We start from the raw sequence: 57,671 nt of genomic DNA on the forward strand, positions 1-57,671 counted from the left end.
CTTCCATATCCAGCACCAGGAACCAAAATATCATGTACATTATTTTTTTTGAACAAATCTATAGCTTGGGTTACAGTTTGACTTGGTTCACAACCCCAAATCATCCCTTCTTCAGAAAATCTTTTGTTCCAATAATCCCCCATATGATTCACCCGCCTATATACTCACATTGCTCTTCTTTTAAGCTCATCAATCTGTCTGATATGATGTTGCTCATGCCAGATAAAATCTCTTAAATATGATATTACAGTAAACTTCCCGTCAGCATATTCTTTAGTAAACTTGTCGTCTTCAAAACTCTCTATACTCTCCAATATCATGTTACGGTACTGAATAGTCATTTTAATTAATTCTTCTTTCGTTTTTGTTTTTCCATATTCAACAGCATCCTGATTAAATTGTTCAAAATCCATATGTGTTAATGTCAAAGGCGCATCGTTTAATATCGGATTTATGGCTACTTCATAAAAGTATTTATCCCACAGTAATATATGACTTACGATATCGTGAACTGACCATTTATCTTCAGCAATCTTTATTTTCCAATCCATTTCACGAATCTCAGAAACAAAACATATCCATTCCTTGAACTCCTCTAGTAACCGCGACTTTTCATTCATAGTTTCAGACTCCTCTTTTCAAATTTGAGCTAGTTAAAATAACATATTTGTATGCATGAACCCCAAAGGGGTTGCCTTCTGAAAATCTTTTTTATGAATTCTATAATAATTATATCTTTCAGCATCTATTTCTATCTCTCCTACAAACTTAAAATTACTTTTTTGAATAACTTATTTGATGCTGCATTCTCAAGTAATGCAATTGCGTTTAATTCTTTAATCCCGTATTTTCAAATAAATACTGTATTACTCCCTGAACCGCTTGAGTCGTATATCCTCTACTTCTATAATCTTTTGAGATACCATACATGATTTCTCTATTGGTTGCTGGAAGCTCGTCTTTTATTCCTGAACAACAACCATCCGATGGATTCTCCCGTTTCTTTAAGTTACTCAATTCAACTTCCCTTCAGGGCTCTACTTGAACTAATAATTCTTCCATAGTCATTTCTGGAGTTATAATTATCGTTTTGTTTAGTTTTCGACTTAGGTCTTTTAGGAAGTTCATGAGTACATCTTTTTTTTTCTCTGAATTTATCTGTATTGGTGAAACATCAAATTCAATAACGCTTCCTTCATAAAAATATCCACAAATATCAATTTCACTATATTCAATAGTTATTCCAATACTTGCTTCTTTTTTAATTCTTAACAACTCAGCAATATCCCTAATTTTAGTTATTAGCCCATCTATAGTCACTCGATAATTAATTCTATCACTTTCCAAATAATCAAAAATTAAAGCCCATACTTGGATGTCTGTATCCAATACATAAATATCCCTTAGACTTCCATCTTTAAAGAATACTTCATTCATTACTTCATCGTAATTCATGCAAACCTCCTAACACTCCGCATTTCATCTAACGTTCTTGTATCTCCGAGCTCTCACCATCTATTAGCTTCTATTCTTCATTCATTCTATCTGCTCGTATCCTATCCAGCTCATTTCCTCAATGTTTAATAATTCTTTAAACTCTTCTACTAACTGATGCTCAGATTCTAGTTGTGTATAGTAATTATTATTCAAAATATCGTCTAATTGTTTTATTCGCTCATTATCTAGTTCAAAAAATCTAAATGTTTTTAGATTGCAATTTGTAAACTGTTTTGCTATTTTCTCATTGTATTCATTAGATCTCAGGACTTCTTCAATTAATTCAGTTCTGATTTTGTCCCCTCTAGGGTCGACATATAAAAATTCAATGTGATCTTCCTCTGGATATCTTTCTTCTGCAAGCTTAATAATTGAAGTATCTAATAACACATATGATATATGAAGACTTGCTACCTCTTGTGAATTGTAAACTACCCGGTATCCCCAACAGTGATCTTCAAAATTATAAAAATATAACACTGGGATTTTTTCTGAAATTTGAAATAAACTTTCTGGAATTTCTTCACTTTCTTCTATATCTTTGGTTACGAAAACAAACCATTTGTCATTTAAATCCTCCGCGTATATAGGATCATGCTTAAGAATTGCTTCTTTATATTTCAATAGTGATAAGCTTCCTAAAGTCAATTCACTCATTGTTTTGGCCTCTTTTTGTTTTTTTAGTCATTTTTCAGCTAACGTTCTTGTATTCATGAACCCCTAAGGGATTGTCTGCTGAAATTCCTCTCTGAAATCCACCTCGCATACCCATACTCCGTAAGAAGCCGCTGCTTGAATATGATGTTAGACGATACCCTTGATCTCTTTTGAGTTCCTTAAAATAATCCCTATTACTACTGTATTTTAACTTCTCAAATCGACAACCATCGTGATTGATGAATCAACTTTCCCAACTTCTTTAAATCCGAATCTCTCGTAGAGTTTCATTGCCGCTGCATTGCTCGGATCAACACTGAGGGATAATTTTTTTATATTCCTCTTCCTAGCTTCTTTAAATAATTCATCCATTAAGGCCATTCCGATTTTTCTTCCCCTGTATTCTTTTAACAAAGCCATTCCTAGTTCGGGTACATCATTATCAATAAACCCAAATCCCTTATTATCCTCGTTAAAATATCGAACTGTTATTGATCCGACGGGTTCACCCTCATGGTTCATTGCTATAAATCCAAAATCCCCATCTCTTCCCCAACCTTCAATATACTTTGATATATAAGGGTCTTTTATTATCGCTTTATCGAATGGCTCTTGACCTTCTGGGACAAATAATGATTCATATAACATCTCCCATAAAAAAAACACATCATCTTCTATTATTGGTCGGATTCTGTATTGCATCATTGAAGTTACCTCATTTCTAGATTTTCAAAGGTTTCACCTAACGTTTCTATATTTCCATAAGAGCCGCAGCTTGAATATGATGTTATGCGATTCCTCTATCCTCTCCGAATCAACGTTCCAAAGATAGGCTTGCTTCTGTTAATTCATCATTTACCTCTAAATATTTCAATGTTTTTTCAATAACGTCGTGGTCCATTGTTTTCGTTATAATTAGATGTTTAATATTAAATCCTGGTATTTCCATTTCTCTTTCAAAGTGATTTACTAATTTTTGAGGGGTTGTCACCAAACTCCACCGCTCACTTCCATCCGAAAAAGTAAGGGTCACCTCCACCAAATCAAACTCCTTTGGATCATCATCAAACTTCCATCTTTCTAAATAAGGCACTTCTATATTTCCTTCAATAAAATGAGCTTTTGATATCCAAACTGCTTTTCCATGGTTTCCAATAATTCTATACTTGTCCCTATCTTCTTTTTTTACGATGTATTTATTGCCTCGTGTAAGTGCATGAGCATAAACGCCTATACTCATACAAGTTATGATTGGTCCCTCCATCAATTCACTTCCATACCGTATTTAACTTACTGAGGTTTCGCATAACGTTCCTGTATTCATGAACTCCAAAAGGGGGTGTCTGCTGAAATTCCTCTTCGAAATCCAACTCGCAGACCTAGGCTCCATTTGAGCAGCAGCTTGAATAATATTCTAAATGTCACTTCCTTCATTGATTTCCTCAACGTCAATTTTTGTTTAAAACCTTTGTCAGTATTATTTCCAGAGGTTCATTCTCAAGCATTAAACATCCAGCATCTCTATAGCCAAGCTTTCTATAAAAATGTTGAGCTTCTTCATTTGAAAGTGTTGAGGTCATAACCATTTCAAATCCTTTTTGTTTCATTAACTCCTCCCAATAGTGGACAACTTTTTTACCAATACCTGTTCCTCTATACTCCTCATCTATCCATATCATATTCATAAATGGTGTGTTGTCCCAAAAAAATCCGTATCTCATCCAACCTATTTCTTGATTGGATTCTCTGATTATTAAAATTTCATTTTCTTTTATTTTTGCTCTTATCAGTGTCTTATGTATGTGCTTGTCTCTTAACAAGATGTACTCATAATCTGATTCAATCGCAAAATCAATCTTCATTGTAAATCCTCCCTTTCACTCTTTTCATTGAATATCTTCTTTGTAACACTCAGCACTGATGTCTCATAACGTTTGTACATTACATAAGTTTATAAAGTCTTTTTAAAAATGTATAAGTCACCTTCTTCTCTAACTTTAGTAAACCCACACTTTGAATAGAAGTGATGATTCTTCACACTCCAGCTAGGAGTATCCAGCCACCATTCAGTGCTGTCTGGAAATTCACTTTCAAATTTCTCCATCACCTTCGTTCCGATTCCTTGATTTTTAAAATTCGGATCAATAAAGATCCTTCCTAGATTATGCACTTGATTACATTCTACAAATATCATAGCTCCCCCGATTATTTCTCCATTAAAGAGTACCTTGAAATATTCGCAATTTTGCATCATCTCTTCTTGCCAACTTATGGAGTCATATCCTATGGGCCCAACGGTTTCGTTATTATTAAAATGCTTTGATTCATCCTCAAAACTGGCCTTTTGTATTTCAGCAAGTCTTTGCGCATCTTTTTTTCCAGCTTTTTCCAATGTCAGCACCAAGCATACCTCCATTGTCTTTTTATTTTTTCCAGGGTTGTCTGCTGAAATGCCTCCTCGAACTCCATCCCAGCAGGTCAAGGTTCCGTAAGGATTCGATGCTTGAATATTATGTTATCAGAAGTTACCGAACTTCTTCATTATGCATTCAAAATCAATCTGCAATTTTTTTTATCAGCGAATTTTCTAATATGGTCTTTTTCATTTTGTAATTTGATTATTAGTTCATCTGCATCTCTTTCACTTTTTTGAGCTTTTAGTGACTCTTCTTCTGTTATTTCTATTTCTATCATTTGAACCACTATTCCACCAGCAACAAAAATAATAAATATTCCCTCATCTCTTCGTAATTATATTAATCCCATAATTGGCAAAGAGTATATCCATATTATGGGTGCCAGCCTCAAAAAAGCCTCAAATTTAGAGACTCAAATGGACGATGTTGGTTCGTTTCCCTCGACACCACAATTCAGCAATTTCCAAAATTGTTCAACCATGACCGATGCCGGATACGGCATCGAACGGGTAATCCACCATTCCAATACCCCCACTGCCGCTGAAATTAAAAATTGCACCGTAATGTCCCTGTTCATATCCTGATCGAGGTTGATCGAATCCAGATGCTCGCACAGACTTTGCCGGAACATTGTCTCTATTTGGTTTCGAAAAACCGTACTTCCCTTGTTCGTCAGCATTATTGAGTAGAATGAAGCATGCTGCTCCAAATATTCAAACGTACGCAGTAGTGCGGTTTTGGAAGGGAGATGAAAGAAGTTATCTTCAGACATACAATTGCGTAGTAACTCTTTAATTTGAGCTTCCATGCATTGATCGCGCAGATCGTACTTATCAGCAAAATGCAAATAAACCGTTCCGCGATTGACATTCGCTTCCTCAGCAATTTGATTGATCGTAATTCTCTCGAATTCCTTTTCTGACATCAGCCTCATAAAAGCATCAATAATGGCTTGCCTCGATTTTTGAATACGCCTGTCCATATCCTTCTCCCCTCTGTACTATCCGAAAAAATGAACACTTCGAAGTCCTCTGTTGAAAAATCAACAACCACGCTTGTTTTAACCATTGAATCCCATATACCGCTCTGATACATTCACTTTATAAAATTTATGTTGATGATTCAACATATGTTCAATTTTAGAGGAGCTGTAATCATGAAATCTATCGTTTTACAATCTTTGGAATGATTTAAATCACATTGAATTAGGAGGGTTTAAAAATTGAAACTTACAGGAAACACGATTTTTATTACAGGCGGCGGTTCGGGAATTGGACGTGCGTTAGCAGAAGCTCTCCACAATCTTGGAAACAAAGTTATTATCGCCGGTCGACGTAAAGAGCGTCTGGAGGAGACGATCAAAGCGAATCCCGGCATGTCCGCAGTGGAATTGAATGTACAAGACCCTGCCAGCATAAAGGCGGCCGCCAAGCAGTTAATCAAAGAATACCCGGATGTTAATGTCTTGATTAACAACGCCGGCATCATACAGTCCGATGACGCGGCGGGCGTGATCGATGAGGATGTTTTGATTTCGACTGTCACTACAAACTTGCTTGGCCCCATTCGGTTGACTTCTGCATTCATCGAGCATTTGAAGGCCAAAGAAGAAGCTGTTGTCATCAACACGACTTCAATACTTGGATTTGTACCGTTAGCGACAACTGCTATATACTCAGCGACGAAGGCAGCACTTCACACCTATACGCTGTCCCAAAGGTACATGCTTAAAGACACATCGGTAAAAGTAATAGAAATTGTGCCCCCATGGGTTCAAAGCAACAACGATGAACCGCGTGCGATACCACTTGATTCATTCATTGATGCAACAATTAAGATACTTGGCACGGATACAGACGAAGTTCTGGTGGAAGAAGCGAAAATGTTTCGAAATAACCCTGGCCCGAACGAAGGTGTTTTTGTGACCCAGCTTAACGATTTGATGAATTCTGAACCTCCAAAGATCCATTGATCCATCTGTAATTCAGTTTTTAAAAATTTAAGCGAGCATGAAGTAAACACTCATCTCCGTCTACTTCATGTTCATTTTACTGCAACTTGCACGTGGAATAAGAAAAAGCGCAACCGGCCACACCCATGTTTACCTCTTAAATAATTTCGTTGATTTCACATAATGTAGGGAATTCCCGAAGTTCAAACAGCCCTTTGTTAGGTGATGTCGGGGACATCCTCGATTTACTAAAAAAATGTTTTCATGATCTTACCTCATTTAAAAATCTTGTTATTATCGGTAGGTCGGGAGGACTTATTTGATTAGGTATCTTGTTTAAATCAAAAAATCGTATATCTTGTACTTCAGCTTTATCACCTTTAATTATTCCACTGTATTCTTTACATATATAAGCTGCAACTACGTTATATACTTCATCTCCATGCGGATATCGATAGTAGAGTTCCGGGCCTGAAAATATATCAAGTAATTCTAACTCTTCGGCTTCTAAGCCTACCTCTTCAAAAAGTTCCCGGCTTGCAACCTCCTTCATATTCTCACCAGGCTCCATTGAACCTCCTGGTAATCCCCATAGACCATTGTCAGTTCTTTGCTGCAATAGTAATCGTCCCTCATCATCTATGAGAATCACACATGCTCCTGCCATAATTATAGGTCGGGTACCTACTAACTCTCTTAATTCTCTTATGTAATTCAATTTCTTCACGCCCCTTTGAGATCCTTCAACAGACCAAGGCTCCGTTAGGAGCCACTGCTTGAATTTAACGTTATATGACGGATTCACTTCTAAAATCTACTTTCGTCAATGGATAAGGCACGTAGTCCGGGTGGCTCTGCTACTTAGCCGGTTGAATGTTTCCGTTGAATCCGCCCTTCCGAAATGCATCTTCCGGGCTAAGGGTCGGGCTTGTCCCGGCCAGATGAGTTGAATGCTATGTTAAATAACGTTGACTTTTTTCGAGTTAAGTAATTATTATTCTCGTTTCCATTTATGTGTTTCGAGTAGTTTTCCAGTTTCATAAAAATACTTTATTACTTCAAGCATAGGAATTAATTCTATACAAATGTTATCGCAATAATTGCCTAACTGGCCACCAGCAACCAGATGAATTTCACCGTTTCCCTGTTTATTGTTCATAAGAGTATATATATTACCATCAATTGTAATAGACACTATAAAATATTCCGGTCCGCCTCCAACCAATGCTGAATCTGTATCTGATACCTCAAAAAAAACTAATGTAAATTTATCTCCATCGAGTTTTTTAAAAAAACTTAAAGTGTCTGCCCACGTAGGATTCATAACTATTTCTTCATTGAATGTGGTCCCAATCCATTCATCAATACTAATAGATTTTATCACTTTTTCTTTTCATCCTTTTTAGATGGTTTTATTTATTCGGGGGCTTTCATCTAACGATTCTACATTCACGATCCCAGCGAGTGCTCAGGTGTCCTACAGTGATCTCCTTTTCCGAAATCCTTCTGCCGGGCCGAGGGCGTATGCCGATGTGTGATACTATGTTATCAGATGAACTATGACAATTTTGAGGGTATCTACAAAATTTCTTCTCCCTTTAATATTTCATTTGAGAACTGGTCCACAGCCAACCACGTCGAAACATCCTCTTTGATATTCTTATTCCAAGCAACTAAAAAATGTACTTGGCATATCTCATTAGAATCAATTAGTGTCATAGGAATTTTAATGCCTTTATCAGAACTTAGGATAAAACCGTGCTTTTCAAAGTCAGAGTTTAAACATAGCGATTTAGGAATCATATCTCCTTGATTTCTTCTTGCCATTAACATATCCCCGTCTTGTGTCCCCAAGTGTAAACGGTATATCTGATTCTCGTATTCGACAGCTTCAAGATCTTCCCCAGTATTAGATCCATAATCTGTCCAACTGTAACCCTCCTTCCAAGAAGCAGAAAAGCTGCACGTACTTATTTGAGTGTTCGCATGAGGCTTTATTCTAAAAACTGCTCCCCAACATTCTTCTACTGTCAGATGTAAAGCGAGATTGAGCTTGGGTCTACAGACAACTAGCTCACAATCAAATGAATCATAATAATATTTATATAATGATCCACCATTTTTGAGTTTATAACTTTTTTCTGGATAATAGAAGTTATCAGAGACTGTGATTGAAAATTCAATTATTCCAAGAGGAGTATGTATTTGTGGCTGTAAGAGATTGTTTTCTTTAATTAAGACTTGTTCTCCATGAAATAGCTTCATTATTTTCCTCCTCATAGTCTTTCTAATAACGTTCCTGTATGCATGAACCCCAACTCGCTGGCCTAGGCTCCGATAGTATGTTATGCGAAGCTTCTTCGAAAACTTTTGAACCGATGTTGCTCTTCTTAAAAACAATATTGAACTTGTATAATTATCACTTAGACATAAAGAAATTGAATTGTTAATATAGCAGACCAAGCCATAGAATACAGAATTTCTTCTTAAGCCTGTCCATTGCTTATGATTCTCTTCTGTATTTAATTTTTTGGCTAACTCAAAGACATGAGAATTCAAAAACATCTGGTATTCCTCCATCTCTAAGCAGTTTCGCATAACGTTCTTGTATCTACGAATCCGAGAGGCTTAAGGCGCAAAGCGCCGGGTCCATCGGACTTAGCCTCGCAGGGTTGTGAGCTGATCCCGCTTCTCTCTCTGCTTTCCACTTCTAGCGAACCAAGGGCAACGCCCGCAGCGTAGATGCGATGTTATATGAGGTCAGCTTTTCTTCGAGTCAACTAATAATTATGCTTCCTTGCTAGTTTCCACTTCATAAATAAATTTATATCACTTATAGCATCTAATATTATTCCTTTATGTTCTATATTATTTTTTAATTCTTTCAAAATGATTGGTTTTACTAGTCTTTTATCTAACTGTTTTTTAGTTCTTGCTATATGTGCTAATCCCAATACAGAATTCGCTCTTACATTTGGATTATCATGTTGCGCTGATTTAAGACATATATCTTGAGCAAACTTCCAATTGTGATGATACATTCCAACTGAAAGTGGTAAATATATAAGTTCTTCTACTTCTTGACGAGTTAAAATATCTTTTATTTCCTGATCTGTGTATTCTTCGATATGCTTGTAAATTCGCTTCATAGTACTTGCTCCTAAATATAGCCTTTTTATTCCTAGCTGATCTCACATAACGTTTCTGTATTCAAGACGTCCGGCGTATGCCGAATATGTTCGGCTGATTCTACTTCATGGCTTCTCAACTTCTGCCGAACCGAGGAGCGAATGCGACGATGCTTGGATGTGATGTTATACAGAGGTACCATGAATTCATTGAATCTACTTAGAAATCCTGTTTAATTCACCATCACCATTCTCTCCATTCTTCTGTAATATCTTGATCCTCCTCAATTTCTAATCCAGCTAGTCTTGCTGCCTTATCTATAAATTCAGCCAGTTCTTCACGTTCCATCGTTTCAATAAAATAGTGTTCTTTTCATTCAATTCATTAAACGTAATTACAATTTCTTCTACAGCCTTCATAATACTTTCAGGATGTTTAGTTTCTTGTAATAATATTAATTGGTTTAGATAGTTATCAAGGACTTTATCACACATTAATAATCTCTCTTCTGTAAAAAGGTCATCTCCGTATTCAACCATTCTTTTGTTTTTACAATTGAGTTGGTTTTTCATTAAATAGGTCCTGTAATGTCATTGGGCACATCCCTCATTTTCTTGTTTTTGTTTTAATAGATTTTTAAAATTGTTGCATAGTATTTCGCATATGAGTTTGCTTACTAACTTGCTTTTCACTTCACTTATCTTATTTTTTCTTTAATTCATCTTTTTTCATCTGTTAGCACACTTAAAGAAAGACCAATTACGGTCAACATCTGGTCATTACAATTGGCTTGGAGGGTTTATTCCCTTCTAAGTCTCAGATAATAAAAACCCACCTTCGGCTCTTAACCTTTAGGTGATTTTTTACCTTCTCTTGTTGTTATTGATGCATGTTAAAAGTGCAAGAATAGATGTCCAAAATATTAACATTAGAGTCATCGCATCTTTTACTTCCATGGTCTCACTTTCGAAGGAAAACCATACCCACCCAAGAGTCAATTGTATCTATATTTTACCTGTGTTCACTCCTGCAAACAAGTGTTCTCATCTATTTTCTTGCATTTTTCTTTTATTCTATCTGTTGTCCATCATTTCTAGCATATAACGCTTATGTGTTCACGATGTCCCTCTGACTTATGCGAACGAAATGAGCGGCCGCCGTGCGTTTGTGTCCGCCTGCCCCCACTTCCTGGCAATCCTCTTTGCCGGACCGAGGAACCGCCAGGCTCCGATGCGTGGATATGATGTTATCTGATGGATTGGCCATAAAAAAACAGTTCAACTTTCCCTCTATGACATAAGGCAAAGATGAACTGTCTTTAGTTCCTGTTAAAATCTCTATGCGCACAAGTAGCAACTTCTTCTCCCATCAAGCCAACAAAGCCTGAGCGATCTGATCCACAATGCCATTGATGCCTGTGGGTCCATAACAGCCAATCCATGTCGCGGCATCGACCGAGTGTATGTGCTGGCGCTCAACGGTATCAAGCATTCCCCAGACACGTTGCTCTGTTGCGGATATTCCCTCCTGCATGAGTTCATGGCTAAGCAAGAAGTAATGGCTGGCGTGTACAGCCGGTAGTCTGTCAACTGAGATGTGATAGGCCGTGTCGGAGGTATCTGCCACAAATAACGGAACAGGCAGACCTAGATCATGGTACAGCACAGCCCCTGTACGATGAGAGGCAGAATGCACGCGAACCAGAGAATCCAGCGGACGGATCAGTGCCACGCTCTTGCCTGCCAGAACGGGAGCAAGTTCTTCGGACAGCAATGTGGTTCGTCGGTGATAATCCGTTATAATACGCTTTGCCTCTTCTCGTTTGCCTGTCAGTTCACCGAAAAGAGTCAAAATAGTCTGCCAGTTTTCATTGCGCTTAAACATGAGAACTGGAGCGATCCGGCTTAACTGTTCATAGTGCGGCTCATGTACCTCGGTGCAAATAATTAGATCCGGAGACAGTCGCTCCACTGCAAGCAGGTCGGGGTACTCATATGTTCCGAGTAATTCAGTATTCTGAAGTCCTGCCCTGATCGTTTGAGGGAAATGTAACACTGCATTGCCTAGTCCTACACTACCTGCTGGAGAGAGCCCCAGCGCAAGCAAATGATCGGCATATTGCACATCGAGTACAGCGATACGCTTCGGAGATCCGATAACATAGTATTCCCCTCGCATATGGCATATCACCGAGCCTTGGGCCGATTCATATGAAGAAGCTGTGCGGTTCCGCTGCAAGGAATGAGCATAGTCTATATCTGTTTTCAAAGCGGCATCAAGCCTATAACGCAGCGGAGGGATGCCATAATATTTCTTAAACGCCCTACTGAAATAATACATGTCGCGATAGCCCATTCTGTCAGCAATTTCACCGATGGGAGCATCCGTGTGACGCAGCATCCGCGATGCACTCTCCATGCGCAACTGAATGACATACTCAGTCAGTCCGAGCTGTTTCTCTTGTTTAAATCGTCGCTGCAGCTGTCTTAAGCTGCATCCAGCAAGGGCTGCCAGCTCTTTAAGCTCCAGATTCTGGCGATAATGCGACGCTATATATGAAGCGACAACATCCACCATGCCAGACGCTTCTCCTCCCTGACCACGTTCGTAATCCATGATCAGTTCGTAGATCATACCCTGAAGCAACGCATTGGCATGAAAACGTTCCATCCCTTCACCACGACGCCATTTGGCAACGATTTTTTCTGCATTCTCGATCCATTCTGCTTGGGTTACCGAATTTTGCACAAATGAAGTACGCAACGGGTGTTTGCGATATGAAGGCAAAACAAGAGAGGCTCCCTCCATGGAAGAAGCCTTGTACATGATCATGATATAATAAATGTCGTCTGATCTGGCCGTCAGCGTTAAGGATGTCCCCTTAACAACATGACCAGCAAAAGAAGCTCCAATGTGGCAAACCTCACCATTCATTGCAAGCTCCCCTTCCCCTCCGTATGCCAGCAACAACACATTCGAAGTTAATTCCGTTTCGCGAAGAACACTGCCTGTCTGCAAAGTACCGCTATACCCGTCAAGCATCTTGATCGTTGTATCACTCCATAGATTTGTCTGTTCTTGTAGCGGCATTTCTCTCATCTCCTGACAATAGCATCCTTTGCTAGAGTGACTCTCATGACTGGGCTTAACCAATTAACTACAATCAGGCCTGTTAGCAAAAGTAAAATTGTTGCTGTTGTCATTTTAATTGAGATTTATTCTCATTGTCAATTTTCGGACATTTTCTGCAATATTCCCCTGACATCTCGTAATAAAAACAACAGGTGGTACGCTTGCTTTTCACGGCTGGAATGCTGTCCTTATTTTTTGTGAACCGGGTGAACGGATTTCTTTTTACACCGAACAAATGCCCAGGCGCTCCTTGCGTCAGATATGAAAAATCTGCCTGGATGTGCTGACTTTCTTGGTCAGCATTGTCTACTTCAGGAGTATATAATGGGACAATACGTATCATGATATTCTCCCAAAGGATACTCATCGAAAGAGGAGCAATCGCAGCAAGCGTCTTTAACAGCGGTGCAAGGTGTAACGCAAACATCTCCTTTACCACCTTTTCCCGCCACACTTCCCTGTCTCCAGTTAGTGCTTCTGCCCGAAGCCCGTTCATAGCTAGAAAAGGAAAATGCGTCCCCCCCTCGTTAGCTGTGAGCGTCGGATGATAGAGAAAGCTGTTGTCTAGCCGAAAAGAAACATGCTGATGATGAACGGTCATCGCGGTCAGCAACGGAGCAATCCACAGGTAGCCGATTCGCTTAGCTAACATTGAAGCAGCTACCCTCATGTCAGGCGCACCAATATACTCTTGAAGCCAGCTTAAATACTCTCGGCATGCAGCTTCTTCATGTAGTTGGCTCAAAGCAATAATACGGACATTATCTTCAGACGGCTCACCAAGCCGAATCGAGTGTTCATCCACCGTTTGCTGCCATAAGTCAGTCGATAGATAATGGTCCATTTTAATTCGATCCCAACAGTGCTTCCGATGCCTGATCTACAATAATATTAATTGCAAGTGGGCCATAATAAGCGATCCAAAGTGTAGAATTAACATCATATGCACGGTTATTTTTGACTGCATCAAGGGATTTCCATACTGAACTGCTATCCAAAGCCTCTGCCTCTGCCGCAAACAACTCATCAGACAGAACAAAATAATGATCTGCACCAATCTCAGGAACTTTCTCCATCGAGATTTCAACGGAGGTATCATCTTTGATCTTCTGGACTAATGCAGGCATTTTTAAGCCCAAATCCTCATACAGAATGCCGCCTGTTCGATGCTCAAGACCATGAACACGAATGCCTTCTTTTCTCGGACGAATAAGTGCTACCGTTTCCTCTCCTAACTTCTCCGACAGCTTCTCCTTCAGTCCTGCAATTTTGTCCTCATAAGCCTTACGCACAGTTTCTGCCTCTGCCTGCTTACCTGTGATCGCAGCCACCGTAGCTAACGTATCTCGCCAATCCTCGTAGAAGTCAAGTACGATTGTGGGTGCTATTTTGCTTACACTCTCATACTCTTTCTCTTGAAAATCAGTCATTAAAATAAGATCCGGGTCCAATGCTACAATCGCTTCCAGATTGGGCTTGTCCCGTGTGCCTAAAACCTGTACGTCACCCGGCTTATCGCCTAAATATTCTGGAAATGTGGTATTGCCTTCAGCGATAACACTGCCTGCCGGCTGCTCGCCAACGGCTAGCAATTGATCCAGAAATTTGACATCAAGCACAGCAATTTTCTTTGGTTTCTCGTTAAGCGTATACTGACCCTTCATATGCGAGATCGTAACCGGGAAGGCTCCGGCAGTCTGAGACGCTCCATTCGAAGGCGTGTCCGTTGGAGTTGTAGCAGACGACTCATTGCCGCCATTTGTACCTGCTCCGGCACCGCAAGCCGTCAGTACAAGAACAAGGGCCAGCATCCAGCCCATTAAAAATCGTGATTTATGGTTAGCATGTGCCATGCTTCCGGCAGCTTGCCTCTTTGTTCCTTTATTCATGCTGAATCCTCCTTATGTATGATAATGATTTTCATTATCGAAATATAAGGCGAGTATAATATATCTCCACATCGCGTTACCATGTACTTTTGCGACATTTCAGCCGGACTAATGCGACATGTAAACCGCTATATCTTCATTTACAATTCTATCAGCTCTTTTACTAATTACTGCATAATCATCGTCTAATGTATCAAGCCAATAAAACCAAGAATCTCCCATTTTTTCTTTCCATTCATTTGGGAGTTCCGTTATTTCTAATCTAGCAACAACTATTTGATCTTCATTTTCTTCAAAAGAATATTTTTCTTTTCATTGATTTCTACCTCTTGCGTCAATGTACATTCCATATCCATTTGTTCCATTGAAACTACAACAGAGGTTTGTATGATAAATTTGTGGATGCTCTTCATTAAATTCTGAATGTGGAAACTCATAAAATGTTCCTTTGGATTCATAAACCATATTCGGTGAAACATCTATCTTTAATACCCTTTCGTCCGCAGATATTTCTAAAACATTTTGCTTTCTCCTTTTATCAAGTATCTCCTATAACGTTCTTGTATTTATGAACCCGTTAGGGGGTGTCTGCTGAAATTCCTCTCCGAAACTCATCCCGCAGACCAAGGTTCCATCGAAAACATAGTGTAAATATTGTGTTAAGTGAAGTTCAACTTTTTTTTGAATAACCTTTTTAAATTTAATGGCTTTATGAACGAGAGAGTTTAAAGTTCTCTAGATCTACATTGAATTTGCCTTTTACCAATATGTCTAATCCCAATAATCCGTTGATATTGTGATATTTAAATGAAGTAAAATCTATGAGTACATCTCTTAAAATAAAATCTCCTACCTGTATTCCCTTGATCCGTTTGGAAAATGCGTGTTCTTTCCCTCCAATTCCGTAACTTGTTATGATTTCGTCATCCATCCCGACCTGAATCCCAATATCATCTACTTCATCCTGTGAAATCAATGTATGGCTTGCTCCTGTGTCAATAACTATGTTATTTATGACTTTCTTTTCTCCATTAAAATGGACTGTTATTTCGGTGAACAACAGCCCATCCCTATATTCAATTTTCATTTATAGATTTCTCCTTAAACCAACATTCTTCCGAACCTTCACAATGACCTGGTCCTTAGAAGTATGATAAACCAAGGTTTTGTCTCGGCTATTCAACAACTCTCTTGTTGCTTCTTCGTCACTTACAGGACCAATCACAGCGACGTCATCTATGATTTCTTTATTTTCTGTCTCTTCGAAATGAAGAATTTCAAACTTTACAAATTGATTCGGGAAGATTTGTTGTACTTCTTGCCACTTCACATTAATCCCTCCTGTCCTTTTATGGTTACATTATATCATTTAATTAGAATTTCACTTAACGTTCCTGTATTCACAACCCTAGCGAATGCTGGGATGTCTGGCCTCTGCCGGACCGAGGGTACATGCCCGGTGCGTGAGTATATTGTTTAAGTAAAGTCACTTATCTTCGAGTTATATTCGTCACGATTTAGAAAAATTCTCAATATAATGTTTCATAAAAATTATATAATTATCATGACTTGAATCAATATTAAATATCTGTCTATCTGTTACACCTTTCTCTCTTACTTCTATTTTTATGTTTCTTTGGTTACGTTTAAACTTGATATCTAGAAAAACTTCTTTTATTAAATCGTGTTCTATTTGACTATCTCCCGGGAAATTAAAAATATGTTTTTCTGTACTTGCATTGAATAGTGCAACAATATCTATAAAGTCTGACACTTGTTCTTTATTTGGAACAACAAATTCATGTTCAACTAAATTCCTTACAGAATTTATTTTATTTAATATTCTAGGAGCAATAATTCCTAAGTTTTTTAAAGTCTCTATCTTCTTAGGTACATTCCATTTTTTTGAATTTCCAAAAAAACCAAATGCAATCATCAAACAATCAATTTGGCAGTCAAGAGATCTCTTTGCATTTGAGAGAGCATTTATTAAACTGTGTTTTTCAGTTCCCGATTCTAAATCAAATTCAGCAAAGGACAAGTATTCTGAAGGCGTAACATCAAATGGTATATCTATTTCTTCATGTCCACGAGAACTCCAATAACTATTATCATTACTTAGAAAATCAATCACCTCAGAAAATTCCATAAGATCAACTCCAATTTAGTATTTAGGTGATTTCACATAACGTTCTTGTATTCACGAACCCTCACTGGCTTAAGGAGCGAACGCGCCGGGTCCGACGGACTTAGCCAGTGCAGGGTTGTCCGGCTGCTTCCACTCCCCCAAAATGTCTCTGCCGGACCGAGGGCCGAATGGCCCGATGCGTGAATATTTTGTTATCTGATGCCAATGCCTTCTTGATTAACTTTCAAATGTTGCTTTGACTCGTTTTGAGTTTTTAAAATACAAAATCCATATTGATCCAAAAATAATTGTAGAGATTAAACTTGGGAGTTCATCTATTTTGTTAATTGTGAGAATGAAGTTTAAAAATCCAAATATTATAGTGATTATTTCAATTTGAATTATTATATTTGGTCCTTTCCTTTTCTTCTTCAATATAAGCACTAGAGAAACAATAATTAAGACTTCAGAAAATAAATATATTCCGACAGAAATAGTTCTAGTAAGATTCCAACCAATTGTTCCAACTAACATATAAATATAAAATTCGAAATAAAGACCTATTAAATTACTTATAAGTAGATAAAAAGAATAGATCACAAAGAGAAGCAGCCAGCCTTTAATTCCACTCATACTATTCTGAGATAATTGCATTATTGGCTCCTTAATTTTTGTCTTTTATTTGCATTGAGCATTGGTTTCAGATAACGTTGTTGTATTCACGACGCCCCACCACCTTGAAGGAACGAAGTGACTGGCCGCAGCGCGGTTGGGTGGTGGGGGTGTGTTCGCCTGAATCCACTTTCAGCTTTGCCTCATCGGGCGAACCGAGGGCCGAAGGGCCCGAAGCGTGAATATTTTGTTATCTGAAGGATCGGTCTGCTTGAACTACTATCAATAACTATTCAACCTTTACTTCAGCAATAAAGAAATTCTCTCCAGGTATTGAATCTCCAGCCATTCTTCTTATCATTGACAATTGACCAACATGTGTCATTGCATCTGATAATGGTCCTTGAATCAGTTTTTCGATAATTCTATCTTTGTTTGGTATTCCATTTGATTTCATTAAATTGTCTAAGTTATGCAGCTCATTAAAAAATGTCTGTACTTCGTCATTCCAGTTTCCTGATTCTTTCTTAAGTTGTACTTGGTTATCAAAAACGGATTGGGCATATCTTATGACATCAGACATGTGTGCCAAAATTTCAATTGGAGTTCTTACACCGTTACCGAGCTCATAATTCGGGTAATTACTTGGAGCATTTAGAATTGCTTTTGAACATCGATACCTGAGAGACGAGAGGTAATGTCTTAAAAAGTAAATTTCATCCATTTTTATTATCCCCTTTTCTAATTCTTCTCTTTTTAAAGGTCTACCGATCTTTCATATAACGTTCTTGTATTCATGACCCAGCGCATGCTGGGTGTCCGGCGACTGCCGGACCGAGGACGAATGTCCGATGCATGAATATTATGTTATCTGCTGTTTCTCACTTCTTTGACTAAACAGTAAGCAAGTCTTTTAACGACCATTCATTATCATTTCCGTCTTTTGAAACAAACCAAATATGAGTGTATTTTTCTGGCTTGTATATCTCATTTTTATTTCTAAGAAAATCACTCATTCCGAATATAGGAGAAGCGTTCCTAATTAAAAGCGCTATTGGATATGCAGCATCATACTTCTCTATCTTTTTTTCCTTCTGTTTCAGTAGTTCATTAAGAACCTGCATATAGCTGGCTGAATTTTCTAATCCATGCATTTCCTCAGCCGATCTTCCAAATAACATTTTAGCTTCGTCGGCATCGTAGAATAGGTGAGTTACTTCTAGACCTACTAATCCATCTTTTATGCTCTTTAAGATATAATCTGGACGCTCACGTCTCTCTATTACTTCTAAGTGATCTTCGCGATTTAAATTATATAAATCTACAAAGATGCTAACGGCAGCTTCTTCTAAGGCAGATTTTTCATCATCATGATTTTTCATTACTTCTCCCTCCCTAAATATATTTGAGAAATTGCAGATAACGTTTCTGTATTCACGACCACAGCGTATGCTGAGGTGTCCGGCTCCTGCCGTACCAAGGACGAATGTCCGCAACGTGAATATTATGTTAAGTGATGTTCCTCTGAATTACCTATCAAATACGTCTTGAAAATATTTATCCATTAATCCTTTATTCTTAAATCTGTCTTTAATATGTTCTTTTGCTCTTAAACAAGCATTTTTATAACCTTCACTTCTCATACTGTCCGCAAGAAAAACCATTTCAATTATTGGATCACTTGGTTCCAACTCGTATGCTTTGGACAGCATGTTTTTCCCTATGCTTTCCCAATGCTCATAGTCTCCAAAATGATGAGGAAACAAAGTGATCATATAACCGAAAATCAATAAAAACTGCGTCTCTTTCGAGAAATTATGTATCCCTTCTTCTGTAATTTCGTTTAATGTCAATTCAATCATTTCATAATCGTTATCATCAAGCCCCTGAGTAACAAACGTATTTCCAGATTCGACACTCAAATACCAGGATATAAAACCTAAATTCAAGCATATACTCAAGTCACGCTTCCCTTTGTCCCACTCTCTTTTCGTTGACAGAAAGGCTTCTTGATAATTTTTTGCAGTCTCAAATTGATTTAATTGATCTCCATTAATCATCCTCTAGCTTCCTTTCAATTTTGCCTCGGAATTTCACTTAACGTTCCTGTATTCACGAACCCTCACTGCCTTAAGTGACCAACGGGAGCGGCCGCGATGCGGTTAGGCAGTGCAGGGTTGTCCGCCTGTTAATCTTCCCTGAAAATCCTCGGGCGGACCAAGAGGCGCGACAGCGACCCGCAGCGTGAATGTTTTGTTATCGGATGTCAATACCTTCCTCGAACCTCTAAAAATCTTGGAGTCAGTTTCGCTTTTGTTTTTATATCTTATAGTTTTCTTGCCTTTATCACAAAAGTTACTGGAAGCATTTTTGCTCTCTTTGCCATATCGCTGTTATCATCCCGCAATTGCATAAACTCATAATCACATTCCTCAATCATTAGCTCAATTACAAACCCAGCTTTTGCAAGCGCGTTTACATAAGTTGACAGCATACGGTCCGCTAACAATAGCTCACCTTCATCAACTGCCACCGGATACCAACCTTCATTAAAGTAACTCTTATTAATTACAAACCTATCATTTTCTGTAGTGACCCATCTGTGTATAGGGTGAGACCAACTGAAAATAAATAGCCCGTCTTTTTTAAGGTAAGAAGATATTCGTCGAAAGGTACCCTCAAGATCGGTGGTCCAACCTATGGCATAAATTGAATAAACATAGTCAAAATAATCCGTCGGGATGCCGCATTCTTCTTCCATGGGAGAACATATCAATTTTGCTGCTATTCCACATGACTTCAAATGTTGCGCTGCCTTTTCAATTTGTCTTTCTGAAATATCCACAGCCCATAGTTCAGATGCGTTTCGTTCCCCTTGATATTGCAAGGATTGACCATTTCCGCAGCCGATCTCCAGCAGTTTTTTTCCTGAGATATCACCAAAGAGCTGGCAATTTTCTTCTGAGATAAATGCTCCATAATAAGGGAGCACGATTGCTTTTAAGAAGTCATTGCCTTTGGTATCCCAATATAGGCTGTTTGTTTTATGAACAACATTCTTTTTTAAGTCTTCCGAGCTGCCGACACCATTTTCCCCGTCAACAATAATGCTTCTTCTATTTAATGAATTCTTGTCCATGAAGGCACCTTCTCTTAGTAGATATTTATATTTGAACATTTCAGATTTGCATTAATTTCTGATAACGTTTGTGTATCTACGAACCCTCACCACCTTAAGGACCGTAGGTCCGGCCGCGATGCGGTTAGGTGGTGCAGGGTTGTCTGGTGAATAGGCTTCCTCAAAATCCCTCTTGCAGACCAAGGCCGTCAGGACGCAGCGTATATACGATGTTAACTAATGTTCCGGCCTCCTTCGAAATAATCAATACTCTGGTCTTTAAATAGTTCTTTCAATTCCCTTGATGTTTCACTAACAAAGATCTTAATAATTTCTGCTTTAAAATAGATAGGTGCTATATGAGGTTCATTCTTTAGATCTTGCAGCCATCTCACCTTATTATCCCTATACTGATTGACTTCAAGCTGCGTAATGTAAGGATTTATTGTATATCCCTTAGCTTTTAAGAGTTTTGTAAACAGTTTTTCAGTACTTCCCATTGATCTTAAGAGATCAAATTCTACTTGGCTAACTTCAAGGTTATATGTCTTTCTAATATCATTCTTTTCGCCTCTGTAGTTTTTCTCAAAATCGAAATAGACGGTATCTGTCCACCTTAAATCTGTATAAATATGTGAAAAGTAACCTATAACAAAGTCCTTCCATTCTGGTCCCGCTTGCTTCAGTAAATATTCCTTGCACTTCTCCATGATCAATTCCTTGGCTGGTAATTTATCGTTATGTACGAGATGAGTCACACCTTTTTCTTCCCTGGATACCTTCCCTCTCATATGAATCGCATCCGGAGCAATACTGCCTAATAAAAAATTGGGTGAGGGGTCATTAATAGAAAGGTTTTCTGAAATTGCAAAGTGTACCATAGGCCAAGGCAAATTAATTCCTCCTTTGATATTTCCTTCAATCATGAACTTGTCGGAATTTCAGTTAACGTTCCTGTATTCACGACTCGACGTATGTCGAGTGTCCGGCGAATGCCGGACCAAGGACGAATGTCCGCAGCGTGAATATATTGTTATGTGATGCTCCAGACCTCTTCGAATTATCCTACTCTATTAATCTCTCCAACTTACACTGGAATGATCTTCAATCTCTTGTAACAAGAATTCCTCGAATGTATCAAATAACTTAATAGCTGATGCCGGGTTTTCCATTCCTTCGTACCAAAGAAATACAGGTGGATTCTCGCCCATATTGACATCAAAAAATCTAATTTCATACCCTTGGTGCATTGAAAAGACAAATGAAGTATTTGGTAAAGTAATAGGGTTATTATTCTCTTCTAATAATTCTTTTGCCCATCCTTGAATTTCAATAAGATTAATATAATTAACAACTGTTCCTTGAAATAATCTGCCTGATTCGTGTCCAACCGCAAACAAAAATTCTTTATACATTCCCGGTAGCTTAAAACCAACCTTATCCTCTAATTTAATTATCTCTTCTTCAGTACAACCAACGAGAGGTGTGTTAATTAGTTTCTTCTTCATTAAAAGTATTTTTATATCCTCTTGTTTCATGCTTACACCTCTAAATATTCATTTTGGAGTTTCACATAACGTTCCTGTATTCACGACGTCCGACGAATGTCGGATGTGTCTGCTGAACCCGCTTCCATGAAATTCATCTAGCAGACCAAGGCTCCGTTTGGAGCCACAGCTTGAATATTATGTTATGTGAAGTCGCTATTTATAAATCTTGATCTTCTCTGTAACGTAATAATGTATCTTCAAGTTTTTCTAACAACATTTTCTTATATATATTGTCATCGATAAAAATTAATTCTTTTAGTTCATTGGAAAATCTCTTAATAACATTCACTAAAACAATTATCATTAAAATAGAAAAGGTACTAACGACTAACATTGAAATAGCTTGTTCTTCAGTTGTAATCATCTTGTACTTAAAGGTGAGATACTGTATCCAAATTGGAACAAAGAGTGAAATAAATATTCCTGGATTAATAAGAGAAGGGAATTTACTTTTCTCAATATCTTTCTCAAGTCCTTCTATCAGTAATTTAATTTTATTTTCTGTGTATAAATGATTTCTATTTAAGTGTTCTTTTAGAATATCTATCTGCATTGTTTCAAATTCCGGTGTTCGCCAAGGCCAACCACTCGGATTGATGTCATATTTCTGTTTCACAATTATCTTAGCTTTCTTGTTCACTAGTGAAAACATGAATATCAATATCAATAATGTAAAAATAAAAAGGATTAAAAACCATATGCCTACTGTGCGAAACTCTGTCCATACCAAGCCTATCAACAAACCATAAATCATTGGTAAAACCGATACCATAAAAAGAAAAAACGAAATTCTCAATAATGTGTATTTCATTCTCATAAACCGAAATACCAATCGATAAGATGTGACTTTCTTTTTATAAAACTTCACAAGTAATTCAATCATTTTTGTCCTCTAATTTTCGTTTTATCGATTTCACATAACGTTCCTGTATTCACGACCCAACGAATGTTGAGTGTCCGGCGCATGCCGGACCCAGGGCGTATGCCCGCAGCGTGAATATTATGTTATAAGTTGTTGGCGTCTTCTTCGAGTTACTGAATTAAGATTTTTAATTTATCAAGGAAATTTTCACTGAACAATCCTGTTAGTGATCCTATAATAAAACCACCTAAAAAATCCTCAACGGTAATTGCTTTGGTAGTATTAGATTTCCTAGCTGTTACTAATGCAACTAACAGACCTAATAGTATACTTCCTGACATTGAACTCCAATTGATTTGAGTAAAACTATTGGATGATATTAAACTAAGTTTAATAAGATACCCACAAATTGATCCAAGCATACTTCCTGTAGGTACAGCAAATGCAGACGGATATATTTTTATTTTTTGAGTTATAGAACTATTAATAGCAGTACCATTTTCAGACTCTTTGTAACTTGTTTTAAATTGCGTTTCGCCAACTTTAGATTTTAATAAGTGGGGCGCCTTGAAACTAAAAGGGAATGTCAACGTTTCTCCAGCAGCTAAAGTAAATCCTTTGTTTAATTCGTTTGAACTTCCTAACTCACTTTGCAAATTTATTTTATCTATAATCCTTTTTAGCTTATCTTTATTTATTAAAAATGCTCTTTTAAGAAATCTATCCTCTTCTATTTTTCCCATCACATCATGTTCAATTCGTTCAACATCTTCCCAATCATCTATTTTCAAGGCTTCGATGGCCCACGTTGGTGTACTTTTAACAGTTTTCTTACCTGTGAGATATCCAAACATCCCGGCATATATATCTATTACTTGTACGAATAATAAAACAAATTTTTGAAATGTATTCAAAGAGTTTAGTTGATTTCTTTCATATGCACTATCAATCTGTTTTTGCATTTCATTAATTATTTTATTTTTCTTTTCCTCTAGCTCAGACAATTCCACATTTTCAATTTCATTTAATGAAGTTAATTGTTGACCAATCGTATGTGTAGGAAAAACATCTAATTGATGAATGTCCTTACCTGATATGTTTGTTACATTTACGGAAATAGTGTATTGTGTACTGCCTACAATCTGTTCATCTGCTACAATATCTATTTTGAGTTTTTTGTTTTTCATGTAAAGCCCCCATAAACTCTTTAAATTTCTGTCTGCGTCAATTTCTTATAACGTTCCTGTATTCACGACCCGACGTATGTCGGGTGTCCGGCGAATGCCGTACCCAGGGCGTATGCCCGCAGCGTGAATATTATGTTATGTGGTGTACCGGGCTTCTTGAATCTACTTACAAATGATCGCTTCTGTATTTACTTATGTGCTCTTCTAATGTCTTTCTCGCTTCTTCATAGGTTCTAATCACTTCATCCAATTCATTCTTCAACTCTTTATGTTCTTTCCAATATTCTTTCTCCACTTTGAGTATCGAACAAAATAAATCTCCGATATATAAATCTCCTGATCCGAATGGGTTCTGTATTAATTGCTCTAAGGCTAGAGGTAAAAGAAAATCTAGATTCATTTGTTGCCCAATCAAAAGTTAAATCTTCATTATTCAATTCACAAAGAGGTCTCTTCCTTAATCGATGTACTTGGATCACTAATGAAGAAGCAAAATTCGGTTCACCCCAATATTTTCCTTCAAGTTCTTTAAGGGTTTTGGTTAGATCTACTTGTTGCATGGCTTCACCCTCTTAAATAAATGGTTTCCGGTATGTCACATAACGTATTATTTACGAACTTCCGAAAGAATGCTCTCTTCGTCATATTCACGAACTTCGTGAATCCTGCACTTTTCTCCTTATTCCCGCACTTTCTGCGTTTCAATCCTCCAGCCCGCTCATCCGATCCAACGGACTTTGAATCCGCCCAATGTCCCGTCTGCTCACATGTGTATACCGCTCCGTCGTTCGCACACTCTGATGCCCCAGCAGTTCCTGAATATAGCGAATATCGATCCCATTCTCCAACAAGTGTGTCGCAAAGGAATGCCTTAGCGAATGGATGCTCACCTGTTTGCGAATGCCCGCTTCAGCCAGCGCTTTTTCAAACACTTTCTGCGCTGAACGTTCCGTCAGGTGGCGGCCTTCCCTCTGCCCTGGAAACAGCCAGTCTTCCGTCTGCTCTGCCCCTATGTACTGCTCGACCACCGCAAAAGCCGCTTCGGAGAGCAGCGTTTGCCGATCCTTCCTGCCCTTTCCCTGACGGACTTTCAGCACTTTCCGTTCCCGGTCGCAGTCTTCGGGACGCAACCTCACCACTTCGCTTACCCGCAGCCCGGATGTATACGTCAGGTACAGAATAGCCCGATGCTTTGGATTTTTCACTGCTTTCAACAGACGCATAACCTCATTCAGGGACAGCACATCTGGCAGTTTACTCTCCTTTTTCGGACGAACATAGGCGGCGGATTTGGGCTGCTTTAGCACATGGCGAAAATAAAATTTCAGCGCGCTGATCGCTTGGTTAACATAAGCGTGCGAAAGGCCTTTTTCGAGCAGCGCCAACGCATATTTTTGCACCGTCGCATCATTTATGCTTGCTTCGGTCCCTTGCAATCTTGCAAAAAAGCGTTCCGTTTGCAATATGTATGCTTTAATCGTCTTGCTGCTGTAGCCTCTTGCCACCAATGCATCGCGCATTTCTTGCCGCTGATCCGGGTTCCATTCACCTCGTTCCGAAGAAGATGGAACCGCATTAGCCTGCGTGTCCCGCCGATCCAGCCATTCCCGGATGAACGGCAGCTCTTTATTCAAGCGCTCGTCGCACTCGAACTTGCAGCTCCGATACGCTTCCAACATGCTTTCTACAGCCGAGATACTGTAAGGAATGGTCCATATTTTTTCGTCTGGAACCCATTTCCTGCTCGGTATGGATCGAATCCCTTCTCGCTCCTTGACTCCGTATCGCTCCAACCGTACGCCGATCGTTTTTTCATCCCGATAAAGTAGGTTTATCTTCATCTCACTTGCCTCCTTAGTATATCAGCCGTTCAAAAAATTGGAAATCTAATTTCGCACAAAAAAAGGGACTTAAGATGGATATTCATCTTAAGTCCCTGATTCTTTCAGAGTAAATTATTGAATCGTTAAGTCCAATTTACATTATCATAAAATGTCTTACCTTTACTTGTCCAGTTCCTCCATTACATCATCCCATAGCAACGCCGTCACCTTCTCCAACAAATCCCCCGGCATAAGGTTCAGTAGGTATCCTCTTGGAACTCCCCCACCTCACCGCAGAAACAAAAGAAGAGCCTGATTATTTGTTTCTCATTTATTAAGAAAATAAGGATAAGCCGCTAAAAAGCGTAGTTTCCCACCGTTTCTTTCAGGCAAACCGCTTACATTACAATCATATATAAAGAACAACGAATTATATATACCATCTATTTTACTCAAGTCATTTAATAGTGGAGATAAAAAAGAATCAACATAGGAAACATCTCTTATGCCCTCATCTACTCCATCGATCAGAAAGACTCCTTCAGCAAAATCTTCGTCAAAATCAACTATTTTATGGTCATTTAAAAAACCGCTAAAAACATCCTCATTCTCATCTTCCGGGTAATTTATCTCAACATATTCAAATAACTCATCATCAGAGGCAAAGTGACCGTACCAGACGGACACCATATTTTTTTCAAAGCAATTCATATCTTCACCCCGCTAAAATTTCAGTTAACACGTATGGTCTATCTGTATCCCCGCAACAGCTACTATGAACCCTACCTCCACAACGGCTGTTGAATGAAGGAATCCGTTCACCTTTGCTTCGCAGTAACTATATCAGATACACGCCTACCTTTGTACCAAAAGAAGCAGAAAACATCCTATTAAAAATTCTGCTATAATATTTTCCAGTGTCATTCCCCCTTATCAAATAAAAAGGTGAACAATCATGCTATCATTTTCCAGATTAATTAAATGCAAACCCCCGATCCCGTAATTCCTTTGCCAGCTTATTGAGATTTTTGAATGATAAGGGGGATATTGGCTGTGCAAAGAAAAATCTCAAATCCATCGTTGTTGTTATTCATTATCCTTGTCGGTTTCCCACAGATTAGTGAAACGATATATACACCTTCCTTGCCGGATATTGCTCGTCATTTAGGAGCAAGCAATGGCATGATCCAGCTAACGCTCAGTGTGTACTTTCTGGGCTTTGCCTTCGGTGTTTTTTGCTGGGGAAGGCTGTCCGATTCTATCGGACGCCGTCCGGCCATGCTATGGGGTATTCTTGTGTATGCAATAGGCTGTCTTGGTTGTTACTTGTCTGGCTCTGTCCAATGGTTATTGGTCTGTCGATTTATCCAGGCTTTCGGGGCCAGCGTCGGCTCTGTCGTCACTCAGACCATTTTGCGTGAGCACTTTGATGGGCCCCGTCGTCATGAGATGTTTGCCCAGATTTCCGCAGCGCTTGCATTTACACCCGCCATAGGACCACTCATTGGCGGATGGGTCGATCAATCGCTGGGCTTTCGGGCGGTATTTTTCACGCTCGTTGCTATAAGTGTAGCGATATGGTCATATACTTGGACTTCCCTACCGGAGTCCCGAGTGGAATCTACAGTGAAAATCAGTATTCTTGCTGTGACAAGACGCCTCCTCACTGATCGCAGAGTGTGGGGATTCGGGTTTCTCATCGGGGCAACCAACGGCATATTGTTCAGCTATTATGCGGAAGCACCATTTATCTTTATTAAATTTTTTCATATGAGTCCTGGTGTATTTGGTTTCTTCGGTATCCTAGTGGCGCTATCCTCCATATGGGGAGCGATGCTATCCAGAAGAATGCTGATCCGATTCCAGGCAGAGCAAATTATTATGCGCGGCTCGATCATTTCAATGGTGGGCGCTATTAGTTTGACAGTGCTTGCTGTTATCGGAATAAAAGCTACCCTATCTGATCTGGTGCTCATCCTCATAAGCATTTTCATTCTACTGCTAGGCATAGGCATGACGATTCCGAACTGTCTCAGTCTGGCGCTGATCCAATATGGAGATGTTCTCGGTACAGCAGGAGCGATCTTCGGATTGGGTTACTATGTGATCGTTAGCTTGATTACCAGTGGCATGAGCCTTCTGCATAATGGATCATTGGTAACAATGCCATTGTATTTTTTCAGTCTGACCATTGCTATGGTTCTGGTAAGCCGGCTGCTTGCTCAATCTAAAGTGAGATAGTCTGGTATTTCAAACAATTTATCATCGTTAGCGCTGACTTTAGCTATAGCGAGCGACCATAGATGAACGAAGAGAAAGAGCCTGTATATTCGCAGGCTCTTTCTTCTCAACATTATAGCCGCCGAGCAAACACATCCTTGGTAAAAATATGCTTATCGTATGTCAATGAAAAAAGGATTCGACTCCCATTAACCGCCTTAAATCTGCTGTTGAAATAAATAGCATCCTCTAGTTCCATATTCCCTACAGTTAATTACGAAGAAAACCAATGGCAACTAGGAAAATGTGAAATTGAAAAAGCCCGCACTGATCGCGGGCTTTGCTGTATATTTAGTCAAATTCATGCCAGACTTGTTACTCAACCTTGAACTGTTTTAATTCGTCTTGCAGCTTAGTGGACAATTGGTTTAATTGTTTGGAGAGTTCAGCAACCTGTTCGAAGCTCTCCAATTGTTCCTGCGTGCTAGCGCTGACCTCTTCGGTTGAAGCGGAATTCTCTTCGGTGGTGGAAGAGATGATCTCCAGCGCCTGCAAAATCTCATCTTTGTGCTTGTGGACTTTGGAGGTGTTGGTGCTGATCTGGATCATTCGTAATTTCAAATCTTCCAAATCCTTGTTAATGCTAAAGAACACCTGCTTCGTGTCCTCTACCGATCTGGCATTTTCTTCTGCAATTTTCAGACCATGAACGGTATGCTCAACCGATACACTGGTTTTTTCTTCAATCACACGGACCTTCTTGTAGATTTCCTGTGTTGCTAGCGCCGTCTGCTCAGCCAGCTTGCGAACCTCCCCGGCAACGACAGCAAACCCTTTGCCCTGTTCTCCTGCACGCGCAGCTTCAATAGAAGCATTGAGCGCCAGTAGGTTGGTCTGTGTTGCAATTTGGTTGACCGTATCCACAATGCCTGAAATCTCATGACGGCTCAGATCGATATCCTGAATGATGGCCGACATCGCTTGTGTGGAATTGTGATTTTCTTCCGCCCATCTGGATAACTGATCTACTACCGCAAGCCCCTGTCCGCTTTGCTCAGCAGAGATTTGCACCATCGATTCGATGGCTTTGGCATCATTGGCAATTTCGTCAATTTGGCCGGATAAGGCTCCGGTTTTTTGTAAAATGTTATCCGTCTCGATGGACTGGTAGTTCGTCGCATTGGCAATTTCATTAATTGCTGTCGCCGTATCGTTCATCGTGATCGCGGTTCTGGAAGAAATGGATTGCAAATCATTTGAAGACTGATTCAAGACTTGAGCTGAGCCGCCCACCATTTGGAGCATGCCTTGAATTTTTTGAACCATATTGTAAATTCCTTGAGAAATTTGCCCGATTTCGTTGTTGGAATGCGTATCAAACGGAACGGTCAAATCCCCATTTTCAATCAGCTTGATTTTGGCAAGCAATTTCGGGATTGATCTCAACAGATAGCGGAGCGTTATATAACAAATTATAACCAGCAGGATGGTAGCTGCAGCAAAACCGCCAATCGTAATCCAGGTAAAGGTTCTTAGTTCTGAGAGTGCCTCTTGTTCAGAGATGGTTAAGCCTACGGACCACCCCGTATCTTTACTGGTTGCATACCCAATGTAACGACGCTCGCCATTATCATTAATCAACTGTACTCCAGACTCACCAGCAATCATTTTCTTACCGATCTCGCCAAGATCACCTGTACTTTCGTTAATCTTTTCTTTCAGCACTTTATTTTGATCAGGGTGATACAAAATATCACCTGTTTTGGACGCAAGAATTGAATAGCCTGTGCTTCCAAGCGAATAGCTTTGCATAACAGCAGGGATGTCTTTGAAAGCAATATCGACAGCAGCAAATCCGATTAATTGGTTACCGCTATCCTTGATCGGATAGAAAATGCCCATGACCACATTCCCCGTATTGACGTCCTTATAGGGTTCTGAGTAGTATAAACCGTCTGCTTCAACAGCTGGCTTGAAGTATGGGCGTGTATTGATATCGAAATCCGGCTTGGAAACAGCACCATCATTTTGTAGAAAGAAGCCTTTACCAGCTATTCCCGCAATCCAAGCATCAGCAAATGATGGCTCTGCCTTGACAATCGCTGCCAGAGTCGCTTGAGTTGCCGCAGCATGTGGAGAAGTTTTCGCCATCTCTGCTGATTCGGTGGTTTCTATATATTGTCTAAACAAAGTGTTGGTTGACATTTGCTTGACTAGCGAACCCTTTTCCTTAAACAACGCATCGAATTGACTAACGGTGGCCTGCGTCTTGGTCTGGAGCATGGCCTCTTGCTGCTTGACAAGTATGCTTCGCGTGCTTGCAAACATGAACGTCCCCAAGATTGCAAAGACGACAACGATAATAACTAACAAGACCATGGCCAATGTGTTCGCGATGCTGGATGATCTGGATACGCGCTTCTTCATATTTTGTGACATGCTGCCATCTCCCCGAGGAATATTGAGCGAAAAGCTCTTAGATAATATGTCGGAAGTTTGCAGCTATTTCAATAGGTTTTTAGTATATACAATTTAAAGTTTCGCTATCTGATTCCTCATAGATTCCCACCTAACCTGTTCCGCAACTCCAGCAAAAGATTAGGGCAGCACAAAGAGCCTCCGTCAGACGTAGGCTCTTTACTAAAAGCTATGTATGAACGCAGGGTTATGTGGACTTAAAGTGTACGAGCGATCAGTAAGCTCAACCCCATTATTCTCTATCATTAGCCTAGCTGCATCGTTGTGATACACGTATCGTTTTTCTCATATGTAGAGAATTCAGTTTCAGCCGTTTTACCTTCATGATTGACGCTAATGCGGTAGGTTTTATCCCTCGGCAGCCATAGATCAATAAAACCATTGGGTTGTGATTTCATGGCAGCATTCTCCATGATGACATTCCCTTCGGAGTCGTGAACGGTCACATTGAATTCTCCGTTTTTTATTTCGCCTTGGCAGCCGGTTAGACTATGAGTTGCACAAGGGTGGGTCTCTTCTACATATGGCGCAATCGAAACAAAAAACTCGTTGTCAGGCAAATTATAAGTTATGGGTTGGGCATTGTCTCCATTAACAATTAACTGACTGGAATTAATGGAAGCGGATTGACCTGTTCCCTTGCCTGCGCTGAAATCATGCACCAATTGCTTGATATCTGTTGTCCCGAGCTTGTCCGCTCCTTCTTTCTGCATATTTCCTGCAATCAGGTACGTGCCCAATGCCGCAACAACCAACCCTGAAGCGACCAAGATTCCTTTTTTCATCTGGAGTTCATCTCCTTGTCCGTTTTTAAACATTATAATGTAGAACGCGCCGTAACGGACAAAATACGGTACTGAAGTCACCAGATATTCACATCTTTGCTTGTTTATCCAGACGTATCTGCGTTACATTAGATGATCACCAAAGAGGGGCAAGGAAGTATGAGCAACTCTACTGTCTCAACGTACAAACACCCCACCACTCCTATGGAGCTATGGGGCACAATTCTTTTTAACGATCCCGGTTCACAATATAATTCATTAAGTGCTTCAGAAAAGCGATATTGCGGGGTACCTCTTTTAATGCTTCCATGGCAAGGCAGTAGTGCTCCCACATTTCTTTACTGGCACCTTCGTAACCAAGGATGGACACGAAATTCGAGTTATTGTTATCTGAATCCTGACCCACAGGTTTTCCAAGTAACAGCGTATCTCCTTCCACATCAAGCAAATCATCTTTAATCTGAAAAGCAATTCCCATATGATAGGCAAATTTCTGCAAAGCAGCAATCTCCAGCTCCTCGGCCTGTGCGAGCATGGCTGGCATAACGAGACAAGCCTCGAACGCCACTCCTGTTTTGTAAAAGCACATCATATTCAGCTGTTCCAATGTCAAAGCCTTTCCTTTGGAATCCAGATCCATCGCCTGCCCCATACACATATCCTCTGCCTTACGAGCCGAATATTGTATCAAGGCAAGTACAGTCTCAGCATTGAATTGGTTCAGTGACGATTGTTCCCCGATAGCCTTCTGGATCAGATATAGTCCGGTTAATTCCGCAGTAGCGCTATTGTGCACCTGATGTAATGTCTGACGCCCTCTACGGGTAGACGCGTTATCCTGGGAAGGCAAATCATCAAAAATCAGGGAGGCTGTATGCATATATTCCAATGATCTTAGAAGAGGCACGATTGCCGAAGCGTCTAAGCCATATTCATTCACACCCATGACCCAGGTCAATATAGGACGTATCCTTTTCCCATCCCCCTCAAGACTATAATTGGCAGCATCAATAAGATGTTCTTTCATGGCCTCGATCCCAGAAGGCTTGGTAATTTTCAATTGGTTGTTAATCTGGTCACGGACGGTTTTGACCATATTCATAAAGTCTTCTTTTTCCCTTGAATCGTTTTTCAGATGGGTAATCATCTGGTCCCGAAGCAGCTTATCGAAGAAATCTACATCCTCTGCTTTGCCTACCATCTTCTGAATGAGACGATTAAATTCAGGATTTCCAGATGCAAAAATCTCCATTATTTCATTGTACTTTTCTGCACCTACCCGTTCTTTATAACGTTTGAGTCCATTTATTGCACGGTCCAGTATCACCTCGCGAGCCATAGCATCCGAGTCATATACGTTATGGATCAAATTCGAAATGACCGCCCAGTATAGTTCGAAGGGATTGATCAAATCCGATCTTTGATGATGATATTTTAAATAATAGGTATAGGGTGTTACCGCACCGTCCCTCATATCGTCGGCCATATCTGCAAAATCATCAGCAAGCTGGTTATAGATACCATAATAGAATGTTCGTTGCTCAAACCCTCCATCCTCAGGAGCACTAATCACGGAACGGACAATCAAACGGGAAGAAGCAGATTTTAAAATAACGGGTATATAAAGCTCTTCATTGGTGTAATTAGCTCGTGTTAGATCCTTATCCCGGTCGATATCTTGAGAATGAAAGAAAACATAGGACTGCTCGAAAAAGGTTTGCTGTGTGTCTGGCCGCTGATGTGCCTTAATATACTCAAAAGCATCCGAGAGCTCCGAATGGATATAGCGAATGAACTTCATATGATCGCCGGACCAGTCGCCCAGTTCTGGCACAGATCCGGTAAGAAGCGCGGTACGTATCATATGGGAATATTGTTCTTTCTCTTGAACGGTCAACAGCTGAGAATCGAGCAGATCATCAATAAAAGGATAAGTCAACCCATAGGAATACCCAAGCCTGATGGCTTTATCCAGTCTGCGCGAACGTTCAACAGGTGACACGGCTTCGTCCATTTCTTCCATCACATGCAGAATAACCCCAATGATGATTTTAATCAGTTTGCGCTGGGCATGCTCTGCATCCATTTCCTCAGGAATATGAGAAGCTACAGAGTTAAGCTTGTTGATTAGCCAGATTACAGTGGTTTCGATCCCTTCCTTTTGAGACCACCGATACACCCCGGCTAAATTCATAAACTCCGCTTGATCTCTCCTGTTAGCATGGGTGGGTTGAAGCAAATATCTTTTTACGTCAGCAATGACGCGCTGAATCCGGGTCTGTGTGTCGACAGAATCTAGAGCCTTGCCTAGATCCCTCATGTAAATATAAGAGACACTCCGCTTCAGATAATCATCCAGTTTCCCTGTGTAACTCAGCCATTGAATATATCTGTAGTAATCCCGGGTATCCGGCTTTCTCTTATTCCGCGAAAAGAAGGATAACCATGAAGAAGAATGGATATGATTCCTTTTCCATATATGGATATCTTCTGTAAGAGAGGTCACATAAGTTTTATTCTTGACCTGATTATAGAGTGATGCAAAATACTGAAGCGCCTTCTGTTCAGCCAGCTGATATCCTGTATCGGCTTGAAATTTTTCATTCATATGATGCATTACCTCAACTTCTCATTTTGTTAAACATGGTTGCATTTCTCCCTGAGGGAACGAATTTGGATCATGTTTTTATCTTTATACGGAATAAAGTCTGTGAAGTTACGAATAGATTATATCCTTCTATATATATGCTACAATTTCAGAGTAGAACGAAAATAATGATAGGGAGGCATAACGTTGAGTATTAGTCTAGTTAAAGGACAGAAGGTAGACCTAACCAAAAATAATCCATACTTATCCGTGCTAAAAGTAGGCCTTGGATGGGACCCTATGAAGGGTAGAAGCATGGATATTGATGCGTCAGCGCTGCTTCTTAATGAGAACGGCAAGCTGACCCAGACGAAAAATCTAGTATATTTCGGAAACAAAAATAGCCCTTGTGGGGCCGTCGTACATAGTGGTGACAACTTGACAGGACATGGCGACGGTGATGATGAAGTCATTACCGTCTCCCTCCAGCAACTACCACCGGAAGTGCATAGAGTCGTATTTATTGTGAATATATTCCGTTTTTTCAGCTTTGGTAGACGTAAAGATTTCAGTATGGTGAACAATGCTTATATTCGAGTATTGGATGCGTCCCAAGATGAAGAGATTCTCCGATACAACTTGACAGAGGACTATAAAGGGATGTGTAGTATCCGTGTAGGTGAAGTATACCGCTATGGAGGGGAGTGGAAATTCGGTGCTATTGGAGAAGGAAGCACCATTACCTCCCTGAATGAGCTTGTCAAAACGTATGAATAAGCATTTTTGGTGTTAAGGAAAAACCCACGTCTGACGTGGGTTTTTACGCTAACTCTCCTATAGTCACCTGATACAGCAGAGAACCTTCACGGAGCAGCAGGCGGTCTTTTCTGAAATCCTGTTCGTGCGGCTGAAGGAACTCTTGATCGTCATTTAAAAATCGAATGTGTTGTCCTTTGCTTAAGTTGCCTGGCTTCACATTCTTTTTCAAGACATATTGTCCGTTCTTTCCATACCCGCCATCGAACAAAAAGTGATACCCATCTGTAGCCACCCCGGAGCAGCCGGAAATCCTCGGATTCATAAACGTAATATTCGTACGGTCGCTACCGGAAATACGCCCTAACGAAAAGTCTGAATAGTAATAAAACCAGATTTCCTGTTCGCTGACCACGTTCAAAGCATAGCAATCATGAATGTCTGCCGCTTGGTTTTCATATATTTTGTGTCCTTCTTTATTCCAGGCGACAAGGCCGGAGGATCCCACAGGCTCATTCCAACCATAATTCCCAAATATACCTTCATCAAAATAACTGGTCCAGATCGTACCTTCCCCTGTAACCTGAACACTCTGGATACCGTCTCCAAGCAGCAGTTCATTCACAGTACGACCTTCATAATCAATAATTTTACCATTTAAATCATATTGGCCCGATTCATAATAATGACATCGCGCTCCGACGAGCAGTAGATGATGATGTAGAGGCTGTACATAATGATAGTTAAACTGCTGTCCCTCCACATACACTTCTTCAATATGATCGTCTAGAATGAGTATCTTGTAAGTACGTCTCTCTTTAAGAGAGGCAGGCGGGAACATCCCCCGCACTCGTTCTGGGACTTTATCAATTAGCAAAATATACACGCGCCCATCAGGGCCAAATTGGGTCGAAACGATCTCAAACCCTTTAGTATAGTTGGAAATATCGACAAATGAATGAAGCTGTTTATTTAGATGCGACAATGTAGTTCCTCCTCTGAAAGATCAGTAAAGTGAAGTATGATTTGTACTGGACTTCATTTTGTCATAACAACATGCTACTGAGGAGGGCGGAAGTATGGCGATATGGATAGTGATCCCAAGAGATGAGGCATCGGCAAAAATATTGGGAACAAAAAAAGCCGGGTTCTGCTCATAATAAAAGCAACCCAGCTTGATCTTTATAGATGTCCCTCTTAAAGTGTCTGGCCCTTGTCGGCCTTCTGCCATAAAGCCTCAGTCAGCTCATCGATCATCTCCTTCATCGCCAGCTTCTCACGCCAGTGATTCGGGATACCGCTTAGCCCGTAATAAGCTCCTGCAATTTGCCCATACACCGCCCCGGTCGTATCGGCGTCATCCCCCAGATTTACGGCCAGCAGTGCCCCCTCTTCAAACGAAGTCGAATGGTGAAATGCCCACAGCGCAGCCTCAAGGGAACGAATGACATAGCCGGTTCCCTGTATTTCGGGCGGCTCCTTATCCTTGTAAGAACCCTGAATGATTTCTTCAATGGCTGCCGAATAAGCTGGCTGTTCCTGCCGCCGCCACTTATAGCAGATGTCGGCTGATAACATGGATTCTTTGTCCGCTCCCCGCAGACCTGCCACAAGGATTGAAGCAAGCACAGCACAGGCCTCCACACTTTCGACTGCTCCATGGGTGGTTCGCGAGCTCAGTTCGGCGTACATCACGGCCTCTTCCGGACGGTTCGCATAGGCCATGGCAACAGGTGCAAGCCTCATGATCGAGCCATTACCAGCAGTCATGGGGTCAACGGACCCACTGTACGGCTCTCCAGTGGCCTCGAAGCGATGCAATGCTGCTCTCGTCGCACCGCCGATATCAAAGCACGTTCCCGTGCTGCTCATATATCCCAGGTGATACCAATTGGTGTAGCGACGCATTTGGTCCGCTGGATCAAAGCTATCTTTTTGCACCATACTCTCGGCTAAACAAAGTGCCATAGACGTATCGTCGGTCCACTGCCCCGGCTTTAACCCAAAGACACCGCCGCCCACGATATCCGTTACAGGTTCAAATGTACCTGGACTGCTGAATTCCACAGTGGTTCCCAAAGCATCACCCACGGCCAGTCCAGCGAGACTTCCATAAAAACGATCCTTGATCAGTGCCATTTTGATGTACACTCCTTTAATAATTGTTATAGCTAATGCATATATTTCCATATCACTGGAAGGAAGAAAATCCGGTAACGCCATTTATTCGTAGCTTAAGGCTGTACAACCGCTATCCGGTTTTAATTCAATGAAAATTCCTGCCTCTTGATGGTAAATGAGTGGAAATCGCTCCGTATCTACATCTTCACGCACACCTCTTGAAAGCCGCCATACCTGAAGCGGGACTCCTTTCCCCCATAAGAATAATCGGTCGCCAGAAACGACCATATCCGCTTGGGGATATGGATAAATCCCGTCTTCTTCAGGCTTACAATTTAGTGGAGGGATCGCAGGAAGCACTCGTCGATACCCTGGCTGAGTCATATCGAATAGGACAACCGCCGGTTCCACTCCTTCCTCTCCCCAATCTTCCTCCTCCAGTAAATCGGCATCCATCTGTCCCCAAACCGCCAATGTATCAGGTCCTGTCCAGCACACTGGCCCATCCCAATCTATGGTTTGCCAAAGATGGCGAACTGACGGACCATTCTCCGATTCCCATGAGTTCAGCAGCCAATTAGATAAGGACCAAGTTCGGACTACTCCTAATGGAGCCCATACCCATCCCGTATCCGCAATCCACTTTCCCTCTGGAGAAGTCAGGAGCCTCCCATGAAAATAATCTAGATAATGCTCATCTTTGTTTTCGCTGTTATAAACTGGGGTAGGTCTTGCTGTCAAAAGCCTCCCTGTTTCTACATCCGTCAGATCCAGCCGATTCCATTCCGTACCATGAACAAGGATACATGCACCGTCTTGATGTACAAAGGCCAGGGGGAACATACTTTTATCGTAGTGGTATTCGTCCCGTGATAATTGCATTTTTTCTTGAGCATGGACTAAATCATACACTGCCGCATGTCGGCCAAATCGATTGGAGATCGCCACGTACTTGCCGTCAGGACTGGTCACCATTTGGACAGGTTGCAGGGGATTAAAATCAGGAATACAAATATGTGTGCATAATTCTGCGCTGCCAGAGCGAAGTTCTAGTCTCCACAGTTCTGCCTGTGTGTTTAGTGCTAGCAGGGTTATGCTTCCCTGAGAGCCACCCTTTAGTGGATGAATGGCCGTAAGACGTCCGATAGTCTGTGGTAAATCGGGTAAAGAAACGTGATGAAATGGCATCATTTAACCCCTTTTAATCTGGATAAATAATAATTTATACCCGTATTTGTGAAGCTGGATTTATCGACAAAAAATCTGAGTTCAAGCAATGCAGTCAATACTTTCATAAAAACTCCCGGTTTTTTCTTACATAATAGTTTAAGATATGTAATTTCGCTAGGATTAATTTTGAGAACAAAATAGGAGTAATTCATCAAGATCATAGTGGAGATGAACTGCTCTGTTGGAGATTGATGCTCATTGATACAGTCGATCAGCACCTCTAATACCCTATTTTTATTAGAGTTATAGGCTTGTATAAACATCGTTGCTTCTGCAAACGGCTTGTTGAAATCGTCATACGGAAAATCATATACATCATGACTGCCTAGGATGAAGCTGACCAACTGACCTTGCAAAATTTTTATTTTTCCTAGCGCTGCCCGGGTATCCATATCCATCTCATTTTTGTTAATATGCTCATGCAACATGTCAATTAGAATGTGCATATCATACTGTTGTGCGTCTTCCATCCTGTACATCATCTTATTATTTTCAATCGTTAGACGATCATAAATGTCATCCCCTAAACCCAATTCAAATAAGAGATGATGAAGGAAAAATAGTCTGTCCTGAGTAAGCGAGAATTCATCGCCTCTCTCTGCTAGATGTGAAACTTGATATTGATAATAAAAACAACATAAGTTTTTTCGGCTATAAACAGCATCTTTATGTATATCAAAAACGTTAAAAATGAGTGCAAGCAATCGAATCAGACGTTCAGCATCCGCTAAGCTTAGAATGGGATGATTCATTTTTGTAAATAGCGACCTATCAAACAGATCATGCCATCGCACTAAAGAAATATGACTCTGCTCATTTATATTCAGAGTTAGTATTCTTAAATTTTGCTCTTGATCAGGATAGGAATAAAATAGATCTTCATGATTCAAATCAGAAATGCGCTCATTAAAGTAGGCTCTTAATTTGTAATCGTATATTTTAGAAAATGACATTTCTCTCCTCCTTACATAGCAAGCCAAACTTCATGTTGAACCTGGCATCACACATTAATCCGAACTCCTATATTGTAAAATTAATCTGGATCGACTGGCAAGGCGGTATAAATACAGAAACATATGTTCTTCATTTCTATATTATGATATCTTTATGCTAGGAATGAAACGTTATGACGAAGGTCATAGCCTACGATTAGAAAGGAATGAACACCTATGAAACAGCTAAGCGAAGCTCTAACCCGGTTTGTACACCAGCAAAACTTATATAATGCAGCCTACGGGCTGTTCCAAGACCACTATATCCAGCCCCGTTCAGAGAGTATAACAGATTGCTGGGACAAGCGGATTCCTCTATCCCCTGAGCTGGAGTACCTATATAGCCATTATGAAATGATCGATGCTAAGGCAGCGGGAACACACAAATTAAAAAATGCAGCCGTTGAAATCGGGGATGCTGCTGTTCTCTTTTTTGTCGCACCAGAACATTTATATCGCCAACAGCTGGGCTATCGCTTCATTACATCTGGAGAGCTTGTTCATGAGTCATCTTCGTGGCCCTCCCACCATGTTGTAATTGCCACGTTTAATGATGATCCAGTCATTGTCGATACTAGCGCACCTGCTTCCCCTGTATATGCTGCAATTGAAGGTGGCGCAGCGCAGCAAGTTGCTGACTCTTTAGCTAACTTCTTTACGGCTTTTTCCATCCTGATTGAAGGTGCCTGTACCTTTAAGGGAGAATTGATAGATGAAGATACATACGAAACCAAAGTAGCATATATCGAGCACGTAAAACCATTGCTACATCATTTGTTGGGCGAAAACCAAACCACGTATTTGCTGAATTACCTATCCCTTTGTTAGAATTCCTTTTTGTTTAAAGAGAGGTGGAGCTTTTTATGATCTATATCGCATTACTGCGGGGCATCAATGTGGGCGGCAATAACAAAATCGAGATGAAGAAGCTCAAGCAAACGTTTGAACATGCAGGTATGGGGCATGTGACGACTTACATTAATTCTGGAAACATTATTTTTTCCAGTCAGGAGCGGCCCAACCAGGAGCTATCGCTCATACTGGAACAGGCGATTCTGGAGGATTTTAGCTTACCCATCCGCGTCATCGTCCGTAATATGAAGGAGATTCAGAGCATTATGGAGGCACTGCCGAATGAATGGGCTAATGATACACAGATGAAAAGTGATGTAATGTTTCTGTGGGATGAAATTAACGATATTTCCGTTCTGGACAACCTTCCTTTAAAACCGGGAATTGGACATGTCATCTATACGACCGGAGCCATTCTGTTTTCTGTCAGCAAAGAACAAGTCACAAAAAGCGGTTTAACAAAATTAGTAGGCACTAAGCTGTATCAGCAAATGACGGTACGGAATGTGAACACAACCCGTCAGATTTATAAGCTGATGCATGAACTAAACACTGAATAATGGGAGAAAAAGCACTGTGACAAACCTACAAAATCAAAAACAAGTATATATAATCCACGGATACACAGCTTCGCCAACAGATCATTGGTTTCCTTGGTTACAAGATAAATTACAGGAAGACGGGGTTTCGGTAAATATACTAGATATGCCCAACTCGCAAGCCCCCAAACTTAATGAGTGGATTGAGCATCTATTGCAAAATATTAAAGCTTTACATAAAGACACCTATTTTATTGGTCATAGCTTGGGTTGTGTATCCATATTAAGGTACCTGCAGCAAGTCAATATCCCGGAACCACTAGGTGGTGCCGTTTTCGTTTCCGGTTTTACTGATCCATTGCCAAGCCTGCCGTCATTAGATGAATTTACAAATGACCATTTGGATCATCAGCAGATCATGGATTCGCTAAAAGCGCGTGTAGTTATAGCTTCAAAGGACGACGCGATTGTCCCCTTTGCACTTAGTAAGAAACTAGCGGAAGATATCCAGGCTGATTTTCACGAATTAGATCATGGAGGACACTTTTTACAAAGTGACGGCTTTACCACCTTACCGATCGTCTCTCAAGTTTTAATGGAAATGATAAATGAAAATAAGTAGCGTTAAAAACCCGCAAAATAGACCTGGCAAAAAGGGTCCAGCTTGCGGGTTTTACATTTTCTACTGGATGAATTAGGGGGAATAAAGCGTATGTTTAGTCAAGATATCAATACAATGCCCATTTTTCCGTACACAGCTCTATAAATGAATGGGCAACCTGTTCACATTCGTCATATCCCAAACCACCAGAATGAGCAAAAAGAATGGGATATTCATTGTTTCTTTTTTCCTCTCTCATATCAAACATATAGTGGTTACCGCATCCATCCATCGCAAACGACACGGCACCCGGCATATACTCTGGCAGCTCGTAGGCGAGGTTCATTTCTCTCAAATCTTCAGTATTGAAAAACTGGAAATAACGTTCTCCATTTTGAAACTCCCCGCCGTTAGAGTATCTCAAAAAATCCATATAGCTATCAGGAAATTGCCCTTGGGGCAAATGCCAGCTCACAGGATCTAAAGGTTTATATTGATCATGGAATGGAGACGACTTTGGAAAAGGGTTCACTTGTCTTTGCTTGATTTCGTGAATTTCCTGCTCCGATAGCTTGATGTTCCATGTGCTCAAAAAATTCGCGATTTGTTCACCAGTTGCTTCCGGACATTTTATAAATTGATGTTCAAAGTGAATACTCCACATAATAACCACCCTCCTACCTTGACGTCTCTAAAAGTTGTTTTTGCTACATTTTTCAACCTTTTCCATCTTTCCCAACCCATTCAGCCAGACTTTCATGAGGTTGAAGGTTCTCACGTTTATAGTAAAAAACGGTCTTGAGCTCGTAATCTAAGCTTTCCGCAGCAATGAAAAATCGGGTACCAAACGTTTGATCCTCCATACAAATCACAGGCCCCTCAAGAAATCCGTAAGAGACAGTTTTTAACATTTCCAATTCCTTGTCATTAGCCAGTCTAAAGCATTCAATTGAAAATACACCGCCCGGACAGGAAAGAAACGAGACCTCGTAAAATGTAATCTCTATGTTGTGATAATAGCTAAAGTCAAAGCTCCCTGCTAGTACCAGCTTGGGGCGACTTGTATAATCATAAATGTAGTAATGGTCAATGTTATTTTGAGAAAGTATTTCATTCAGCTGCATCAGTTTGGATTGAATGGAATGATTCATGATCTTATGTCCCCCTCCCCACTCGCGGCTATTCCCGATCCGTCACCGCCTGCCACGCTTCTGTTAGTGCTATAGGTGATTTGTGGCTGGTCTCTCCGCCACCTTCCTGAGTCCATAGCGGCGGATAATAAGCAAATACCTCTCCTGGCTGAAGTTGCTCCATATCCGACTGCCAACCATTCCAACGGAATGTCTGGTAGAACAAGCCCAAATCTCCCTCAGCCAACCAGCTCAAGAAACCGGAATAGGCCAGCTCAGTGGATTCCCACTCCAATGCATCCGGTGCAAAATAGTAGATATGGCCGCTACGTCCAAACTTCCCTGTATCCAATCCAAAGAAGCCACCTGCTGCATCATAGGCCACAATCAGCATTCCCCCAAGTGCAGGAACGCTCGCTGGCTCTTGCAGCCCGTTCCACGAAGCCAAACTACCGTAAATTTCAGGCCCACCTGCACCCAGTAAGGTGATCCATCCGTGGTCAAATATGATCCCTCCTGTTTCATAGGCAACCGTTCCCAAGTACGATTTTGTGCTCACTTGCAAACGGTAGAGCGAATCTCCCCTAGCAGATTCCGATTCTGCCGGTACAATGCGAAATGGATTATTCCCTTCTTGCAGAATGTTTCTGACCTCTTCCCATGCATGGTTGTCCTGATCCATTAGCTCATCAACCGTTAACGTATGCATATCCATTCTCCTTCCTGTATTCCGTATCTATCTTTCAACCTGTGAACTGATTTTCGAAAACCTGCGTTTGCTCTAAAATCACCCACTGATTCAGCTCGTCGTAGCCTTGGACAATCGCCGTGATCTCATGCCTCGGATACATCCACTCGGATGGGGCCTTTTCCGCATATGAATGGGTGTCTGCCAATCCGACTGCATTGTGCTGGAAAATATGAATTAGTGTTCCGTGTGGAAAAAAGGCTTCAATATATCCAGTTACCTTAGTCCCAACCGGCAGTGCGGTTTTGACTTGATGCCATTCCTTGTTGGAGGTGTGAAGATTGCTGGACCAGATTTCTTCAAACTCTTTTTTTGTAATTTTCGTATAATAGGGCTCTGTATCATCAATCGCTTTCTCTGCTAACAAGAAATGATATTGCTCGTGCTTACGATTAGAAGCAATAAAAGTACCGTCATCCTGGATCACAATTTGCCGATAGGCTACGCCGTCTGAGTCTATTTCAAAATACCAGGTTCCCATGCCTGGTTCCGGACAATCTTTAAGATATTTCATTCGTACCTCCTAAAAGGATGTATAACCGTGTCATTTCATCTTTCTTTTTCCGCTATAAGTCCTTGTCAAATATGCGAGATATTCCGAACGCGTCAGTCCTCCTGTTTGGCAATTGAACTCATCGTACGAAATGTCTTCCGGGAATCCGAATTCGGCCAGTACTTTTCGGCGCTCTTCCCGATACAACGGGTTATCCAGCGTGTGGTGCCACTCCCGCTCTTCCCAAGGACCAAAACAGTCTGCAATGACACCTGAATATACACCGTTATTTAACAATTCGCGCGAAGACTTGAACACTGTCCTTTCTTCCGGTTTGGAAATTGTGCCCGTTCCCCAGGACAGTCTATATATTCTTTCTTTACTGCTATCTATGCTACTGCCGTAACCAATCGGAAACACAATATCCTCTTCCGCCAACGCTTTATGCCCTATCCGCTCGTAGGACCCTCGCATAAAGGAATCATCCATGACAATCCAGGTTGTATCAGATAACGGGGCGGATGTGATAGATTCCAAAGCTGTTGAACGGTCACGACTTGTACACAAATACGGACGTACGAACAAAGGCATTGTCATGACACTGTTCCATATGCTCTCCTTTGCAAACAACTGATCCTTTTGCATTTGGCGCAAATCTCCGACGACCAGTACATAGCCATCTGTAAAAAGGTCTATTTCCACGCGGAAGATGTCTCCCGGAATGGTTTTATAACGCAGGTTTTTCATATGCTTCAATCGTTTCACCTTACGATCATAGTCGTTAGGCACAAGCGACGGGTAACGTTGAAGCCAATCGATGATCTCTTCTTTACTATGTAAATGCTCACATCCAGTGATGGGCAATCTCACGCCAGTTTTGCTATTCACAGCAGTAACATAACTAATATTACGATCTCTTCGAATGCCTGCTGAAAAGGACACACCTTCTGCTGTGATGCTCGAAACACTTGTATAATTCAGTTTTTTCTCTTTGCCACGAGCCGTTTTAGGCAGAACAAATGCCCGATCACGAGTAAAAATCTCTACATCAGCTTCTCCATAAGCATCCTCTTTGGAAGAAATTCGCTTGCGAATAACATCTCCATCCATACAAATAAAATATCCTTCTTTAATTTCTACTACGTCCCAATGTTCTTCCAGCGTCTCCAGCCCAAAATAGGGTCGTAACGCGTTCGTTAACCAACTATTCATCTGCTCCTCCTGTTCCGAGTACAATTCAGTAGACTTCATTTCTGTTATTCCAGAAATTATAACATAACACGGCATGTAGCTCGTTTATTCATACATTGTTCTAGCTTGGACCAACTCCTCCTGAATCCAGCTACTGCTGGTAGACAGTTGGAGCAAGTCGGCCGTGATCTGTTTGATCTGTTCTTGCAGCACGTGTGGCTGATCTGTTCCTTCCAGAAAGCGACTCATAAAATGAAGAAAAACGTCTACCTTCCTAAGCAGCATTAACACAGGCAAAGCGTCAACCTCGGATTGGCTTAAACGAACCTGACGGCTGAAGCCCCGGCAAAAATCACGAACAGCTGTCGTTTCCTCCGGTTGTCCCAAAAATCCTGATAAAATGACCGCCGGATCCATGACCCGAACGTCCAGCGTACAAAATTCAAAATCAAGCAGTACAGCCACCTGACTAGGGTCAGAATCCTTTACCAACAAATTGGAAGCGTTCAAATCTCCATGTACAAGCTGATGCGGCAACTCTTCCAATGCATGAAGTGAATCTATAATCTCTTCATATACTTTTCCTATCAAACGCAGCTCCTCATGGAAATCTTTTAGAGGCTCCGGCGGGTTTAAACAAAAGCCTTGGATTACTTCCCGGTTACATAATGGATAGGATTGCTGCAAAGCATAATACGGCCGATAGACTGGAGTCATATCAAGATTGAGTGTTTCAAGTGCAGCAGATAATTCGCCAGCAGCCTCGCCAAAAGAATAGGCAAAGCTAGGATCCTGCTCCGATGGGGATGTGCCTTCTATGTATTCGAACAGACACACATATTTTCCACTATCCTTCTCAACCTGTGCAAGTGTCTCTCCCGTAATCGTTCGGATTGGCATTGGAACCCTGAATGATAGAGAATGCCTGCTCAGTTCCTGCAAAACCGCATGCTCAAATTCGATTTTGTTCCGATCCCTGTGTGTATCGTAGATGCGCAGTACCCCACTTCGCCCACCGCTCTTAACAAAATACGTCGTATTATTCCAACCTCCGGTTCGTCTCTGTAGTGTCCCGTCCCACTCCGGCCAGTGCCGTCTTAATACCGCTTCCAAAATGTATCCTCCCTATTAAACATCCGCTTATGAATTTGCCGATATTATAACAAATATAGACGCCCATTAGAATTGGACGTCCTTGTGTATCCTTCATTTCCTCATTTGTTTGTTTCGGATATTCTGCGGGGTGGCACCATACGCTGTTTTAAATTTTTTATAGAAAAAACTCATGCTGTTATATCCGACCTGCTTAAAGATCATTTCGAATGGCAGGTTGGTATTGACTACCAAAGAATAGGCCGCATTAAGTTTAATGTTGGCAATAAGCTGCGTGTAAGTAAGACCGGTTACTTTTTTCAACTTATTACTTAAATACGTACTATTGTAATTAAAATGAGTAGATAATTGCTGGAGGCTTAAATGCTGATAATGCTCTTCCATGTAATTCAGAATAGAAGTAATATTACTTTCCTGCTGGTTTAAGTGAATATTATGCTCGCTTTCCAATACACGGACCAATTCCCCAAATACAATGGGCAAATAAGCCTTGACCAGCTCCATTGAATCCTCTTGCCTGGAAAAATATTCGATCAAGATTCTACGCAATATATATTGAAGGTTTTCATTATGCTGTGACTCAAAAATAATAAAGTGATTATGATGCTGATGCTGGAGGACTGAATTGGCAAGAAACTCGCCGATCAAACTTTTTTTCTTAGATAGCCGCTGTAGAAATAGGGATGAAATCGTTTCTCTTTGCAGGAGGATATTAATCAGTATATCGTTTTCTCCCAAAGGTGCGATGCTGTGCGGTACATCCTTATCGAGGACACACACTTGGCCTTCACAAAGCTCAATTTCTTTACCCGCTATGATTTGGTTGCACTTACCTGAGTAAACATAGTTTAACTCAATAAATTCATGCATGTGCTCCAGCATCGGAGCAAACCTGTTGTGCTTGCTAATATAAATATCATGTTCTCCGAAGAAAAATAAAGCAGGCATTCGATACATATTCTGATTTATATCAAAAAATCGCTCATTTTCCGATTCTTTGGAGAGATCATTAATCACTTGATTGTTTTGCTGTTGTAAAAGTTCAATTTCAGTTTTACTTCTCAGCAACTGATCCAACTCATGAAGGTTCATAAACACAGACTCCTCCTTCAGACTCCCATTAACTGTGAACTGCCGTCTGTGTTTTGCTTCCCTTTCCTCTAATAGCGATTCCCAGACAGAGGAGCGCAGCAATCATAAATACAATCGCAGAGACGAGAAAGGAAAATGAGGCAGTTTCATTCCCAGACAACACCCCAACTAACTTGATAACATAAGGCGAAGCAAACGCTCCCAAATTGGAGCCTACCATTGCAATCGAAATAGATATCGTCTCACTGCCTTTAGGTACGATTTTAGTTAGTATCGTAAAAATATAAGGAATAAACAGCGCAAAGCTAAAGCCAATGATCAGCATGGCAACCGTAACCATGGTCACATTCTGAGCAAACCACAGCAGAACAAAACCTGTCGCTGTTAATAAACTGGAGATAAAAGGTGCGTAATTTCTGAACCATTTATATATTCTACCGAACAAGAAGCCTGCAATCATAGTTGACAAGGAGAACAGCGTCAAAGCGGTCCCTAAAAACCCTGCGTTAGGCATACTCTTTTCAGCAATCATAATACCTGTTTTGGTATACACAATCATGATAAAGGTCATAAACAGGAAAAGTGCAGCCCCTAATCCAAGTACAGGTAGGGACATTCCCCCACTCTTTTGGCCCGTTCCTGTCGTGCTCGCTGTAGGCTCCTCACGCTCTGGTTCAGGAATGATAAAAAAGAACAACAGTGCGATAGGAATCGTGATCGCATAGCACAAAAAGGCAAACGGCCAGTCGATTAGGGCAAGCTGTCCTGCCACAAAGGTAGCCAAGCTGCTTCCGAGCCCTTGTACAGCGCTTTGAAAACCTACCAATTGAGCACGTTCATCCCCTTCAAAAAAATCACTAATTAAACTGACAGCCAGCGAATTGAACATCCCCAGACCTGCACCTAGCACCAAACGCAACGCGAGAATCCATGTAATGTTCGTAGTGAGCATAGGAAGTATTCCGCCGATGACCACGAGCAAAAGTCCTAGCAGGACTGTATTTTTTTACCCAAGCGGGAAGAGATCGGGCCACTCAACAGCACAAACAGCATCATCGAGAAAGATGGGATTGTAACTATGCTTTCAATCAGTGAACTGGAGACTCCCGGTAATTGGTTCAGCATCATCGGGATGATAGCTGAAATAGCACTCGCTGATGTCAGGACTAAGGAAATGGACAACAATGCTGTTTTAAACCATATTTTGTTTTTAATATTCATCAAGCTTCTCACCTCTAGTCTATGTTATTTGGCCTCTGGTTGTATTTGTACTGGAACGTATACTGTCCAGATCCGACGGTAAACGTCAATTCATGATCTCCACTCAGTTGGAAAATCGCCTGTTCTCCGGGAGAACCTAATTTCCCGGCCAGCTCTTGTGGCACATTACCAGGCGGATACTGAATCGACGGGTATTGCGTAGTAATGGTCTGTTGTAATGCATCTGGCTCTAGAACGCCCGGAAGCGTAATCTCAGCTGTCGTATTATGTGGTACGTGAACCGTCATCCGTATTTCTTCATTCACGATTTCCCAATGGACAGCAACCTCACCATAAGGTGTCTCCAGCTTGCCATGGGCCGAAGTAAGATTAACAGGCGGTTTGGGTGCTAACCGTGACTTTTTGTAGCCCGCTTCAAGCACATCGATTCCGGCAATATTTTGGTACATAAAGTCTCCAACTGAACCGTACGAATAGTGATTGAACGAGTTCATATCGGTGCTCCAGAACGAGCCGTCCACTTTGATACTGTCCCAATGCTCCCACATGGTCGTTGCTCCCCGTTCAACCTGATAGAGCCAAGAAGGATAATCTTTCTGAAATAAAATTTTATAAGCTATATCTGTATAGCCATTGTCGGATAAAACCAGGCATAGATAGGGTGTGCCTACAAAGCCAGTATCCAAATGCATATCATTTTTTTCTATCAGCCGTACGAGTTCCTGAACCACTTGCTTTTTATATTTTTCTGGTACCAATCCGAAGTGCAAAGCCACAACCTGTGCAGTCTGGGTATTAGAAGTCAGTTTGCCAGCGTCATCAAAATAACGATTCGCAAAAGCGCTTCTAATCCCCTCATGCAAGCTTTGATAGGTGTTGTAATCGGTATACCGATTCAGCAGTTTGGCCGTCTGCGCCAAGATATGAGTCGAATACGCAAAGTATGCAGTCGCTACCAGCATTCCATCGGTCGCTCCAAAATAGCTCCCTTCCTCGCTATCCAGCGCCAGCCAGTCTCCCAGCTGCAAACCAGTATCCCACAGATGTTCCTCGGTCCCCTGGGCACGAATATAATCGACCCATGCTTTCATACTGTCATACTGCTGAGCTAGAATTTGCTTATCCCCGTAACATTGATAGATCGTCCACGGACATATAACTGCTGCATCTCCCCATGCGGCTGTCGTTTGGTCCATATTGTCTGCAAAGGTTCCTTTGAGGACATCCGGCACGACAAAAGGCACAGCCCCATTCTCCAGCTGGTTGTAAGCCAAATCTTTCAGCCACTTTCGAAAGAAGGAAGCACTATTCATATTGAAGCTGGCCGTTCTGGCAAAAATCTGTGCATCGCCGGTCCAGCCTAATCGCTCATCACGTTGCGGGCAATCGGTCGGCACATCCAGGAAGTTCCCCTTTTGTCCCCATACAATATTGTGCTGGAGTTGGTTCAGCTTTGGATCGGATGTCTCGAACAAGCCAATCGTCGCCATGTCTGAATGCAAAACAACGCCTGTAAAATCTTCAATGGCTACGCCAGCCGGAAAGCCCTCAAGCTTCACATACTGGAAGCCTTGAAAAGTGAAATGCGGCCTAAATATCTCCGTCCCCTTGCCGCTGCAAATGTACGTAATCTGCTGCGCTGCATCACGAATATTATCTCGGTAAAAGTTCCCTTGCTGATCCAGTACTTCACCATGAACCAGATTCAGAACCGTACCTTCGGGGGCTTCCACTTTAAATTCCAGCCAGCCTACCATATTTTGACCCAAGTTAAGTACTAGTTCGCCTTTAGGAGTCCAAATCAGTTCAACAGGCTTTAATCGGTTCATTACACGGACAGGCTCGTTCTCCTGAGCAACCAGATGACTTAACGGAAACGGGGCGACCTGCATCATTTTCCGTTCGTTCAAGAAGCGATGTTCGGCTGCCTGCTGCTCCAGTCGAGCATCATAGATTTCGCCGTTATAAATATCTGACATCAAAATGGCACAGCTCGTTTCCTCCCAGGAAGAATCAGAGCAAATGAGTTCTGAACGGCCATCTTCATAGCTAATCTTCATTTGAAATAGCAAAGCATTCGTGTTCCCGTAGGTATCCTTGCGCTTTTGCCAGCCTAGATAGCCGCTGTACCAGCCTTCTCCCACCGTGGCTGTGATGCGGTTATGTTGTTCTCGAACGGTAGAAGTCACATCATAGGCTTGCACCTGAACACGATCGTTATAATCTGTCCATCCCGGGGTAAAGTAGGCATCGCCTACTCTTTGTCCATTGAGCTCCAGCTCATACAGACCAAGGCTTGTGGCATAAATGACTGCTTTTTTCACTTTTCCCTCAACTGAAAAACACTTGGAAGCAGCAAAAGGGGCTCTCGTCTGAAACTTTTCATGGATGCTTCGCTCCTGCACTGTAATCCATTGTGCCTTCCAGTCCTGCTCATGGAGCAGCCCCATTTCCCAAAAGCCAATCTCACTCCATTCCGATTCCTCGGGTTCGGTGTCACCCGCTCCCTGAGCCCATACTTTTACCCGGTAATGATATCTTTGTCCTGATTCGAGTGGAGGACCTTCATAGGGAAACAAAATGGATTGTTCCGAATAGGAAAAATGATTCCAGAGCAGCGGTTCAAAAGCGGGATTTATGGCTACCTGCAATTGGAAGCGTTTTTGGAAAACATATATGTTGTCAGATTCAATTTGCCAACTTAATCGAGGCTTTAGACAACCCAGTCCAATCGGATTGTTTACATGTTCACATCTAAGCGCTTTCACTTTTAGCATCTTATGTCCTCCCTGAGATCTTCTTTTGTGTTTCTATACTCAAATTAAAACGCTTCCATTAGTTGTGCGCAATGTTGTATCCCTGCATGTTGTATGCTTGATTTACAGGTATTGAATGTCCATCCCTCATATCGAATCTTAAAATGGGTCTATTAGAAAAATATGTACGTGTGACAGCGCAGTACTCAAAAGGAAAACTCTTGTTTTTTGTACATATGGATTGTAGTATTAAGCCGATCAGTGAAAGGAGAATTACAGTAATGGAAACGAACTACAAAAAGCTGCTGGATCAGATGATGGCACCCTATGATAAAATGCTGCAGAGTCTAATAAGTGATCACGCCGATTTTTCGAAGGTTGACTATTTGGAGCAACACAGTGAGGAATATGGAAAAAGTGATGCCAATTATACCCATCGCTTGAAGGTGCTTTTGGCTATGTATAATCGTGAGGATCGAGATTCCCCGCATTACGAACCGATTGTGAGAAGGCTGCTCGTTAATGAGATTATAGATAGGGAAACGAACAGTTTTCAGGGGATTGGCGATGCTCTATACTATGCCGTTTTTTTACTGCAAAAGTATGAGCGTGAACAGGACCAAATTTTGTTCCAGCAGGCCAAGAAAGCCAATTTCGATACATACGCCGGGTTTGATCCTGAGTTGATTTTGGAAACATATTTATTCAGCAAAGATACAGCTGATCTTGAAGATTGCATCAATATCGCGAGTGAACTCGGGGAAGATGTATACCTATCATTATTTATTGATTTGTGGATCAGAGAGCAGACGGATTGGGACAAAGAAAATTTGCGGACACTCGTTTATCATGAGAGATGGCGCAACCATCCAGAAGGTGAAATTGAAGCCCTCAAAAAGCTGGCTGAAATGGAGAAAATAGAAGAAAATTCTAGTAACTACTGTTCTACTGCATCCAGCTTGGCAGAAAAGCTCATTGAAACAGGACGATGGGATGAAGCTTGGGAAACGATGGCAACCATCATTCCGCTTATTACGAAGGAAAAAGAATGGTTCCTGTACGGACTTGGCCGCAATATAATTACAGCCTGTATCCACATCATCATGCATTTTGGAGCAAAAAGCCGACAGGCTACTTCGTTATGGCAAACGATAAAAGGGGTTCTTCAACCTGCCGCTAACAATATGGGGACCATTCAATATCAGCTTGCTGTATCTGTCAGCAAATTTATGGGTGATACCAAATTGGAGCAAAAGTTACTCAGGATTCGGAAGCAACGTCAATAATCCAGTTGCCATAAGGAGCCTGTCGCATGCAATGTAAAGAACGAGGCATTTGACCCAGCAGCTCGCTTTCCAGTTGCCCATCGAAGCGAGGGGCAGCGAAAATACGGATTGCAGTGCATTGCCTTCCTCTACAGATTTCCGGTCACGATAATACCATCTGCTTGCTTCAAATGCGCTCTGACCCATGCTGTAAAGGAATCGATAAATATGCGTAATTCTGGCTCCTTGGCAGGCCAAGCATCCAATTCCGTTAATATTTCATGCCATACCGACGCCTGAATCGGATTATCCCAGCAGGCATCAAAATCCTCATACGTTTCCCCCGTGTCAGGATCGACAAGTGGATATTTGGACTTTAACACAGACAGCACGATATCAAAGTCATCTGCGTAGATGAAGATCATCTCCTCCAGCTTTGGCTCATCTGTATCCCCATAGCGCAGCGGTTCAAAAGTATATCCAATATTGGCTCTTGGACCACTATAGCGATAGATTAGTGTCTGAATCTCTGTTTTTCCTTTCTTAGTCACTCTCTCTTACTCCTCTCTTCGGCTACAACTCGAACCAATCCGCAGCGCATTTCTCTTCTTCCAGTGCCCTACACATTCCTTCCCTCAACCTCATCGCATCTCCGCCGCCGATATGAAATAGACAATAGATATAAGGTTCATCATCTTCTAACCCTTCAATATTCCTTGCCTCTTCCACTGAAACCTGGAGCGCTTCAGGCCAATCAGAATTATTCTGAAGCAGAACAAAACCATCCTCATCCCTTTGCATCCGATATCCGTCAATCCTAGGCAATGCTTCAGCTAAGCGTTCCATTAGTGCTTTAATATCCTTAACATCTGCGACCTTAATTCCATACTCCCACCCCATCTGCATTCCTCCAATTTTATGAACTCCTCCTTAATTAGAACCACCCCTAAATTGGGTTTCACCTTCTCATTCACCTCAGGAAATTCACTTGGATTCAGTCATAGTCCGCATATAAGAGGTATTCCTTACAATGCCTGCACTGAAATAAATAACCCCGCAACGATCCGTCACGTTCCATGCTTTCTCGTATTCGACTCTTAGCCTCTTCTTCATTATACAAAGCCAGAATAGGCATAAACATCAGGTTGACATCATTTTCTATTTCTCTACTAACAAGTTCCTACCAGCCCACAAAATCTATAAAAACACAGTAGTCATCACAGTGATCCAGCCACGCGGCGGTCTGCCATGCCTCATAACCGGGAGTCCGATGCAGTAGCTCATCCAGCTTTGGTTCCTCCAATTGTGCACAGCAAGCAGGGTCATGAAATGTTCCCTGTAGCATGCTCGCAGCGCTACCATTCGCAATACACCAAGGACAGATCACCTCATAAGATAATGCTGTATAAAAGGGACCCGCGTACCAGATATCGGTCTGCCGTCCACAACAGGAACACGTTTTCAAAAAGCCTGATTTAAGGATTTGAGTGCGTACAGGGTCTTGATGATAAGTAAACACAGGGAGATCGGAAGTTTTCTTGCGCTTGGCTACTTTGATTAAAGGCTTAATCACCGGCAGTCGAATCGGGCTATTAATCATCTCTTGAATACTCCACTGTTTCTTCAAATCTGCTTTATTTTTCCGGTTCATGACGGACATAAAAACCTCTAGCGCCTCTTCGTATTGATGCAGGTGAAGATACAACTCTGTCAAAATTCTGGCAGCCTGCTCGCTTTCTAAGCCCTCAAGCTCTTCCTTCAATTGGTACATGGCTTGTACAGCCTCGGGACTGGGTGCGTACAAACTATATCTTTTGTTTAGTGCCACCCATTTTTGCTGGATTTCCATAAGCCCCCCACTTCCTTCTGATTTTCCTGAAATTTCTTATAACTTATTATAATAGATATAGGCTTCCGGTGAGTATACCCCGGAAGCCTATGGATTCATCTAACCAATCTTTTATTTATTTTGCCTTATGAGGAACAGGCTCACTATTCCCGTTTCTTTTTCTCACTACCCACATAATAACAGCCATAACAGCTACCAAGACTGCTATAAGCGTAAAGGGAATATATTTGTCCACTCGATACAAGGTGGTCGTCAAAATAGGAGCAATGATCGCGGAAATTCCCTGTACCGCAGCTACCAGCCCCGCTGCTCCCCCTTGCTGCTCTTGACTGACTGAAAGCGAAGCACCTGCCATAAAACCGGGCATCAGTAAGCCTGTGCCTATGCCAAACATAAAGAACGCTGCATAGTAAACGACCAAGCTGGCTGAAATCAGAAATAATGCCATTCCAGCAATCAGGAATAGAGAACCAAGTAAAATCATCGGCTTAGGCTGCCATTTAAGCCATTTCATCTGGATGATCTGCACAATCAGCATCGCTGCCCCGGAGAACATAAGTCCAAAGGACACGACTCTTGCTGTTTCTTCGGATGTAAGACCTAACTGATCTTGAAAATAAAAACCACCTATAACCTGAATAGTCACAATACTTATCATCGTAACCAAGCCTGCAAACAAATACATTCTTAGACCTGGCTGGAGGGGGTTAATTCGAGCGGGTTTTTGCTGAATAACGGGCTGGGCCGCCGGAATCGCCAGCAGAGACACCACGAATGCAACAGCGGCAATGACAATTCCAAAATATAAGGGCCATAACAGCCCTATTAAAGTAAAGGCACCTGCAATCGCGGGACCAAATACCAGCCCAAGCCCATTCGCCGCACTAATAATAGCCATACCATTTCCACGCTCTTCTCCTTCCGTTACATCTCCCATATAAGCTTGGGACGATGACAACACCGCCGGGATAAAGCCGCCAATTAAGCCGCGTGTAACAATCAGCAGGACTAACAGCAGCCCCCCACTGAGCCAACCATTTAATCCTGCAAAAAGAGTAAGTGTAAACAACAGGCAGCTTACACACATCCCTATGAAACCAAGCAGAATCACCGGCTTGCGTCCCTTTGCATCACTTAGATTTCCCCATACTGGAGCCATTAAGGCCATCGTTATAGAACCAAGCGATATAATTAATCCGGAATGGCTTTCTCTTAAGCCTAATTCACGAATAAGGGGCGGCATAATTGGAGCAATGAGCATGAGCCCTAGCATAGCCACAAATACACTGAAAAAGATGCTCCCTTTTATTCTATTCATCCTCGCACACTCCTCTGTTAAAGATTCTCTCTATGCAGAAGTATACGGAGCATACCAAAACGCTACTGCCTATAGACGGATAAATTTGCGGTTAAACGGATTTAATTTTGCGTATAAAACAGCAGCCAGTCTTCAGACAGTAAAAAATGGCCTGCATTCTATGGCCCAATGGGCGTCGTTAATTATAGAGTCGCTCTTTCGTTGTGAAATGAACTACATCGGTCTCTTCATCGCTGACTGGATGGAAGGGCTTCATTTCCTGGCATGTTATTACGATATATGATGTACAGTCTTTTGCCTTTAGTAATTAGCGTAGCTGTGGGTTGAGTCTGTATATCGATGTCTAAGGGGGAAATCTCAGTGAAAACAAAAATAGGATCAATCATGAAGGTAAGATCGTTAAGAACGAAGTTAACCATAATGTGCTTGATTATTTTAATTGTGCCCACATTCGTGATTGGAATCAGTTCTTATGTTGTTTCCAAGAATGAAATGAATGAATCAGGCAAAGTAGCACTTAAGAATAGTGTGCAAATGGTAATTGGTATGATTAGTTTCCTCAATGGGCAAGTCGAAGCCGGTAATTTAACATTGGAAGAAGCACAGGAAAAACTGCGCATCGAGCTGTTCGGTGTAAAAGATGCTAATAACAAAAGACCGGTAAAGATTAAATATACTGTAGGTAAAACAGGTTATCCGTGGGCAGTCAACCAAGATGCGGTTTCAGTGATGAACCCTTCAAATGAAGGCCAGGATTTAATAAATGCCGTATCGGAAGACGGTGTGCATGTGGGAAAAGAGTTTGTAGAAGCCGGTACAAACGGCGGTGGATTCGTCACCTATAAATGGGCTTTACCTGGTACAGATCAAGTGGAGACGAAAATTTCGTACGTTGAAAGGGATCCTTATTGGGGATGGATCATCGGTTCTGGAGCATATTTTAACGAATTTAACAGCGGGGCGACCAAGGTCCTTTATATTGTCCTGATTATTACGACTATTGCAGTTATTCTGGGAGCAATTATCGTAAGCTTTGTTTCGGGACGTTTTACGAAGCCTATTATCATGATTGCAAAGCGGCTTAACTCAGTTGCGGACGGTGATTTAACGGTCGAAGAAGTCAAAATGAATTCAAAAGATGAGGTTGGCGAGCTGGCACAGGATTTCAATCATATGATTAAAAATATTAGATATTTGATCGGTGAAGTAAACCTGTCCACAAAGCAGGTAGCAGCTTCCTCGAAAGAATTAACCCTTGGTGCAGAGCATACTGGGCAGGCAACCGAGCATATCACCATCGCGATTCAAGAATCGGCGGCCGGTGCGAAGGAGCAGCAACTGATGCTCCAGAAGACAACCAGCTCGCTTGAAGAAATTTCAATAGGCATGCAGCGGATCACGGATAGCTCCTTGACTATTGCTGAATCGTCTGCAGACGCGATGGAAATGGCGAGCCTTGGCGGTACTGCTGTACAACATACGGTGAAGCAAATGGACTTGATTAACCATTCCGTCAATGAAACCGATGCGGTTATGAGGATGCTGGATGAACGTACTCAACAGATCGACACGATGCTGCATGCCATTACGGATATCGCACAGCAGACCAATCTGCTTGCCTTAAATGCTTCGATTGAGGCTGCCCGTGCAGGCGAAGAAGGCCGCGGTTTCTCCGTAGTTGCTTCAGAGGTAAGAAAACTGGCCGAACAATCGAACCAGTCTTCTGGGCAGATTTCTGAGTTGATTCAGAATATGCGCAAAGATATGGAGCATTCGCTTCGGACCATGGAACGCGTAAAACAGGATGTCGACTCCGGCATTAAAATTGCTAATGAGACGGAGCAGCAGTTTAACAAAATTGTGACGTCCACCAATCATATCGCACAGCAAACGGAAGAGCTCGCGAGCATCACGGAGCAAATAACCGCAAGTGTCCAGGAAATTTCAGCAAGCGGAGAAAACGTATCGAGTCTGGCGCTTCAAGCGGCGGACAACTCGCAGAATATTGCAGCGTCTGCAGAGGAGCAGCTAGCTTCGATGCAGCAGATCACCAGCCTGGCAACGACCTTGTCGGATATGTCACAGAAATTACAGGATCTGACGGTCAAATTTAAATACTAACGGAATAATTCTTTCCAAAATATCACGCTAAACTGTCATTCATATTATGAGGTCAACCAGTTTTTTCTGGTTGACCCTTTTCGCATTTGCTCTGAGAAATTACGGAAAAGCTCGCAAATCGTGATCCCCTTCTAGCGATGTGAATTGAGCACGCGGTTTTTGTCGATTTGGTTCAGAATTGGTTCAGAGGCATTTAGTATAGTAAATCAGTAATGTAAGAAAGAAAATTATATTAGTAGGTTAGTCATCATGGAGGATTTA

The 57,671-nt window shown here is 41.3% G+C and carries 65 protein-coding genes and 2 pseudogenes (1 of these 67 only partly in view); 8 read left to right on the plus strand and 59 right to left on the minus strand.

Annotation, left to right across the window (positions count from 1 at the left end; translation table 11 throughout):
- The 11 genes from ACYCS5_RS03330 to ACYCS5_RS03380 form a co-directional block, all read right to left on the minus strand.
- A protein-coding gene (locus ACYCS5_RS03330) for a methyltransferase domain-containing protein (protein WP_459760789.1) crosses the window boundary here: on the minus strand, window positions 1–143 show its beginning. It extends 484 nt beyond the left edge of the window; only the first 143 of its 627 coding nucleotides appear in the window; its start codon is at window positions 141–143; the stop codon falls past the left edge of the window.
- Between the two features lie 21 nt (window positions 144–164).
- On the minus strand, window positions 165–620 hold the full coding sequence (locus tag ACYCS5_RS03335) for a DinB family protein (RefSeq protein ID WP_459760790.1): 456 nt from the start codon (window positions 618–620) through the stop codon (window positions 165–167).
- Window positions 621–828: 208 nt separating this feature from the next.
- Entirely contained in the window at window positions 829–1,017 is a 189-nt protein-coding gene (locus tag ACYCS5_RS03340; RefSeq protein ID WP_459760791.1) for a GNAT family N-acetyltransferase, read from the minus strand.
- Window positions 1,018–1,029: 12 nt separating this feature from the next.
- Window positions 1,030–1,455 carry a protein export chaperone secb gene (locus tag ACYCS5_RS03345; RefSeq protein WP_459760792.1) on the minus strand — a complete coding sequence of 142 codons (426 nt, stop codon included), beginning with the start codon at window positions 1,453–1,455 and terminating at the stop codon, window positions 1,030–1,032.
- An 81-nt stretch (window positions 1,456–1,536) separates the two neighbouring features.
- Window positions 1,537–2,154 carry a hypothetical protein gene (locus ACYCS5_RS03350; RefSeq protein WP_459760793.1) on the minus strand — a complete coding sequence of 206 codons (618 nt, stop codon included), beginning with the start codon at window positions 2,152–2,154 and terminating at the stop codon, window positions 1,537–1,539.
- A 207-nt stretch (window positions 2,155–2,361) separates the two neighbouring features.
- Window positions 2,362–2,859 (minus strand): GNAT family N-acetyltransferase, encoded by a 498-nt coding sequence (locus ACYCS5_RS03355; protein WP_023989595.1) that lies wholly within the window; start codon window positions 2,857–2,859, stop codon window positions 2,362–2,364.
- Between the two features lie 109 nt (window positions 2,860–2,968).
- Window positions 2,969–3,394 carry a hypothetical protein gene (locus ACYCS5_RS03360; protein ID WP_459760794.1) on the minus strand — a complete coding sequence of 142 codons (426 nt, stop codon included), beginning with the start codon at window positions 3,392–3,394 and terminating at the stop codon, window positions 2,969–2,971.
- A 208-nt stretch (window positions 3,395–3,602) separates the two neighbouring features.
- The gene (locus ACYCS5_RS03365; protein ID WP_459760795.1) at window positions 3,603–4,016 is read right to left on the minus strand and encodes a GNAT family N-acetyltransferase; all 414 of its coding nucleotides are present in this window, start codon (window positions 4,014–4,016) and stop codon (window positions 3,603–3,605) included.
- Between the two features lie 89 nt (window positions 4,017–4,105).
- Window positions 4,106–4,555 (minus strand): GNAT family N-acetyltransferase, encoded by a 450-nt coding sequence (locus ACYCS5_RS03370; protein WP_459760796.1) that lies wholly within the window; start codon window positions 4,553–4,555, stop codon window positions 4,106–4,108.
- 140 nt (window positions 4,556–4,695) lie between these two features.
- A complete protein-coding gene (locus ACYCS5_RS03375) occupies window positions 4,696–4,848 on the minus strand; it encodes a hypothetical protein (RefSeq protein WP_459760797.1) in 153 nt (50 codons plus the stop codon).
- Between the two features lie 135 nt (window positions 4,849–4,983).
- Complete coding sequence (locus tag ACYCS5_RS03380) at window positions 4,984–5,553, minus strand: TetR/AcrR family transcriptional regulator (RefSeq protein ID WP_459760798.1); 570 nt, start codon at window positions 5,551–5,553, stop codon at window positions 4,984–4,986.
- 240 nt (window positions 5,554–5,793) lie between these two features.
- Between ACYCS5_RS03380 and ACYCS5_RS03385 the strand changes: the two genes are divergently transcribed.
- Window positions 5,794–6,543: an SDR family oxidoreductase gene (locus ACYCS5_RS03385; RefSeq protein ID WP_459760799.1), complete on the plus strand. Its 750-nt coding sequence runs from the start codon at window positions 5,794–5,796 to the stop codon at window positions 6,541–6,543.
- Between the two features lie 241 nt (window positions 6,544–6,784).
- Here the strand turns inward: ACYCS5_RS03385 and ACYCS5_RS03390 are convergent, their stop codons facing one another.
- From ACYCS5_RS03390 to ACYCS5_RS03515, 26 genes and pseudogenes are all read right to left on the minus strand, one after another.
- A complete protein-coding gene (locus tag ACYCS5_RS03390; protein WP_029515453.1) occupies window positions 6,785–7,240 on the minus strand; it encodes an NUDIX hydrolase in 456 nt (151 codons plus the stop codon).
- Window positions 7,241–7,516: 276 nt separating this feature from the next.
- Window positions 7,517–7,906 (minus strand): hypothetical protein, encoded by a 390-nt coding sequence (locus ACYCS5_RS03395; RefSeq protein ID WP_029515454.1) that lies wholly within the window; start codon window positions 7,904–7,906, stop codon window positions 7,517–7,519.
- 194 nt (window positions 7,907–8,100) lie between these two features.
- Window positions 8,101–8,787: a hypothetical protein gene (locus ACYCS5_RS03400; protein WP_069010401.1), complete on the minus strand. Its 687-nt coding sequence runs from the start codon at window positions 8,785–8,787 to the stop codon at window positions 8,101–8,103.
- A 515-nt stretch (window positions 8,788–9,302) separates the two neighbouring features.
- Window positions 9,303–9,671 carry a hypothetical protein gene (locus ACYCS5_RS03405; RefSeq protein WP_165149845.1) on the minus strand — a complete coding sequence of 123 codons (369 nt, stop codon included), beginning with the start codon at window positions 9,669–9,671 and terminating at the stop codon, window positions 9,303–9,305.
- A gap of 223 nt (window positions 9,672–9,894) precedes the next feature.
- Window positions 9,895–10,245 (minus strand): annotated as a pseudogene (locus ACYCS5_RS03410) (hypothetical protein).
- A 513-nt stretch (window positions 10,246–10,758) separates the two neighbouring features.
- Window positions 10,759–10,917, minus strand: coding sequence for a hypothetical protein (locus ACYCS5_RS03415; protein ID WP_203055986.1), 159 nt, complete (start codon window positions 10,915–10,917; stop codon window positions 10,759–10,761).
- A gap of 102 nt (window positions 10,918–11,019) precedes the next feature.
- A complete protein-coding gene (locus ACYCS5_RS03420; protein WP_165149843.1) occupies window positions 11,020–12,741 on the minus strand; it encodes a helix-turn-helix domain-containing protein in 1,722 nt (573 codons plus the stop codon).
- 109 nt (window positions 12,742–12,850) lie between these two features.
- Entirely contained in the window at window positions 12,851–13,627 is a 777-nt protein-coding gene (locus ACYCS5_RS03425; protein WP_165149841.1) for a (2Fe-2S)-binding protein, read from the minus strand.
- 1 nt (window position 13,628) lies between these two features.
- Complete coding sequence (locus ACYCS5_RS03430; protein WP_165149839.1) at window positions 13,629–14,672, minus strand: ABC transporter substrate-binding protein; 1,044 nt, start codon at window positions 14,670–14,672, stop codon at window positions 13,629–13,631.
- Window positions 14,673–14,944: 272 nt separating this feature from the next.
- The gene (locus ACYCS5_RS03435) at window positions 14,945–15,130 is read right to left on the minus strand and encodes a hypothetical protein (RefSeq protein WP_324279572.1); all 186 of its coding nucleotides are present in this window, start codon (window positions 15,128–15,130) and stop codon (window positions 14,945–14,947) included.
- 251 nt (window positions 15,131–15,381) lie between these two features.
- Window positions 15,382–15,759 carry a retropepsin-like aspartic protease gene (locus ACYCS5_RS03440; RefSeq protein ID WP_013372313.1) on the minus strand — a complete coding sequence of 126 codons (378 nt, stop codon included), beginning with the start codon at window positions 15,757–15,759 and terminating at the stop codon, window positions 15,382–15,384.
- Complete coding sequence (locus tag ACYCS5_RS03445) at window positions 15,760–16,002, minus strand: hypothetical protein (protein ID WP_013372314.1); 243 nt, start codon at window positions 16,000–16,002, stop codon at window positions 15,760–15,762. It abuts the gene before it with no gap.
- Window positions 16,003–16,182: 180 nt separating this feature from the next.
- On the minus strand, window positions 16,183–16,821 hold the full coding sequence (locus ACYCS5_RS03450; protein ID WP_013372315.1) for a DUF4145 domain-containing protein: 639 nt from the start codon (window positions 16,819–16,821) through the stop codon (window positions 16,183–16,185).
- A 216-nt stretch (window positions 16,822–17,037) separates the two neighbouring features.
- Entirely contained in the window at window positions 17,038–17,433 is a 396-nt protein-coding gene (locus ACYCS5_RS03455) for a DUF2569 family protein (RefSeq protein WP_459760800.1), read from the minus strand.
- A 268-nt stretch (window positions 17,434–17,701) separates the two neighbouring features.
- Window positions 17,702–18,136 carry a hypothetical protein gene (locus tag ACYCS5_RS03460; protein ID WP_016324600.1) on the minus strand — a complete coding sequence of 145 codons (435 nt, stop codon included), beginning with the start codon at window positions 18,134–18,136 and terminating at the stop codon, window positions 17,702–17,704.
- A 169-nt stretch (window positions 18,137–18,305) separates the two neighbouring features.
- A complete protein-coding gene (locus ACYCS5_RS03465) occupies window positions 18,306–18,794 on the minus strand; it encodes a hypothetical protein (RefSeq protein WP_069010394.1) in 489 nt (162 codons plus the stop codon).
- A 147-nt stretch (window positions 18,795–18,941) separates the two neighbouring features.
- A complete protein-coding gene (locus tag ACYCS5_RS03470) occupies window positions 18,942–19,472 on the minus strand; it encodes a hypothetical protein (protein WP_069010393.1) in 531 nt (176 codons plus the stop codon).
- A gap of 266 nt (window positions 19,473–19,738) precedes the next feature.
- On the minus strand, window positions 19,739–20,551 hold the full coding sequence (locus ACYCS5_RS03475) for a class I SAM-dependent methyltransferase (RefSeq protein ID WP_013372320.1): 813 nt from the start codon (window positions 20,549–20,551) through the stop codon (window positions 19,739–19,741).
- A gap of 212 nt (window positions 20,552–20,763) precedes the next feature.
- On the minus strand, window positions 20,764–21,423 hold the full coding sequence (locus ACYCS5_RS03480; RefSeq protein ID WP_129549696.1) for a hypothetical protein: 660 nt from the start codon (window positions 21,421–21,423) through the stop codon (window positions 20,764–20,766).
- A 180-nt stretch (window positions 21,424–21,603) separates the two neighbouring features.
- Window positions 21,604–22,068 (minus strand): SMI1/KNR4 family protein, encoded by a 465-nt coding sequence (locus tag ACYCS5_RS03485; protein ID WP_341039711.1) that lies wholly within the window; start codon window positions 22,066–22,068, stop codon window positions 21,604–21,606.
- A 169-nt stretch (window positions 22,069–22,237) separates the two neighbouring features.
- Window positions 22,238–22,720 carry a hypothetical protein gene (locus ACYCS5_RS03490; protein ID WP_232795411.1) on the minus strand — a complete coding sequence of 161 codons (483 nt, stop codon included), beginning with the start codon at window positions 22,718–22,720 and terminating at the stop codon, window positions 22,238–22,240.
- 392 nt (window positions 22,721–23,112) lie between these two features.
- Entirely contained in the window at window positions 23,113–24,129 is a 1,017-nt protein-coding gene (locus ACYCS5_RS03495; RefSeq protein WP_459760801.1) for a hypothetical protein, read from the minus strand.
- Between the two features lie 166 nt (window positions 24,130–24,295).
- Window positions 24,296–24,487 (minus strand): hypothetical protein, encoded by a 192-nt coding sequence (locus ACYCS5_RS03500; protein WP_459761295.1) that lies wholly within the window; start codon window positions 24,485–24,487, stop codon window positions 24,296–24,298.
- Window positions 24,396–24,689, minus strand: coding sequence for a hypothetical protein (locus tag ACYCS5_RS03505; protein WP_459761365.1), 294 nt, complete (start codon window positions 24,687–24,689; stop codon window positions 24,396–24,398). Before ACYCS5_RS03505 ends, ACYCS5_RS03500 begins: the two co-directional genes overlap by 92 nt.
- Before the next feature lie 141 nt (window positions 24,690–24,830).
- Window positions 24,831–25,970 (minus strand): site-specific tyrosine recombinase/integron integrase, encoded by a 1,140-nt coding sequence (xerA, locus tag ACYCS5_RS03510; RefSeq protein ID WP_459760802.1) that lies wholly within the window; start codon window positions 25,968–25,970, stop codon window positions 24,831–24,833.
- A 309-nt stretch (window positions 25,971–26,279) separates the two neighbouring features.
- A complete protein-coding gene (locus ACYCS5_RS03515; RefSeq protein WP_459761296.1) occupies window positions 26,280–26,642 on the minus strand; it encodes an immunity 22 family protein in 363 nt (120 codons plus the stop codon).
- A 363-nt stretch (window positions 26,643–27,005) separates the two neighbouring features.
- On the opposite strand from ACYCS5_RS03515, the gene ACYCS5_RS03520 reads away from it, so the two are divergent.
- Window positions 27,006–28,193: a multidrug effflux MFS transporter gene (locus tag ACYCS5_RS03520; protein ID WP_459760803.1), complete on the plus strand. Its 1,188-nt coding sequence runs from the start codon at window positions 27,006–27,008 to the stop codon at window positions 28,191–28,193.
- 354 nt (window positions 28,194–28,547) lie between these two features.
- Here the strand turns inward: ACYCS5_RS03520 and ACYCS5_RS03525 are convergent, their stop codons facing one another.
- From ACYCS5_RS03525 to ACYCS5_RS03535, 3 genes are all read right to left on the minus strand, one after another.
- Complete coding sequence (locus tag ACYCS5_RS03525) at window positions 28,548–30,611, minus strand: methyl-accepting chemotaxis protein (RefSeq protein ID WP_459760804.1); 2,064 nt, start codon at window positions 30,609–30,611, stop codon at window positions 28,548–28,550.
- Window positions 30,612–30,895: 284 nt separating this feature from the next.
- Window positions 30,896–31,435 (minus strand): CueP family metal-binding protein, encoded by a 540-nt coding sequence (locus tag ACYCS5_RS03530; protein ID WP_165149793.1) that lies wholly within the window; start codon window positions 31,433–31,435, stop codon window positions 30,896–30,898.
- A gap of 229 nt (window positions 31,436–31,664) precedes the next feature.
- On the minus strand, window positions 31,665–34,052 hold the full coding sequence (locus tag ACYCS5_RS03535) for a polyprenyl synthetase family protein (protein WP_459760805.1): 2,388 nt from the start codon (window positions 34,050–34,052) through the stop codon (window positions 31,665–31,667).
- Between the two features lie 177 nt (window positions 34,053–34,229).
- Between ACYCS5_RS03535 and ACYCS5_RS03540 the strand changes: the two genes are divergently transcribed.
- Complete coding sequence (locus ACYCS5_RS03540; protein WP_069010531.1) at window positions 34,230–34,799, plus strand: TerD family protein; 570 nt, start codon at window positions 34,230–34,232, stop codon at window positions 34,797–34,799.
- A gap of 43 nt (window positions 34,800–34,842) precedes the next feature.
- Here ACYCS5_RS03540 and ACYCS5_RS03545 read toward each other — a convergent pair whose 3' ends face one another.
- The 5 genes from ACYCS5_RS03545 to ACYCS5_RS03565 all read right to left on the minus strand — a co-directional run bounded on the left by ACYCS5_RS03545 (window position 34,843) and on the right by ACYCS5_RS03565 (window position 39,082).
- Window positions 34,843–35,763 carry a hypothetical protein gene (locus ACYCS5_RS03545; protein WP_340886097.1) on the minus strand — a complete coding sequence of 307 codons (921 nt, stop codon included), beginning with the start codon at window positions 35,761–35,763 and terminating at the stop codon, window positions 34,843–34,845.
- 21 nt (window positions 35,764–35,784) lie between these two features.
- Window positions 35,785–36,009, minus strand: a complete 225-nt coding sequence (locus ACYCS5_RS03550; RefSeq protein WP_152526673.1) for a hypothetical protein — start codon at window positions 36,007–36,009, stop codon at window positions 35,785–35,787.
- Window positions 35,976–36,917 carry an ADP-ribosylglycohydrolase family protein gene (locus ACYCS5_RS03555; RefSeq protein WP_029515476.1) on the minus strand — a complete coding sequence of 314 codons (942 nt, stop codon included), beginning with the start codon at window positions 36,915–36,917 and terminating at the stop codon, window positions 35,976–35,978. The genes ACYCS5_RS03550 and ACYCS5_RS03555 overlap by 34 nt, the downstream gene beginning before the upstream one ends.
- An 84-nt stretch (window positions 36,918–37,001) precedes the next feature.
- A complete protein-coding gene (locus tag ACYCS5_RS03560; RefSeq protein WP_459760806.1) occupies window positions 37,002–38,087 on the minus strand; it encodes a hypothetical protein in 1,086 nt (361 codons plus the stop codon).
- Entirely contained in the window at window positions 38,087–39,082 is a 996-nt protein-coding gene (locus tag ACYCS5_RS03565; protein WP_459760807.1) for a hypothetical protein, read from the minus strand. The genes ACYCS5_RS03560 and ACYCS5_RS03565 overlap by 1 nt, the downstream gene beginning before the upstream one ends.
- 216 nt (window positions 39,083–39,298) lie before the next feature.
- On the opposite strand from ACYCS5_RS03565, the gene ACYCS5_RS03570 reads away from it, so the two are divergent.
- The 3 genes from ACYCS5_RS03570 to ACYCS5_RS03580 are packed head-to-tail and all read left to right on the plus strand — an operon-like array spanning window position 39,299 to window position 41,134.
- Window positions 39,299–39,949 (plus strand): hypothetical protein, encoded by a 651-nt coding sequence (locus ACYCS5_RS03570; RefSeq protein ID WP_459760808.1) that lies wholly within the window; start codon window positions 39,299–39,301, stop codon window positions 39,947–39,949.
- A gap of 35 nt (window positions 39,950–39,984) precedes the next feature.
- Window positions 39,985–40,533 carry a DUF1697 domain-containing protein gene (locus ACYCS5_RS03575; RefSeq protein WP_459760809.1) on the plus strand — a complete coding sequence of 183 codons (549 nt, stop codon included), beginning with the start codon at window positions 39,985–39,987 and terminating at the stop codon, window positions 40,531–40,533.
- A 16-nt stretch (window positions 40,534–40,549) separates the two neighbouring features.
- Window positions 40,550–41,134 (plus strand): RBBP9/YdeN family alpha/beta hydrolase, encoded by a 585-nt coding sequence (locus ACYCS5_RS03580; protein ID WP_165149781.1) that lies wholly within the window; start codon window positions 40,550–40,552, stop codon window positions 41,132–41,134.
- Between the two features lie 106 nt (window positions 41,135–41,240).
- Here the strand turns inward: ACYCS5_RS03580 and ACYCS5_RS03585 are convergent, their stop codons facing one another.
- The 10 genes from ACYCS5_RS03585 to ACYCS5_RS03630 form a co-directional block, all read right to left on the minus strand.
- Window positions 41,241–41,777 (minus strand): SMI1/KNR4 family protein, encoded by a 537-nt coding sequence (locus ACYCS5_RS03585; RefSeq protein WP_459760810.1) that lies wholly within the window; start codon window positions 41,775–41,777, stop codon window positions 41,241–41,243.
- A gap of 52 nt (window positions 41,778–41,829) precedes the next feature.
- Window positions 41,830–42,264, minus strand: coding sequence for a hypothetical protein (locus ACYCS5_RS03590; protein ID WP_459760811.1), 435 nt, complete (start codon window positions 42,262–42,264; stop codon window positions 41,830–41,832).
- 28 nt (window positions 42,265–42,292) lie between these two features.
- A complete protein-coding gene (locus ACYCS5_RS03595) occupies window positions 42,293–42,952 on the minus strand; it encodes a DUF2625 domain-containing protein (RefSeq protein ID WP_459760812.1) in 660 nt (219 codons plus the stop codon).
- 34 nt (window positions 42,953–42,986) lie between these two features.
- A complete protein-coding gene (locus tag ACYCS5_RS03600) occupies window positions 42,987–43,505 on the minus strand; it encodes a hypothetical protein (RefSeq protein ID WP_029515484.1) in 519 nt (172 codons plus the stop codon).
- Between the two features lie 30 nt (window positions 43,506–43,535).
- A complete protein-coding gene (locus tag ACYCS5_RS03605; RefSeq protein WP_459760813.1) occupies window positions 43,536–44,696 on the minus strand; it encodes an immunity 26/phosphotriesterase HocA family protein in 1,161 nt (386 codons plus the stop codon).
- Window positions 44,697–44,780: 84 nt separating this feature from the next.
- Window positions 44,781–45,788, minus strand: coding sequence for a phosphotransferase (locus tag ACYCS5_RS03610; RefSeq protein WP_459760814.1), 1,008 nt, complete (start codon window positions 45,786–45,788; stop codon window positions 44,781–44,783).
- A 93-nt stretch (window positions 45,789–45,881) separates the two neighbouring features.
- Entirely contained in the window at window positions 45,882–46,880 is a 999-nt protein-coding gene (locus tag ACYCS5_RS03615) for an AraC family transcriptional regulator (RefSeq protein ID WP_016324605.1), read from the minus strand.
- 28 nt (window positions 46,881–46,908) lie between these two features.
- Complete coding sequence (locus tag ACYCS5_RS03620; protein WP_459760815.1) at window positions 46,909–47,832, minus strand: MFS transporter; 924 nt, start codon at window positions 47,830–47,832, stop codon at window positions 46,909–46,911.
- A gap of 35 nt (window positions 47,833–47,867) precedes the next feature.
- On the minus strand, window positions 47,868–48,101 hold the full coding sequence (locus ACYCS5_RS03625; protein ID WP_459760816.1) for a hypothetical protein: 234 nt from the start codon (window positions 48,099–48,101) through the stop codon (window positions 47,868–47,870).
- A 14-nt stretch (window positions 48,102–48,115) separates the two neighbouring features.
- Window positions 48,116–50,878 (minus strand): family 78 glycoside hydrolase catalytic domain, encoded by a 2,763-nt coding sequence (locus ACYCS5_RS03630; RefSeq protein ID WP_459760817.1) that lies wholly within the window; start codon window positions 50,876–50,878, stop codon window positions 48,116–48,118.
- A gap of 260 nt (window positions 50,879–51,138) precedes the next feature.
- Here ACYCS5_RS03630 and ACYCS5_RS03635 point away from each other — a divergent pair, with 260 nt between their 5' ends.
- Complete coding sequence (locus ACYCS5_RS03635; RefSeq protein WP_029515490.1) at window positions 51,139–52,143, plus strand: hypothetical protein; 1,005 nt, start codon at window positions 51,139–51,141, stop codon at window positions 52,141–52,143.
- Window positions 52,144–52,271: 128 nt separating this feature from the next.
- Here ACYCS5_RS03635 and ACYCS5_RS03640 read toward each other — a convergent pair whose 3' ends face one another.
- From ACYCS5_RS03640 to ACYCS5_RS03655, 4 genes and pseudogenes are all read right to left on the minus strand, one after another.
- A complete protein-coding gene (locus ACYCS5_RS03640; RefSeq protein WP_459760818.1) occupies window positions 52,272–52,673 on the minus strand; it encodes a hypothetical protein in 402 nt (133 codons plus the stop codon).
- 22 nt (window positions 52,674–52,695) lie between these two features.
- The gene (locus ACYCS5_RS03645; RefSeq protein ID WP_341039741.1) at window positions 52,696–53,022 is read right to left on the minus strand and encodes a hypothetical protein; all 327 of its coding nucleotides are present in this window, start codon (window positions 53,020–53,022) and stop codon (window positions 52,696–52,698) included.
- A gap of 94 nt (window positions 53,023–53,116) precedes the next feature.
- Window positions 53,117–53,971, minus strand: a pseudogene (locus tag ACYCS5_RS03650) (CbrC family protein).
- A 115-nt stretch (window positions 53,972–54,086) separates the two neighbouring features.
- Window positions 54,087–55,289, minus strand: coding sequence for an MFS transporter (locus tag ACYCS5_RS03655; protein ID WP_459760819.1), 1,203 nt, complete (start codon window positions 55,287–55,289; stop codon window positions 54,087–54,089).
- 360 nt (window positions 55,290–55,649) lie between these two features.
- Here ACYCS5_RS03655 and ACYCS5_RS03660 point away from each other — a divergent pair, with 360 nt between their 5' ends.
- A complete protein-coding gene (locus ACYCS5_RS03660) occupies window positions 55,650–57,410 on the plus strand; it encodes a methyl-accepting chemotaxis protein (RefSeq protein ID WP_459760820.1) in 1,761 nt (586 codons plus the stop codon).
- The last annotated feature ends 261 nt before the right edge of the window (window positions 57,411–57,671 follow it).

It is taken from the genome of Paenibacillus sp. SEL3 (assembly GCF_054602585.1).

Excerpts from the sequence above, each read along its gene's own strand:
- ACYCS5_RS03440 (WP_013372313.1), bottom strand. The coding sequence starts at position 15,759 with ATGAAAATTGAATATAGGGATGGGCTGTTGTTCACCGAAATAACAGTC.
- ACYCS5_RS03460 (WP_016324600.1), bottom strand. The coding sequence starts at position 18,136 with ATGGATGAAATTTACTTTTTAAGACATTACCTCTCGTCTCTCAGGTAT.
- ACYCS5_RS03415 (WP_203055986.1), bottom strand. The coding sequence starts at position 10,917 with ATGGCCAATCCATCAGATAACATCATATCCACGCATCGGAGCCTGGCG.
- ACYCS5_RS03355 (WP_023989595.1), bottom strand. The coding sequence starts at position 2,859 with ATGATGCAATACAGAATCCGACCAATAATAGAAGATGATGTGTTTTTT.
- ACYCS5_RS03630 (WP_459760817.1), bottom strand. The coding sequence starts at position 50,878 with ATGCTAAAAGTGAAAGCGCTTAGATGTGAACATGTAAACAATCCGATT.
- ACYCS5_RS03365 (WP_459760795.1), bottom strand. The coding sequence starts at position 4,016 with ATGAAGATTGATTTTGCGATTGAATCAGATTATGAGTACATCTTGTTA.
- ACYCS5_RS03475 (WP_013372320.1), bottom strand. The coding sequence starts at position 20,551 with ATGGACAAGAATTCATTAAATAGAAGAAGCATTATTGTTGACGGGGAA.
- ACYCS5_RS03590 (WP_459760811.1), bottom strand. The coding sequence starts at position 42,264 with ATGAATCATTCCATTCAATCCAAACTGATGCAGCTGAATGAAATACTT.
- ACYCS5_RS03560 (WP_459760806.1), bottom strand. The coding sequence starts at position 38,087 with ATGCCATTTCATCACGTTTCTTTACCCGATTTACCACAGACTATCGGA.
- ACYCS5_RS03450 (WP_013372315.1), bottom strand. The coding sequence starts at position 16,821 with ATGGAATTTTCTGAGGTGATTGATTTTCTAAGTAATGATAATAGTTAT.
- xerA (WP_459760802.1), bottom strand. The coding sequence starts at position 25,970 with ATGAAGATAAACCTACTTTATCGGGATGAAAAAACGATCGGCGTACGG.
- ACYCS5_RS03505 (WP_459761365.1), bottom strand. The coding sequence starts at position 24,689 with ATGCAACAAGTAGATCTAACCAAAACCCTTAAAGAACTTGAAGGAAAA.
- ACYCS5_RS03485 (WP_341039711.1), bottom strand. The coding sequence starts at position 22,068 with ATGAAACAAGAGGATATAAAAATACTTTTAATGAAGAAGAAACTAATT.
- ACYCS5_RS03470 (WP_069010393.1), bottom strand. The coding sequence starts at position 19,472 with ATGATTAATGGAGATCAATTAAATCAATTTGAGACTGCAAAAAATTAT.
- ACYCS5_RS03495 (WP_459760801.1), bottom strand. The coding sequence starts at position 24,129 with ATGAAAAACAAAAAACTCAAAATAGATATTGTAGCAGATGAACAGATT.
- ACYCS5_RS03430 (WP_165149839.1), bottom strand. The coding sequence starts at position 14,672 with ATGAATAAAGGAACAAAGAGGCAAGCTGCCGGAAGCATGGCACATGCT.
- ACYCS5_RS03380 (WP_459760798.1), bottom strand. The coding sequence starts at position 5,553 with ATGGACAGGCGTATTCAAAAATCGAGGCAAGCCATTATTGATGCTTTT.
- ACYCS5_RS03375 (WP_459760797.1), bottom strand. The coding sequence starts at position 4,848 with ATGATAGAAATAGAAATAACAGAAGAAGAGTCACTAAAAGCTCAAAAA.
- ACYCS5_RS03655 (WP_459760819.1), bottom strand. The coding sequence starts at position 55,289 with ATGAATAGAATAAAAGGGAGCATCTTTTTCAGTGTATTTGTGGCTATG.
- ACYCS5_RS03620 (WP_459760815.1), bottom strand. The coding sequence starts at position 47,832 with ATGCTCACTACGAACATTACATGGATTCTCGCGTTGCGTTTGGTGCTA.
- ACYCS5_RS03595 (WP_459760812.1), bottom strand. The coding sequence starts at position 42,952 with ATGCATACGTTAACGGTTGATGAGCTAATGGATCAGGACAACCATGCA.
- ACYCS5_RS03420 (WP_165149843.1), bottom strand. The coding sequence starts at position 12,741 with ATGCCGCTACAAGAACAGACAAATCTATGGAGTGATACAACGATCAAG.
- ACYCS5_RS03425 (WP_165149841.1), bottom strand. The coding sequence starts at position 13,627 with ATGGACCATTATCTATCGACTGACTTATGGCAGCAAACGGTGGATGAA.
- ACYCS5_RS03570 (WP_459760808.1), top strand. The coding sequence starts at position 39,299 with ATGAAACAGCTAAGCGAAGCTCTAACCCGGTTTGTACACCAGCAAAAC.
- ACYCS5_RS03360 (WP_459760794.1), bottom strand. The coding sequence starts at position 3,394 with ATGAGTATAGGCGTTTATGCTCATGCACTTACACGAGGCAATAAATAC.
- ACYCS5_RS03455 (WP_459760800.1), bottom strand. The coding sequence starts at position 17,433 with ATGAGTGGAATTAAAGGCTGGCTGCTTCTCTTTGTGATCTATTCTTTT.
- ACYCS5_RS03625 (WP_459760816.1), bottom strand. The coding sequence starts at position 48,101 with ATGAATATTAAAAACAAAATATGGTTTAAAACAGCATTGTTGTCCATT.
- ACYCS5_RS03615 (WP_016324605.1), bottom strand. The coding sequence starts at position 46,880 with ATGAACCTTCATGAGTTGGATCAGTTGCTGAGAAGTAAAACTGAAATT.
- ACYCS5_RS03405 (WP_165149845.1), bottom strand. The coding sequence starts at position 9,671 with ATGAAGCGAATTTACAAGCATATCGAAGAATACACAGATCAGGAAATA.
- ACYCS5_RS03515 (WP_459761296.1), bottom strand. The coding sequence starts at position 26,642 with ATGGTGTCCGTCTGGTACGGTCACTTTGCCTCTGATGATGAGTTATTT.
- ACYCS5_RS03585 (WP_459760810.1), bottom strand. The coding sequence starts at position 41,777 with ATGTGGAGTATTCACTTTGAACATCAATTTATAAAATGTCCGGAAGCA.
- ACYCS5_RS03645 (WP_341039741.1), bottom strand. The coding sequence starts at position 53,022 with ATGGGGTGGGAGTATGGAATTAAGGTCGCAGATGTTAAGGATATTAAA.
- ACYCS5_RS03345 (WP_459760792.1), bottom strand. The coding sequence starts at position 1,455 with ATGAATTACGATGAAGTAATGAATGAAGTATTCTTTAAAGATGGAAGT.
- ACYCS5_RS03635 (WP_029515490.1), top strand. The coding sequence starts at position 51,139 with ATGGAAACGAACTACAAAAAGCTGCTGGATCAGATGATGGCACCCTAT.
- ACYCS5_RS03600 (WP_029515484.1), bottom strand. The coding sequence starts at position 43,505 with ATGAAATATCTTAAAGATTGTCCGGAACCAGGCATGGGAACCTGGTAT.
- ACYCS5_RS03350 (WP_459760793.1), bottom strand. The coding sequence starts at position 2,154 with ATGAGTGAATTGACTTTAGGAAGCTTATCACTATTGAAATATAAAGAA.
- ACYCS5_RS03335 (WP_459760790.1), bottom strand. The coding sequence starts at position 620 with ATGAATGAAAAGTCGCGGTTACTAGAGGAGTTCAAGGAATGGATATGT.
- ACYCS5_RS03435 (WP_324279572.1), bottom strand. The coding sequence starts at position 15,130 with ATGAATCCAAAGGAACATTTTATGAGTTTCCACATTCAGAATTTAATG.
- ACYCS5_RS03555 (WP_029515476.1), bottom strand. The coding sequence starts at position 36,917 with ATGGCACTGATCAAGGATCGTTTTTATGGAAGTCTCGCTGGACTGGCC.
- ACYCS5_RS03605 (WP_459760813.1), bottom strand. The coding sequence starts at position 44,696 with ATGAATAGTTGGTTAACGAACGCGTTACGACCCTATTTTGGGCTGGAG.
- ACYCS5_RS03550 (WP_152526673.1), bottom strand. The coding sequence starts at position 36,009 with ATGGCAGAAGGCCGACAAGGGCCAGACACTTTAAGAGGGACATCTATA.
- ACYCS5_RS03530 (WP_165149793.1), bottom strand. The coding sequence starts at position 31,435 with ATGAAAAAAGGAATCTTGGTCGCTTCAGGGTTGGTTGTTGCGGCATTG.
- ACYCS5_RS03535 (WP_459760805.1), bottom strand. The coding sequence starts at position 34,052 with ATGCATCATATGAATGAAAAATTTCAAGCCGATACAGGATATCAGCTG.
- ACYCS5_RS03400 (WP_069010401.1), bottom strand. The coding sequence starts at position 8,787 with ATGAAGCTATTTCATGGAGAACAAGTCTTAATTAAAGAAAACAATCTC.
- ACYCS5_RS03525 (WP_459760804.1), bottom strand. The coding sequence starts at position 30,611 with ATGTCACAAAATATGAAGAAGCGCGTATCCAGATCATCCAGCATCGCG.
- ACYCS5_RS03565 (WP_459760807.1), bottom strand. The coding sequence starts at position 39,082 with ATGTCATTTTCTAAAATATACGATTACAAATTAAGAGCCTACTTTAAT.
- ACYCS5_RS03465 (WP_069010394.1), bottom strand. The coding sequence starts at position 18,794 with ATGAAAAATCATGATGATGAAAAATCTGCCTTAGAAGAAGCTGCCGTT.
- ACYCS5_RS03575 (WP_459760809.1), top strand. The coding sequence starts at position 39,985 with ATGATCTATATCGCATTACTGCGGGGCATCAATGTGGGCGGCAATAAC.